At 72.9% G+C, this 55,690-nt stretch carries 54 protein-coding genes and 1 pseudogene; 16 read left to right on the top strand and 39 right to left on the bottom strand.

Annotated features, from left to right (window positions below; genetic code table 11):
* From AC069R_RS21450 to AC069R_RS21465, 4 genes and pseudogenes are all read right to left on the bottom strand, one after another.
* Positions 1–532 (bottom strand): annotated as a pseudogene (locus tag AC069R_RS21450) (hypothetical protein); the annotation flags it as partial.
* 97 nt (positions 533–629) lie between these two features.
* Positions 630–1,391: an amino acid ABC transporter ATP-binding protein gene (locus AC069R_RS21455; RefSeq protein WP_478768411.1), complete on the bottom strand. Its 762-nt coding sequence runs from the start codon at positions 1,389–1,391 to the stop codon at positions 630–632.
* Positions 1,392–1,421: 30 nt separating this feature from the next.
* Entirely contained in the window at positions 1,422–3,179 is a 1,758-nt protein-coding gene (locus tag AC069R_RS21460) for an FAD/NAD(P)-binding protein (RefSeq protein WP_478768412.1), read from the bottom strand.
* On the bottom strand, positions 3,176–4,033 hold the full coding sequence (locus AC069R_RS21465; protein ID WP_478768413.1) for an amino acid ABC transporter permease: 858 nt from the start codon (positions 4,031–4,033) through the stop codon (positions 3,176–3,178). The genes AC069R_RS21460 and AC069R_RS21465 overlap by 4 nt, the downstream gene beginning before the upstream one ends.
* 460 nt (positions 4,034–4,493) lie before the next feature.
* Here AC069R_RS21465 and AC069R_RS21470 point away from each other — a divergent pair, with 460 nt between their 5' ends.
* Positions 4,494–5,438: an ABC transporter substrate-binding protein gene (locus AC069R_RS21470; RefSeq protein WP_478768414.1), complete on the top strand. Its 945-nt coding sequence runs from the start codon at positions 4,494–4,496 to the stop codon at positions 5,436–5,438.
* 6 nt (positions 5,439–5,444) lie between these two features.
* Here the strand turns inward: AC069R_RS21470 and AC069R_RS21475 are convergent, their stop codons facing one another.
* A complete protein-coding gene (locus tag AC069R_RS21475) occupies positions 5,445–6,725 on the bottom strand; it encodes a DUF5685 family protein (protein WP_478768415.1) in 1,281 nt (426 codons plus the stop codon).
* Between the two features lie 270 nt (positions 6,726–6,995).
* On the opposite strand from AC069R_RS21475, the gene AC069R_RS21480 reads away from it, so the two are divergent.
* On the top strand, positions 6,996–7,433 hold the full coding sequence (locus tag AC069R_RS21480) for a cell division protein SepF (RefSeq protein WP_478768416.1): 438 nt from the start codon (positions 6,996–6,998) through the stop codon (positions 7,431–7,433).
* 37 nt (positions 7,434–7,470) lie between these two features.
* On the opposite strand, the gene AC069R_RS21485 is transcribed toward AC069R_RS21480, so the two are convergent.
* Positions 7,471–8,691: an acyl-CoA dehydrogenase family protein gene (locus tag AC069R_RS21485; protein WP_478768417.1), complete on the bottom strand. Its 1,221-nt coding sequence runs from the start codon at positions 8,689–8,691 to the stop codon at positions 7,471–7,473.
* Between the two features lie 89 nt (positions 8,692–8,780).
* On the bottom strand, positions 8,781–10,505 hold the full coding sequence (locus tag AC069R_RS21490; RefSeq protein ID WP_478768418.1) for an MFS transporter: 1,725 nt from the start codon (positions 10,503–10,505) through the stop codon (positions 8,781–8,783).
* 256 nt (positions 10,506–10,761) lie between these two features.
* Between AC069R_RS21490 and AC069R_RS21495 the strand changes: the two genes are divergently transcribed.
* Together AC069R_RS21495 and AC069R_RS21500 are read left to right on the top strand one after the other, a co-directional pair.
* Complete coding sequence (locus tag AC069R_RS21495) at positions 10,762–12,030, top strand: glycosyltransferase family 39 protein (RefSeq protein ID WP_478768419.1); 1,269 nt, start codon at positions 10,762–10,764, stop codon at positions 12,028–12,030.
* A 238-nt stretch (positions 12,031–12,268) separates the two neighbouring features.
* Positions 12,269–13,294 (top strand): phosphatase PAP2 family protein, encoded by a 1,026-nt coding sequence (locus AC069R_RS21500; RefSeq protein WP_478768420.1) that lies wholly within the window; start codon positions 12,269–12,271, stop codon positions 13,292–13,294.
* A gap of 91 nt (positions 13,295–13,385) precedes the next feature.
* Here the strand turns inward: AC069R_RS21500 and AC069R_RS21505 are convergent, their stop codons facing one another.
* Positions 13,386–13,601 (bottom strand): I78 family peptidase inhibitor, encoded by a 216-nt coding sequence (locus tag AC069R_RS21505; RefSeq protein ID WP_397986680.1) that lies wholly within the window; start codon positions 13,599–13,601, stop codon positions 13,386–13,388.
* Positions 13,602–13,983: 382 nt separating this feature from the next.
* On the opposite strand from AC069R_RS21505, the gene ctaD reads away from it, so the two are divergent.
* Positions 13,984–15,669, top strand: coding sequence for an aa3-type cytochrome oxidase subunit I (ctaD, locus tag AC069R_RS21510; RefSeq protein ID WP_478768421.1), 1,686 nt, complete (start codon positions 13,984–13,986; stop codon positions 15,667–15,669).
* A 7-nt stretch (positions 15,670–15,676) separates the two neighbouring features.
* Here ctaD and AC069R_RS21515 read toward each other — a convergent pair whose 3' ends face one another.
* Complete coding sequence (locus tag AC069R_RS21515; protein WP_478768422.1) at positions 15,677–16,360, bottom strand: transglycosylase family protein; 684 nt, start codon at positions 16,358–16,360, stop codon at positions 15,677–15,679.
* Between the two features lie 539 nt (positions 16,361–16,899).
* Here AC069R_RS21515 and AC069R_RS21520 point away from each other — a divergent pair.
* Both AC069R_RS21520 and AC069R_RS21525 read left to right on the top strand, forming a co-directional pair.
* A complete protein-coding gene (locus tag AC069R_RS21520; RefSeq protein WP_478768423.1) occupies positions 16,900–17,682 on the top strand; it encodes a hypothetical protein in 783 nt (260 codons plus the stop codon).
* Positions 17,683–17,760: 78 nt separating this feature from the next.
* The gene (locus AC069R_RS21525; RefSeq protein WP_397986676.1) at positions 17,761–18,159 is read left to right on the top strand and encodes a hypothetical protein; all 399 of its coding nucleotides are present in this window, start codon (positions 17,761–17,763) and stop codon (positions 18,157–18,159) included.
* Between the two features lie 82 nt (positions 18,160–18,241).
* Here the strand turns inward: AC069R_RS21525 and der are convergent, their stop codons facing one another.
* From der to aroH, 5 genes are all read right to left on the bottom strand, one after another.
* A complete protein-coding gene (der, locus tag AC069R_RS21530; RefSeq protein ID WP_478768424.1) occupies positions 18,242–19,723 on the bottom strand; it encodes a ribosome biogenesis GTPase Der in 1,482 nt (493 codons plus the stop codon).
* A gap of 93 nt (positions 19,724–19,816) precedes the next feature.
* Complete coding sequence (locus AC069R_RS21535) at positions 19,817–20,527, bottom strand: lysophospholipid acyltransferase family protein (RefSeq protein ID WP_478768425.1); 711 nt, start codon at positions 20,525–20,527, stop codon at positions 19,817–19,819.
* Complete coding sequence (gene cmk / locus AC069R_RS21540; protein WP_478768426.1) at positions 20,485–21,180, bottom strand: (d)CMP kinase; 696 nt, start codon at positions 21,178–21,180, stop codon at positions 20,485–20,487. The genes AC069R_RS21535 and cmk overlap by 43 nt, the downstream gene beginning before the upstream one ends.
* A 130-nt stretch (positions 21,181–21,310) precedes the next feature.
* Entirely contained in the window at positions 21,311–22,396 is a 1,086-nt protein-coding gene (locus AC069R_RS21545; protein WP_478768427.1) for a prephenate dehydrogenase, read from the bottom strand.
* Positions 22,393–22,755: a chorismate mutase gene (gene aroH, locus AC069R_RS21550; protein ID WP_397986672.1), complete on the bottom strand. Its 363-nt coding sequence runs from the start codon at positions 22,753–22,755 to the stop codon at positions 22,393–22,395. The genes AC069R_RS21545 and aroH overlap by 4 nt, the downstream gene beginning before the upstream one ends.
* A gap of 195 nt (positions 22,756–22,950) precedes the next feature.
* Between aroH and AC069R_RS21555 the strand changes: the two genes are divergently transcribed.
* Positions 22,951–23,430 (top strand): Rieske (2Fe-2S) protein, encoded by a 480-nt coding sequence (locus tag AC069R_RS21555; RefSeq protein WP_478768428.1) that lies wholly within the window; start codon positions 22,951–22,953, stop codon positions 23,428–23,430.
* Positions 23,431–23,451: 21 nt separating this feature from the next.
* Positions 23,452–24,150, top strand: coding sequence for a nucleotidyltransferase domain-containing protein (locus AC069R_RS21560; protein WP_478768429.1), 699 nt, complete (start codon positions 23,452–23,454; stop codon positions 24,148–24,150).
* 59 nt (positions 24,151–24,209) lie between these two features.
* Here the strand turns inward: AC069R_RS21560 and AC069R_RS21565 are convergent, their stop codons facing one another.
* From AC069R_RS21565 to AC069R_RS21610, 10 genes are all read right to left on the bottom strand, one after another.
* Positions 24,210–25,217: an ADP-ribosylglycohydrolase family protein gene (locus AC069R_RS21565; RefSeq protein ID WP_478768430.1), complete on the bottom strand. Its 1,008-nt coding sequence runs from the start codon at positions 25,215–25,217 to the stop codon at positions 24,210–24,212.
* Between the two features lie 88 nt (positions 25,218–25,305).
* Positions 25,306–26,367 carry a pseudouridine synthase gene (locus AC069R_RS21570; protein ID WP_397986668.1) on the bottom strand — a complete coding sequence of 354 codons (1,062 nt, stop codon included), beginning with the start codon at positions 26,365–26,367 and terminating at the stop codon, positions 25,306–25,308.
* Between the two features lie 12 nt (positions 26,368–26,379).
* Positions 26,380–27,027: an SMC-Scp complex subunit ScpB gene (scpB, locus tag AC069R_RS21575; protein ID WP_478768431.1), complete on the bottom strand. Its 648-nt coding sequence runs from the start codon at positions 27,025–27,027 to the stop codon at positions 26,380–26,382.
* Positions 27,024–27,998 carry a segregation and condensation protein A gene (locus tag AC069R_RS21580; protein WP_478768432.1) on the bottom strand — a complete coding sequence of 325 codons (975 nt, stop codon included), beginning with the start codon at positions 27,996–27,998 and terminating at the stop codon, positions 27,024–27,026. Before AC069R_RS21580 ends, scpB begins: the two co-directional genes overlap by 4 nt.
* A gap of 17 nt (positions 27,999–28,015) precedes the next feature.
* The gene (locus AC069R_RS21585) at positions 28,016–28,555 is read right to left on the bottom strand and encodes a hypothetical protein (RefSeq protein WP_478768433.1); all 540 of its coding nucleotides are present in this window, start codon (positions 28,553–28,555) and stop codon (positions 28,016–28,018) included.
* Complete coding sequence (locus AC069R_RS21590) at positions 28,540–29,673, bottom strand: ParA family protein (RefSeq protein WP_478768434.1); 1,134 nt, start codon at positions 29,671–29,673, stop codon at positions 28,540–28,542. Before AC069R_RS21590 ends, AC069R_RS21585 begins: the two co-directional genes overlap by 16 nt.
* Positions 29,674–30,087: 414 nt before the next feature.
* Positions 30,088–31,212 (bottom strand): alanine dehydrogenase, encoded by a 1,125-nt coding sequence (gene ald / locus AC069R_RS21595; RefSeq protein ID WP_478768435.1) that lies wholly within the window; start codon positions 31,210–31,212, stop codon positions 30,088–30,090.
* A gap of 137 nt (positions 31,213–31,349) precedes the next feature.
* On the bottom strand, positions 31,350–33,437 hold the full coding sequence (locus AC069R_RS21600) for a tetratricopeptide repeat protein (RefSeq protein ID WP_478768436.1): 2,088 nt from the start codon (positions 33,435–33,437) through the stop codon (positions 31,350–31,352).
* 215 nt (positions 33,438–33,652) lie between these two features.
* The gene (locus tag AC069R_RS21605) at positions 33,653–34,282 is read right to left on the bottom strand and encodes an NUDIX domain-containing protein (protein ID WP_478768437.1); all 630 of its coding nucleotides are present in this window, start codon (positions 34,280–34,282) and stop codon (positions 33,653–33,655) included.
* A gap of 84 nt (positions 34,283–34,366) precedes the next feature.
* Positions 34,367–36,016 carry a CTP synthase gene (locus AC069R_RS21610; RefSeq protein WP_478768438.1) on the bottom strand — a complete coding sequence of 550 codons (1,650 nt, stop codon included), beginning with the start codon at positions 36,014–36,016 and terminating at the stop codon, positions 34,367–34,369.
* 612 nt (positions 36,017–36,628) lie between these two features.
* Here AC069R_RS21610 and AC069R_RS21615 point away from each other — a divergent pair.
* From AC069R_RS21615 to AC069R_RS21625, 3 genes are read left to right on the top strand one after another with little or no spacing between them, the layout of a single operon-like run.
* Positions 36,629–38,431 carry a glycoside hydrolase family 15 protein gene (locus AC069R_RS21615; RefSeq protein WP_478768463.1) on the top strand — a complete coding sequence of 601 codons (1,803 nt, stop codon included), beginning with the start codon at positions 36,629–36,631 and terminating at the stop codon, positions 38,429–38,431.
* A 51-nt stretch (positions 38,432–38,482) separates the two neighbouring features.
* The gene (locus AC069R_RS21620) at positions 38,483–39,865 is read left to right on the top strand and encodes an FAD-binding oxidoreductase (protein ID WP_478768439.1); all 1,383 of its coding nucleotides are present in this window, start codon (positions 38,483–38,485) and stop codon (positions 39,863–39,865) included.
* Positions 39,866–39,921: 56 nt separating this feature from the next.
* The gene (locus AC069R_RS21625) at positions 39,922–41,568 is read left to right on the top strand and encodes a PucR family transcriptional regulator (RefSeq protein WP_478768440.1); all 1,647 of its coding nucleotides are present in this window, start codon (positions 39,922–39,924) and stop codon (positions 41,566–41,568) included.
* A gap of 115 nt (positions 41,569–41,683) precedes the next feature.
* Here the strand turns inward: AC069R_RS21625 and rpmF are convergent, their stop codons facing one another.
* The 5 genes from rpmF to rpmG are packed head-to-tail and all read right to left on the bottom strand — an operon-like array spanning position 41,684 to position 43,766.
* Positions 41,684–41,854 carry a 50S ribosomal protein L32 gene (gene rpmF / locus AC069R_RS21630; protein ID WP_478768441.1) on the bottom strand — a complete coding sequence of 57 codons (171 nt, stop codon included), beginning with the start codon at positions 41,852–41,854 and terminating at the stop codon, positions 41,684–41,686.
* A 27-nt stretch (positions 41,855–41,881) separates the two neighbouring features.
* A complete protein-coding gene (gene rpsR, locus AC069R_RS21635) occupies positions 41,882–42,118 on the bottom strand; it encodes a 30S ribosomal protein S18 (RefSeq protein ID WP_478768442.1) in 237 nt (78 codons plus the stop codon).
* Between the two features lie 28 nt (positions 42,119–42,146).
* A complete protein-coding gene (locus AC069R_RS21640) occupies positions 42,147–43,298 on the bottom strand; it encodes a CobW family GTP-binding protein (RefSeq protein ID WP_478768443.1) in 1,152 nt (383 codons plus the stop codon).
* Positions 43,295–43,552, bottom strand: a complete 258-nt coding sequence (locus tag AC069R_RS21645) for a type B 50S ribosomal protein L31 (protein WP_478768444.1) — start codon at positions 43,550–43,552, stop codon at positions 43,295–43,297. The genes AC069R_RS21640 and AC069R_RS21645 overlap by 4 nt, the downstream gene beginning before the upstream one ends.
* 49 nt (positions 43,553–43,601) lie before the next feature.
* Complete coding sequence (rpmG, locus tag AC069R_RS21650) at positions 43,602–43,766, bottom strand: 50S ribosomal protein L33 (RefSeq protein WP_478768445.1); 165 nt, start codon at positions 43,764–43,766, stop codon at positions 43,602–43,604.
* A 66-nt stretch (positions 43,767–43,832) separates the two neighbouring features.
* On the opposite strand from rpmG, the gene rpmB reads away from it, so the two are divergent.
* Both rpmB and rpsN read left to right on the top strand, forming a co-directional pair.
* Positions 43,833–44,069 (top strand): 50S ribosomal protein L28, encoded by a 237-nt coding sequence (rpmB, locus tag AC069R_RS21655; RefSeq protein ID WP_478768446.1) that lies wholly within the window; start codon positions 43,833–43,835, stop codon positions 44,067–44,069.
* Positions 44,069–44,374, top strand: a complete 306-nt coding sequence (rpsN, locus tag AC069R_RS21660; RefSeq protein ID WP_478768447.1) for a 30S ribosomal protein S14 — start codon at positions 44,069–44,071, stop codon at positions 44,372–44,374. The genes rpmB and rpsN overlap by 1 nt, the downstream gene beginning before the upstream one ends.
* A 58-nt stretch (positions 44,375–44,432) precedes the next feature.
* Here the strand turns inward: rpsN and AC069R_RS21665 are convergent, their stop codons facing one another.
* The 6 genes from AC069R_RS21665 to AC069R_RS21690 form a co-directional block, all read right to left on the bottom strand.
* The gene (locus AC069R_RS21665) at positions 44,433–45,569 is read right to left on the bottom strand and encodes a glycosyltransferase family 4 protein (protein ID WP_478768448.1); all 1,137 of its coding nucleotides are present in this window, start codon (positions 45,567–45,569) and stop codon (positions 44,433–44,435) included.
* A 271-nt stretch (positions 45,570–45,840) separates the two neighbouring features.
* The gene (locus AC069R_RS21670; protein ID WP_478768449.1) at positions 45,841–46,590 is read right to left on the bottom strand and encodes a hypothetical protein; all 750 of its coding nucleotides are present in this window, start codon (positions 46,588–46,590) and stop codon (positions 45,841–45,843) included.
* Positions 46,591–46,629: 39 nt separating this feature from the next.
* Entirely contained in the window at positions 46,630–48,372 is a 1,743-nt protein-coding gene (recN, locus tag AC069R_RS21675) for a DNA repair protein RecN (protein WP_478768450.1), read from the bottom strand.
* A 47-nt stretch (positions 48,373–48,419) separates the two neighbouring features.
* On the bottom strand, positions 48,420–49,322 hold the full coding sequence (locus AC069R_RS21680; protein WP_145483362.1) for an NAD kinase: 903 nt from the start codon (positions 49,320–49,322) through the stop codon (positions 48,420–48,422).
* Positions 49,319–50,134 carry a TlyA family RNA methyltransferase gene (locus tag AC069R_RS21685; RefSeq protein WP_478768451.1) on the bottom strand — a complete coding sequence of 272 codons (816 nt, stop codon included), beginning with the start codon at positions 50,132–50,134 and terminating at the stop codon, positions 49,319–49,321. The genes AC069R_RS21680 and AC069R_RS21685 overlap by 4 nt, the downstream gene beginning before the upstream one ends.
* A gap of 7 nt (positions 50,135–50,141) precedes the next feature.
* Positions 50,142–50,465, bottom strand: coding sequence for a hypothetical protein (locus tag AC069R_RS21690; RefSeq protein WP_478768452.1), 324 nt, complete (start codon positions 50,463–50,465; stop codon positions 50,142–50,144).
* 42 nt (positions 50,466–50,507) lie between these two features.
* Between AC069R_RS21690 and AC069R_RS21695 the strand changes: the two genes are divergently transcribed.
* A complete protein-coding gene (locus AC069R_RS21695; RefSeq protein WP_478768453.1) occupies positions 50,508–50,855 on the top strand; it encodes a sterol-binding protein in 348 nt (115 codons plus the stop codon).
* On the opposite strand, the gene AC069R_RS21700 is transcribed toward AC069R_RS21695, so the two are convergent.
* Genes AC069R_RS21700 through AC069R_RS21710 form a run of 3 tightly spaced genes read right to left on the bottom strand, consistent with a single transcriptional unit; the run spans position 50,839 to position 53,788 of the window.
* Complete coding sequence (locus tag AC069R_RS21700; RefSeq protein WP_478768454.1) at positions 50,839–51,705, bottom strand: ABC transporter ATP-binding protein; 867 nt, start codon at positions 51,703–51,705, stop codon at positions 50,839–50,841. The two genes, AC069R_RS21695 and AC069R_RS21700, sit on opposite strands and share 17 nt — an antisense overlap.
* Positions 51,702–52,748, bottom strand: coding sequence for a FecCD family ABC transporter permease (locus tag AC069R_RS21705; protein WP_478768455.1), 1,047 nt, complete (start codon positions 52,746–52,748; stop codon positions 51,702–51,704). Before AC069R_RS21705 ends, AC069R_RS21700 begins: the two co-directional genes overlap by 4 nt.
* Positions 52,745–53,788, bottom strand: a complete 1,044-nt coding sequence (locus AC069R_RS21710; protein WP_478768456.1) for a FecCD family ABC transporter permease — start codon at positions 53,786–53,788, stop codon at positions 52,745–52,747. Before AC069R_RS21710 ends, AC069R_RS21705 begins: the two co-directional genes overlap by 4 nt.
* Before the next feature lie 531 nt (positions 53,789–54,319).
* On the opposite strand from AC069R_RS21710, the gene AC069R_RS21715 reads away from it, so the two are divergent.
* Positions 54,320–54,652 (top strand): hypothetical protein, encoded by a 333-nt coding sequence (locus AC069R_RS21715; protein WP_478768457.1) that lies wholly within the window; start codon positions 54,320–54,322, stop codon positions 54,650–54,652.
* Positions 54,653–54,659: 7 nt separating this feature from the next.
* Here AC069R_RS21715 and AC069R_RS21720 read toward each other — a convergent pair whose 3' ends face one another.
* Complete coding sequence (locus tag AC069R_RS21720) at positions 54,660–55,688, bottom strand: HAD-IIA family hydrolase (RefSeq protein WP_478768458.1); 1,029 nt, start codon at positions 55,686–55,688, stop codon at positions 54,660–54,662.
* Positions 55,689–55,690 lie beyond the last annotated feature (2 nt).

Genomic DNA, 55,690 nt, shown 5'->3' on the forward strand with positions numbered 1-55,690 from the left:
GGTCGGCGCCGAGACCGGAGCCGGAGCCGAGACCCACGCCGCCGCGACCGACACCGAAGCCGGAGCCGACGCCAGGGCCGAGACCGAAGCCGGAGCCGATGCCGAAGCCGGCCCCCTCTCCCCGTACACCGGCTGCATCCGTCACGCCTCCCCTCAACTCACCTCCCCTCACGACGACTTCCGCCCCCGGCTCCCCATCTGCACAGCCCGTCTCCCCCACCCCCGCCTCGAAGCCACCCCCGTGCACCTCGATCCACCGGCCCACCCGGCCCTGGGCGACCCGGTCCAGGAAAGCCGACGGGCCCGTCACCCTCGGCACCACCCCGATCCGCCGGGTCGCCGACGTCACCGCCGACACCAGGTCCAGCACCTCGGGTCCCGGCCGGCCGGTGGAGTCGTCCAGGGTCACGAAGTCCAGCCGGCCCTGCTCGGCGAGCCGTACCAGTTCGGTGCGGGGACCGGCGCCGGGGTGGTCCGGCAGATCGACGGCGGCGGCGAGACGCAGCATCCCGTGCCGGTGGCGCCCGCTCATCCGCCCGCCTCCGGCCACCGCGCGCCCCGAGCCGCCCGGCCCCTCCGCCCACCGGACTCCGGGCACCCCGCGCCCGCGCCCGCGCTCGCGCCCATCCTCACAGCACCTTCGCCAGGAACGCCCGCGTCCGCTCCTCCCGCGGCGCCCCCAGCACCGCGTCCGGCGGCCCCTGTTCCACGATCCGGCCGTCGGCCATGAAGACCACCGTGTCGGCGACCTCGCGCGCGAACGCGATCTCATGGGTGACCACGATCATCGTGGTGCCCTGTGCGGCGAGGTCGCGGATGACGTCGAGGACCTCGCCGACCAGCTCGGGATCGAGCGCCGAGGTCGGTTCGTCGAAGAGCAACAGCCGGGGCCTGAGCGCCAGCGCCCGCGCGATGGCGACGCGTTGCTGCTGACCGCCGGACAACTGCCGTGGGTAGGCGGCGGACTTGTCCGCGAGTCCCACCCGCGCGAGAAGCCGGTGCGCGTCCTCCACCGCCTCCTTGCGGGGCCGTTTCAGCGCGGACACCGGCGCCTCGATCACATTGTCCAGGACGGTGAGGTGCGGGAAGAGGTTGAAGTTCTGGAAGACGAAGCCGATCTTGGTGCGGCGGCGCAGCACCTCGCGTTCGGGCAGCTCGTACAGCCGGTCTCCGGCCCGCCGGTAGCCGATCGGCGCGCCGTCCACCGTGATCTCGCCCCGGTCCGCCTTCTCCAGGTGGTTGATGGTGCGCAGCAGCGTGGACTTGCCGGAGCCGGAGGGGCCGAGCACGACGGTGACCTCGCCGGTGCGGACCTGGAGGTCGATGCCCTTGAGGACGTCGAGCGGGCCGAAGCTCTTGTGCACCGACCGGATGTCGACCATGACGGTCATGGGGTCAATTCCTTTGGATAGAGGGGACGTTCACGCGGCGGCGCGTCCGGTCCCCGCGCGCAGGAAGGCGAGTGCCGCCCGTGCGGTGGCGTCGTTCTGCCGGAAGGCGGGGCCGCCGGTGCGCGGCCGGGTGAAGGCGCCGGGCGTGCGGGCGTCGGTGTAGGGGCCGAGCGCGAAGCGGCGGGGGTGCGGGCGCCCGGCGGCGTCGAGGAGGCGGCCGTCGCGGGGATCGACCCGCAGCAGCCCCTCGGGGGTCTCGGCGGCGCCGTCGGCGTGCAGTTCGCGCAGCAGGGGGTCGCGGGCGCGGGCGACGGTGGGCGCGGGCAGCCGGGCCTCGACCAGTGCCCGTGCCGTGACGGAGTAGCCGGGCACGGTGGGGCCGGCCGCCCGGAACACCCCGTCCTCGGCGGTGACCGCCATGTCGGCGCCGAGGAAGCGCAGCAGTCCCGCGCGGGACAGCGCGAGCAGCTGCCGCAGCCGGGGGCCGGGCGGCCCGGACGCCAGATAGCTGAAGAACCCGTGCCACCAGGGCCCGATGTCACCGAGCCGCACCAACTGCCCGTAGACGGAGAGCAGTCCGAGGAAGACGCCCAGGTCGGGGCTGTGCGCAGGGTCGTGGCGGCGGGACAGGTCGGCCTCGATATAGGCGCGCAGCCCGTCCTGGAGGTCCTCGTGCGAGGCGTGGCGCACCCCGGCCAGCGGATGGTCGAGCGCGGCGAGGTCGAGCCGGTCGGCCGGGTCCGGTACGGCGGCGGCGACGAGCGCGTCCCGTTCGGCGGGCCCGTCGGCGGCCGCGTACTTCTCCTCGAAGTCGGCCCAGGCGCTCGCGGTGCGCTCCGGGTGGGCGGTGAACAGCCGGTGGTAGTGGGCGAAGCCCAGCTCCTTCTCCACCAGCGGCCAGACATCGCGCCGGAAGTCGAAGCCGCCCGGCCGGGACCGCAGTTCCTCGATCTCGGCGGGTCCGAGGAAGCGCGGCAGCGGCGGCCGGTCCCCGGTCCAGTCGTAGCCGATCTTCGAGTGGTACGGCACCCCGCGCCGCGAGCCGACGTACAGCACCGGCTCCTGTCCGGAGGGGAGGTAGGTGTCGCCGTCGTACCGGCCGCCGCGGCCCTCGGTGAGCAGCACCATCAGGTCGACGAAGGCCAGTCCGAAGCCCCGCACGAGCACCGGTTCGCCGGGCTTGAGCGCGGACAGGTCGGTGTCGGCGGTGAAGTCGGGCGGCAGGTGCACCAGGCCGTGCCTGCGGGCGTACGCGGCCAGCTCGGCCTGTTCCGGGTCGAGTTCGGCGTCCAGATGGCCGAGGGCGAGGATCACCAGGTCGGCGAGGAGGGGGCGCGCCCGGCCCTCCAGCCACACCTGCTGCCGCCCCTCGCGGGGACCGCCGACGCGCAGGGCGCGGGTGGGGTGGTGGTGCACGGTGATGTCCGGGGGCAGCTCGGCCAGCGCCCGCTCGTACACGAAGCGCAGGTATCTGCCCTGGAGCTGCCGGTCGGCGAAGGTACGGCCGTCCAGCGCGGCCCACTCGTGCAGCGTGGGCCCCTCGCGCACCGGCCCGTCCATGCGCACCGTGTCGTCGGTGAACATGGTGACGTCCTCGGCGTGCGAGTTCATCCACAGCAGCGGCGACTGCTCCTGGCGCCAGATGCGTCCGCCGCCCGGTGGATGCGGGTCCACCAGATGGATGTCGAGGCCCGAACCGGCGTACAGCTCAGGGGCGTTGGCGGCGATGCGTTCGAGGAGGCCGGTCCCCCGCGGACCGGCGCCCACGATCACCAGCTGGGGCCTCATCGGGCGGTACCCGTGCCGCGGGCGTAGTACTTCTCCACGTAGTGCTGGCCGATGCCGAGCACGCTGGTGACGACCGCGTACCAGAGGGTGGCGACCATCAGCAGCGGGATCACCTGGTAGGTGCGGTGGTAGATCAACTGGGCCGAGAACAACAGGTCGTTGACGGCGATGACGCTGACGATGGAGGTGCCCTTGAGGGTGCCGATCAGCATGTTGCCGGCGGGCGGCACGATGGAGCGCATCGCCTGCGGCAGCACGATCCGCCGCCAGCGGCGCCACCGGCTCAGGCCCAGCGCCTGGGCGGCCTCGATCTGGCCCCGGTCGACGGAGAGGATGCCGCCGCGCACGACCTCGGCGGCGTAGGCCGCCTCGTGCAGGGTGAGGCCGACGATGGCGACGGCGACCGGGCCGAGCAGGTCGACCGTCTTCACCCCGAGCACCGTCGGGTACAGCGCCCCGATGTTGAACCACAGCAGCAGCTGCACCAGGATCGGGATGGACCGGAACAGCCAGACGTATCCCGAACTGACCGCGCGCAGCACGGGGTTGGCGGAGAGCCGGAACGCGGCGAGCAGGGTACCGAGGGCGAAGCCGAGGATCATCACCACGGCGGTCAGCCAGAGCGTGAGCCACAGCCCGCGCAGCACCGAGCCGGTGGTGAAGTACTCGGCGACCACGTCCCACTGGAACGCCTGGTTGCGCACGACGGAGGTGAGGGCGAGGCCGAGCAGCGCGAGGACCACGGCGGCGGCGGTCCACTGTCCGTAGCGGCGCTGGGGCACGATCCGGGGGACGGCCGCGGGCCCGGATATCTCCGGGGCGGTGGACGCTTGGGCGAGGGTGTCGGATGACATGCGAAGGCTCCGTGACGCGATCGGTCGAACGTCGGAACGGGTGATGCCTTCACACGGGGTGCGCCGCATGGGCGGCGCGGTCACGGCCGAGCCCCTCAGCAGGGCCGTACACCGAGAGTACGCAAGCGGTCGCCCGCGCTGTCAAGGGTGTCCATAGTGTGAGCGGTACGTCTCAAGTCGGTTGACGCGGAACCGGATGCCTGTTCCACTTGCCCCATGCATCCACAGCAGTGGCTGGTCACCCGCTCCCACATCGACTTCGGTCGCGTGTGGTCCTCCTCCTGTTGAGCTGACCCCCTGCGCACGCCTGCCTCCGGCGGGCCCGCTTCGCGCTCTCCGCATCTCTGATCTCCGCGTTTCCGCGTTTGTGCTGCACCACCGCGCCTTCACACGCGCCCCTCCCCTCGCGCTTCCGCACCCTCTTTCCCGCTCAGGTTTCCCGTTCAGGAGAACGCCGCCGATGCGTACGCCGCTGTATCGATTCGTCATGCCCCTGACCGCCTCGGCCTCGGCCGCCCTGCTCCTCACCGCCTGCGGCTCCGGTGCGGGCGCGGGCGGGACGGACGCCTCCGGGGTGGCGGCCAGGTCCGATGCGGTGCCGACCACGGACGTGGTGTCGGCCGAGAGGATCGACCCGGCGGCGGCGAAGCTGCTGCCCGCCGGCACCCGGCACCTGACCGTCGCGATCAGCGTCGGCGGCACCCCGCCCGGCACCACCTATCTCGCCGACGGCAGAACGCTGACCGGGCAGGACGTCGACTTCACCAAGGCGGTCGCCAAGGTGCTGGGGCTCAGGCTGACCGTGGACCAGGCGAGCTTCGAGGCGATCCTGCCCGCCCTGGACAGCGGCAAGTACGACGTCGGTGCGAGCAACTTCGGGGTCACCGACGAGCGGCGCAAGACGATCGACTTCGTCACCTACATCAACGACGGCCAGGGCTTCGCCACCCGCAAGGACAGCAAGCTCGGCAAGATCACCGACCTCAGGCAGCTCTGCGGACTGAACGTGGCGACCGGCGCCGGCACCACGTTCGAGGCCACGCTGGAGGAGAGCAGGCACCTGTGCACGGACGCGGGCAAGAAGCCGTACCAGGTGCAGACGTACGCCGAGCCGAGCGCGATCTGGTCCTCGGTGCAGCAGGGCCGCAGCGATGTCGTGATGTCCACGATCAACGGGCTGCGCTACGCGGTCGCGCGGCAGCCGGGCCTGAAGTTCCTCAACGAGTTCCACCGGCTCGACGTCGGCTTCGCCTTCAAGAAGGGCACCAGGCTGGCGCCCGCCTTCCGGGCCGCGGTGGACCGGCTGATCGCCGACGGCACCTACGGCAAGATCCTGAAGAAGTGGGGCACGACGGGCTCGGCGATCACCGCGTCACGGATCTCCCCGCCCGAGATCAAGGGCTGAGCGGAATCAGCAGTCGCAGCCGCAGTCGCAGTCGCAGTCGCTACAGCAGTTGCAGCAACTGCCGCAGCACTCGCAGGCGTCACCGCAGTCGCTGCAACTGGTGTCACCGCAGTCGCAGCTCGTGCAGCAGCCCTCGCGCTTCTTCCGCGACCACGGCCCCTCGAACTCGCAGCACACCTTGCAGGTGCAGCACACGGCGAGCGCGGCGGCGCAGCCGGCCCAGAAACCCCGCTTGTCCGGACCCTGCTTGTCCGGACCCTGCGGCGGACCTCCGTAGGGGTTGCCGTAGGGAGGGCCGTACGGGCTGCCGTACGGCCCTCCCGGCGCGTACGGTCCCTGCGGACCACCGGGGTTCCCCGGCGCGTACGGCCCCGTCGGCGGCCCGAACGCGCCCCGCGCGCCCTCCGCGTCCGTACCGGTGTGCGCGCAGCCCGTCGTGCCGAAGGCCCGGTCCACCGAGCGCCGCAGCTCGTGCACGAGCAGCAGATGGACCAGCGCGCCGTCGCTGAACTCCGCGTCCCTCAGGGCGAGTCGGATGCCGTGCACGGCGTCGTCGGCGAGCCGGCGCGCCTCGGTGCGGGACGTGCCGGTCGCGGTGAGCGGATTCCAGGCGCCGCACGCCGCGTCGGCCGCCTGGTCCTCCACCGCGTCCAGCAGATGCGCGAGCCGCCCGAACAGCCGCCCGGCCTCGGCGAGCGGCACCGCGTTGCCGGGCCGGCCGGCCAGCCGCGCCGTGTGCGCGAAGGCAGCGGCGGTGGCCGTCTCGGTGGGCTCGGTGACCGTGCGGATCGGGGTGCCGGGCCCGGCCAGCGTCTCGATGCCGAGCTGCCGGTCGACGGCGTCCACCAGGACCCCGGTGTCGAACCCGACCGCCGCCCCGCCGGCCTCCCCCGCCCGGCCCCAGCTCGCCGCGACCTTGCGGGCGGCGGCGGCCACCGGCCTCCGGGCCAGCAGCCCGTCCCGGTCGGCGACATGGTCGCGGACCTTCGCCGCGGCGAGCACCAGGGAGACGGCCGCCGCGAGCCGCGCACCGTCACCCTGTGCGACGGACGCCGTCCGCATCCCGCGCAGCGCGCACGGCCCCGCCGTACGCCGGCCGCCCTCGCCGCGGCCGAGCTGAGCCTCCGTCAACACGGAGATCAGCAAACCGTCATAGTTGGTGACGACACGTGCCAGCTGGCCATGGTCACGGCGCAACGCGAGGCAGAGCCCGCACAGATGCGCCATCCACTCGGTCCTGAAGCGCTCACCGAGCCGGTGCGAGCAGGGTCTGACTATTCCGAACACCGCGTTTCCCCCGTGTGTTGTGCTGACGCCGGCTTCACCCGTACGCACCGGGCGTCACCCATCCGCCGCCGACCATCATATTTCACTCACAGTCAGCAGCCGTACGTGTCACAACCCTTGGGGGACAAGGAGTCTCGACGGATCGGCTGTGCACCAGTACCGTCACAAACCCCCCGTGCGGCGACTATCCACTTGGCGCGTTGTCAGCATCATGGATGACCATAGGGGAAGGTGCGGAAGCACGAGAGACCGCTGAGGAAGGAGGCGTCCATGGGATCGGTACGCAAGGCGAGTGCGTGGCTCGGCCTCGTCGACGACAACGATGACGAGCGCTACTACGACGACGACTACTCCGAGGGCACCACGTCCGGGGACGCCTGGGTGACCGACCCTCGGGTGCGGGTGGCCGCGGACAAGGCCGAGGAGAAGAGCCGCCGGATCGCCACGGTCACCCCGGACAGCTTCCGGGACGCCCGTGCCATCGGCGAGCTGTTCCGGGACGGGGTCCCGGTCATCGTGAACCTCACCGGCATGGAGCCCGGCGACGCCAAGCGGGTCGTGGACTTCGCGGCGGGGCTGATCTTCGGTCTGCGCGGCTCCATCGACCGGGTCTCCACGCGGGTGTTCCTGCTGACCCCGGCCGACACGGAGATCATCAGCGGTGACGCGTCCGCGCACCGCACGGACGGCTTCTTCAACCAGAGCTGAGGCGGGGCCGCTCACCGGCCCCACCCCATCCGGCGGCTCACCGGAACGCGTCGAGCCCGGTGAGCGCCTTGCCCAGCACGAGCTGGTGCATCTCGACGGTGCCCTCGTAGGTGAGCACCGACTCGAGGTTGGTCGCGTGCCGCATCACGGGGTATTCGAGCGAGATCCCGTTGGCACCGAGGATCGTCCGCGCCGTACGGCAGATCTCGATGGCCTCGCGGACGTTGTTCAGCTTGCCGAAGCTGACCTGCTCCGGGCGCAGCCGCCCGGCATCCATCCGCCGCCCCAGATGGTGGGCGAGCAGAATCCCCTTGTGCAGTTCGACCGCCATGTCGGCGAGCTTGGCCTGGGTGAGCTGGAAGCCGCCGATGGGCCGCCCGAACTGCTCGCGCGTCCTCGCGTACTGAACGGCCGACTCGAAGCTGCTGCGCGCGGCGCCCATCGCGCCCCACACGATGCCGTAGCGGGCGTGCGAGAGACAGCTCAGCGGGCCGCGCAGCCCGACGACCTCCGGCAGCACGGCGGACGCGGGCAACCGCACGTCGTCCAGGACGAGTTCACTGGTGACGGAGGCGCGCAGGGACCACTTGTGCTTGATCTCGGGCGCCGCGAAACCGGGCGTGTCCGTCGGTACGACGAAGCCGCGGATGCCCTCCTCGGTCTGCGCCCAGACGACGGCGACCCCGGCGACCGACCCGTTGGTGATCCACATCTTGCGCCCGTTGAGCACCCAGTCTCCCCCACTCTCGGCTCCGCTCGACCGGGAGGTGCCCCCACCGTCCTTCTTGGCGTGGGTGCGCATGGAGGCCGGGTCGGAGCCGTGGTCCGGCTCGGTCAGGCCGAAGCAGCCGATCACCTCGCCCGCGGCCATCCGCGGCAGCCACTCCCGCTTCTGCTCCTCGCTGCCGAAGCGGTGGATGGCGTACATGGCGAGGGAGCCCTGCACGGAGACCAGCGAGCGGATGCCGGAGTCGGCCGCCTCCAGCTCCAGGCAGGCCAGCCCGTACTGCACGGCCGAGGCGCCCGCGCAGCCGTACCCGGTCAGGGACATCCCGAGGGCGCCGATGCCGCCCAGCTCGCGCGCGAGTTCACGGATCCGGGGCAGCTCGCCCTTCTCGTACCAGTCGGCGATGTACGGCAGCACACGGTCGGCCGCCCAGCCGCGGACGGTCTCCCGGACCGCCAGGTCCTCCGACTCCAGCAGATCGTCGATCCCGAGCGGGTCGGCGGCGTCGAACGGGGGCAGCTTCGCGGACATGGGACACCCTCCGGATACTGAAAACTAGCAGCGCTAGTTACGGCTTCGGAGCCGACGTTACGGGGCAGTGTCCCGCACGTCCAGAGGGGTCAGGCGGAGACGCGCGGCTTGCCGGGCACCTGCGGCTTCCCGGCGGTGCGCGGCTTGCCGGAGACGCGCGGGGAGGGCACCCCGGCGGCGGCCGGCCCGGCGGCGGGCTCCAAAGCGGGCTCGGCGGCGGTCAGCTCTGCGGCGACGGGCTCGGCGGCGGGCGGTACCGCGTCCGCCACCGCGCCGCACTGCATGAGCCGCGGCAGCCGCAGCGCCAGCACCGCGCCCAGCAGCAACAGGCCCGCGCTGACCAGCAGGGTCAGGTGCAGTCCGTGCACGAAGGAGTCCCGCGCCACCCGGCGCAGCACCGCCCCGGTGGGGCCGCCGAGCCGGTCGGCGACGTCGTAGGCCTCGCCGAGCGAGTGCCCGGCGGCGGTCGCGTCCGGGGCGGAGACGCCGGGGACCGTGCGCAGCCGGGGGGTATAGGCGGCGTTCATCACGCTGCCGAGCAGCGCGATGCCGATGCCGGCGCCCAGCTGGTACGAGGTCTCGCCGACCGCCGCCGCCCCGCCGGCCCGGTCCGCCGGTGCCTCGCTGAGCATCGACTCGTAGGCGCCGAACAGCGTGGTCTCCAGGCCGAAGCCGAGCAGCACGAAGCCGGACAGCAGCAGCGGCGCGTCGTCGCTGTCGCCCATCGCGGTCAGGGTCAGCACCGCGACGGCCGTCAGGCAGAAGCCGGTGCACACCATCCGGCGCGGCCCGAACCGGCGCAGCACCCGCGCGCCCAGCAGGCCGGCCGCCATCGCGGCCACGGTCAGCGGCAGCAGCCGCAGTCCGGTGGCGAGCGGCGACAGGCCGAGCACCAGTTGCAGGTACTGCGCGGCGATCAGCTCCAGGCCGACCAGCGCGAGCATGGCCAGCACGATGCAGCCCACCGAGGTGCTGAAGGCGGGCCTGCGGAACATGCGCAGGTCCACCAGCGGATGCGGCAGCCGCCGCTGGCGTCGTACGAAGAGGACGAGGAGGGCCGCGCCGGCCAGCAGCGGCAGCAGGGTGAGCGGGCTCGCCGGGGCCTCGTCGCCGCCGAGCCGTTTCACGCCGAGGACGAGGCCGAACAGACCGGCGGCCGCCATCAGCGCGCCGGCCACGTCCCAGGGCCCGTCGCTCGTGCCGCGGGACTCGGGCAGCAGGAGCCGGCCGACCGGGAGGCTGATCAGCATCAGCGGGATGTTGACGAGGAAGACCGAGCCCCACCAGAAGTGCTCCAGCAGGAAGCCGCCGAGCAGCGGCCCGACCGCCGCGCCGACCGCGGCGACCGCGCTCCACACGCCGATGGCGAGGGCGCGCTCGCGCCGGTCGGGGAAGACCTGGCGCAGGATCGACAGGGTGGCGGGCATGATCATGGCGCCGCCGGCGCCGAGCAGGGCGCGGGCGAGGATCAGCACCTCGGCGGTGTGCGCGCAGGCGGCCACCGCGGAGGCCACGCCGAACAGGCCGTAGCCGAGCAGGAGTACGCGCCTGCGTCCGACGCGGTCGCCGAGGGTGCCGAAGAGGATCAGCAGCGAGGCACAGACCAGCGGGTAGACGTCGACGATCCAGAGCAGCTGGATGGCGCCGGGCCGCAGGTCCTCGCTGACCGCGGGGACGGCCACGTGCAGCACGGTCGCGTCGAGGGCGACGAGCAGCAGGCTGGCGCACAGGACGACGAGGACGACCCAGCGGTTGGCATCGGGCCCGGCCGTCCGGTGGCGCGGCCGGGGTGCGGCCGTGGTCGTCCCGGACATGTGCGTACCTCCCAGATGTTCCCTCGTGCGGTGCGGAGCGACAGGCTCTCCTTTGTCGTACGGCCGGGAAGGAGCGGTGTTCCCGGACCCCGCTGAACCCACGGGAATGGCTCGTCAGCCTACGCGAGTCCGCCGCGCCCCCGCGTGGCGGACCTCTCACCGCGGGGCGGCAACCCTGTGGGGTGCACCACGTCGCACGGGCCCGGCCGCGCCCCGGCGGGCGGCCGGTTCCCCCGTCCGGTCGATAATCGAGCCCGTGACCGATCTCAGCACCGGCGTGGCCGCACCCCACGCCCCGCCCCATGGCCCACCTCCCGCCCCGCTGCTGCGCCGGGCGGCCCCGGCCGTGCTGGCGTACGCGGCGGTCCGGGCCCTGGGCCTGGTGGTGCTGGCGGTGTGGAGCGCCACGCGCGGCACGAGCGCGCTGACGCTGCTGACCGCGCGCTGGGACTCCCTCTGGTACACACGGGTCGCCGAGCTGGGCTACGGCTACCAGGTGCGGCTGCCGAACGGCGACGTGCACTCGAACCTGGCGTTCTTCCCGCTGCTGCCCTGGCTGGAGCGGCTGCTGCACGCGCTCACCGGGCTGCCGTACGGGCAGGCGGGCCTGGTGGTGAGCCTGGTGGCCTCGCTGGCCGCGGCGGCGGGGATCTTCGCGGTGGCCGAGCACGTGTACGGCCACCGGGTCGGGCTGTGCGCCGTACTGCTGTGGGCGGTGCTGCCGGTCGCGGCCGTGCAGTCGATGGCGTACAGCGAGTCGCTGTTCACCGCGCTGGCGGCCTGGGCGCTGTACGCGCTGCTGACCGGGCGGTGGGTGGGTGCGGGGCTGCTCGCGGCGCTCGCGGGGCTGACCCGGCCGGTGGGCGGGGCGGTGGTGGCGGCGGTGTGGGTAGCGGCCGCTGCCTCGTTCGTGCGGGACCGAAGCGCGGCGCACCCGAACGGCGCACGGCCCCCGGCCCACGCCCCCGCGCACACCGCTGTCCCCTCGGGCACCACCATCCGCTCGGGCACCGCCGCCTCGGGCACCGCCGTCCGTCGTCTCCTCGGCGCCCTCCTCGCCCCGCTCGGCGCGGCCGGTTACGTCCTGTGGGTCGGCCACCGCACCGGCAAGGGCCCGCTCGGCTATCTGGACGTCCAGGCCGGCTGGCGCAACGGCTTCGACGGCGGGTACGCCTTCGCGCGCTTCGTGGCCGAGAAGTTCGCCTCGTTTCCCGCCGCGCTCGCGGGCGCCGGCCTGATCGCGGGCGTCGCGCTGCTGCTCTGGCTGTACGTCGCCGGTGTCCGCCGGGGCCAGCCGCTCGAACTGCTCGTCTACACCGGCGTGGTGCTCGCGCTCGCCCTGTGCGCCTCCAGCTACTTCGGCTCCAAGCCCCGGCTGCTGCTGCCCGCCTTCCCGCTCCTCTTCCCGCTCGCCGCCGCGCTCTCCCGGTTGCGGACCTCCCGATCCGTCCTGGTCACGGTGGGGTTGGCGATCGTCTCCGCGGCCTACGGGGCGTTCTGGCTGAACGGCTCGGGGCCGCCATGATCAACTCCGGGGGCCCGATGACGCCCCGGAGAATTGCGGCCCAGGACCGGGTTAACGCATTTATAAGTGCCATATAAACAACACCCGGCATGATCAAAGGAATTACAGAGGACGGGCGCACCGGATTGCGGAATCCTGTGAAATTCAACCGCCCTTGAGAGGTTTCCCACATCACATCGTCATCACAAAGACGCTGTTTCGACCGGGACCACAGCTCACTCGCTGTAACGTCGATTGGGTGCGTACCGAACGGAACCTCACCCGGCGTCTGGACCGGGTGTTCGCCAGGCTGGACCGCGAGCCGGAACGGCCGGCCCATATCGATGTGCCGGTGATGAGCCGGCACCGGGTCGTGCTGTTCTCCGCGACCCTCGCCTTCTATCTGGCGATCGTGTGGGCCGTGGTGACCACCTCCTGGCTCGTCCGGCTCGACTGGCAGGTCATGTTCTTCCGGCCGTACCAGCAGTGGCCGCAGATCCACGCCTTCCTCGATTACTACGTGGTGCTCGGCCAGCGCGGCCCCACCGCGGTGATGGTCGCGGCCTGGCTGGGCTGGCGCTCCTGGCGGCAGCACACCCTCCGCCCGCTGCTCACGCTCGCCACCTCGCTGCTGCTGCTGAACGTCACGGTCGGCGCCGCCAAGTACGGCATGGGGCGGCTCGGTCCGCACTACGCGACCGTGATCGGCTCGAACGAGATGGTCAGGGGCGGCGATATATTTCCCAGCGGCCACACCGCCAACGCGGTGGTCACCTGGGGCATCCTGGCCTATCTGGCCTCCACCCCGCGCGCCCGCCGCTGGCTCTCGGCGATCTCCGCGATCACCTCGCTCGGCGTCGGTCTCACCACCGTCTACCTCGGTACGCACTGGCTCAGCGATGTGCTCCTCGGCTGGGCCGCCGGCCTGCTGATCCTGCTCGCCCTGCCGTGGTTCGAGCCACTGATCGCCCGGACCGAGGTGTGGCTGTTCGACCTGCGCGACCGCTGGCGCGCCCGGCGCAGCAGGCCCGCGTCCGAACCGGCCGTCCCCGTCGCACCGGTGGTGCTCGCCGGGCCGCGCGGCGCCGCGGCCGAACAGTCCGCGCCGGCCCGCGAGCCGGTCTCCTCGACCCGCGCCTCCCGCGGCCTGGTGCACCTGGCGCCCGGACCGCACACGGCCCGTTCGGAACGCAGCCCGGTCACCCCGGCGGGCCCCCGCCGCCCGCCCGGCGCCGACCGGGCACCGCGCGGCACCACCCCGGCCCGCCCCCTGACGGGCGGCTGAGGCCCCGGCGCCGGGCCCCGGTACGCACCACCGGCCCGCGCCACACCGAAGGCCCCGCTCCCGCAGGGCGGGGCCTTCGCACTTCCTCCGGTCAGCCCTTCCAGGCGCGGGCCACCCGGCCGTCGCGCACCTCGAAGTTGAGCCGCCCCGCCCGGTACTCCATGGTGATGATCGCGCCCGGCGGCAGCGCACGCACGGTCGTCCAGCCCCGCTCACGGGCGCGCCGCTCGGCCTCCTCGGCGTCGAGGCCGACGTACCCGTCCGGGTTGTCCTGGGGCTCCGCTGGCGGAGTGGGAATCGGTGCCATACGGCCACGCTAGGGCGGCACCCGCGGTGACGGAAGCCGGGAGCGGCAGGGTAAGAGCAAGATCAGACTCCCGTCACACTTCTGTCACAGCTTCCAGGGTCTCGTTTCGGTCGGACTTCCTCACACGAACGGGGGTTTCCGTGCCGCCCACCGGGGGATTCGAACGGAATTCCCGCGTGTCAGGGCGCCCTCTCGAATTACCGGGCGGAAAGTGCCGTGGTGAGGATCGGGACGGGTCCCGGACCATGATTCCCCGAGGGAATCCGGCGCCAAGCCACCGGAGCTGACACCGCATAGGAAATTTTCACGGATTCCGCACATGCCGGTGCGCGGGCCGCCGGTGCGGGCCTCCTGGGGGCGGGACGACGCGAAGGGGCGAGCGATGGGGACCGAGACCGCGGGCGCGACGACGCGACCGGTGCGCGGCCGGCCGCGGGCGGGCCGGGTGGTGGTGGACTGGCTCACCACCACGGACCACAAGAAGATCGGCCATCTGTATCTGATCACCGGCTTCGGCTTCTTCCTGGCCGCGGGGGCGATGGCGCTGCTGATGCGGGCCGAACTCGCCCGGCCGGAGCTCCAGCTGATGAGCGAGGAGACGTACAACCAGCTGTTCACCCTGCACGGCACGATCATGCTGCTGCTGTTCGCGACGCCGAGCTTCGCCGGGTTCGCCAATGAGCTGATGCCGCTCCAGATCGGCGCCCCGGACGTGGCCTTCCCCCGGCTGAACATGCTGTCGTACTGGTTCTTCCTGTTCGGCGGGCTGATCGTGCTGGGGTCCCTGCTCTCGTCGGACGGGGCCGCCGACTACGGCTGGTTCGCCTACGCGCCGCTCAACGACGCGACACACTCCCCCGGTGTCGGCCCCGACCTGTGGATCATGGGGCTCGCGCTGTCCGGGTTCGGGACGATCCTCGGCGCGGTCAACTTCATCACCACGATCCTCGGGATGCGGGCGCCGGGCATGACGATGTTCCGGATGCCGATCTTCACCTGGAACACCCTGTTCACCTCGATCCTGATCCTGCTGGCCTTCCCGGTGCTGGCGGCGGCGCTGCTGGTGCTGGAGGCGGACCGGCGGTTCGGGGCGCAGGTGTTCGAGGCGGCGAGCGGCGGGGCGCTGCTGTGGCAGCACCTGTTCTGGTTCTTCGGGCATCCCGAGGTCTACATCATCGCGCTGCCGTTCTTCGGAATCGTCACGGAGATCATCCCGGTCTTCAGCCGCAAGCCGATCTTCGGGTATCTGACGCTGGTCGGCGCGACGATGGCGATCACCGGGCTGTCGATCGTGGTGTGGGCGCACCACATGTTCGCGACGGGCGCGGTGCTGCTGCCGTTCTTCTCCTTCATGTCGTTCCTGATCGCGGTACCCACCGGGGTGAAGTTCTTCAACTGGACCGGCACGATGATCCACGGCTCGCTGTCCTTCGAGACGCCGATGCTGTGGGCGCTGGGTTTCCTCGTGACGTTCCTGTTCGGCGGGCTGACCGGGGTGATCCTCGCGTCGCCGCCGCTGGACTTCCACGTCACGGACTCGTACTTCGTGGTGGCGCACTTCCACTACGTCGTCTTCGGCACCGTCGTCTTCGCCGTGTTCGGGGGATTCGCCTTCTGGTGGCCGAAGTTCACCGGGAAGATGCTGGACGAGCGGCTGGGGAAGATCCAGTTCTGGACGCTGTTCACCGGCTTCCATACGACATTTCTGGTGCAGCACTGGCTGGGCGCGGAGGGGATGCCACGCCGCTACGCCGACTATCTGGCGGCCGACGGGTTCACGGCGCTCAACACCGTGTCCTCCATCGGCGCGTTCCTCCTCGGCCTGTCGACGCTGCCGTTCCTCTACAACGTCTGGAAGACGGCCCGGTACGGCGAGAAGGTCGACACGGACGACCCCTGGGGCTACGGCCGCTCCCTGGAGTGGGCGACGTCCTGTCCCCCGCCGCGGCACAACTTCGTGACCCTGCCGAGGATCCGCTCGGAGTCGCCGGCGTTCGATCTGCACCACCCCTCGTACGCGGCACAGGCCCCCCAGCCGGAGCCGAAGGGCCATCAGGCGCGGGACTGACCGCCGCTCAGAAGGTCAGGTGCGTTCCGGGGACGATGAGATCCGGGTCGCCGCCGATGACGGACCTGTTCGCCTCGTACAGGTGGTGCCAGCCGATGCCGTGCCGGGTGGCGATCGCGGACAGGGTGTCGCCCGCGCGGACGGTGTAGCCACCGCTGTTCCGGGCGGGGTGGCGCGGTGCCTCGGCGGTCTTCGGGGTGTGCGGGGTCTGCCGGGCCCTGGTCGGGGTCTTCCGGGTCCTGGTCGGGGCCGACTTCTTCGTCGTGCTGCCCTTGTCGAGGCTCACCTGCGAGGGGGCGGAGCCCATCGCGCCCGCGCGGCCGGAGCAGACCGGCCAGGCGCCCCAGCCCTGGGCCTGCTGAACCCGCGTCGCGACGGCGATCTGCGCGCTCCTGGAGGCCCGGTCGGCCGTCGAGGCGTAGGCTCCGCCGCCGTACGCGCGCCAGGTGTGGGCGGAGAACTGGAGTCCTCCGTAGTAGCCGTTGCCGGTGTTGATGTGCCAGTTGCCGCCGCTCTCGCACTGGGCGATGCGGTCCCACACCCCGTTGTCCGCGGCGGCGGCGTTGCCGGTCGCGGCCAGCAGCCCCAACGGGGACAGCAGCGCGGCGCCGGCGAGCAGGGCCGTCGGGCGCCCCCTGCGCGCGCCCTCGTCACGGGTGGTGGTACGGCTGGTATCGGCACACTCGGACATGTAACTCCCTCTCCAACAACCCGGATTCCCCCAGGGCCAGGCGCGCCTCGCCGCGCACGACCGCGGTTCCTCGCGCCCGCCCCGTCCGTGCCCCCGGTGCCGGCGATGACGCCTGCCGGTGCCGGGTGACGGACGAACCCGAGCGGTGCTCGTTGCACACGGCGGAGGAATGTAGGGAACGTGTGTGCCGGACATCAACCAACCGGCTGTCATGCCAGGCCAGTTGGCAGTTACCGCCGGTATCGGCGATTTCCGGCCACCCACTACATGCGTTGATTTACTGATTTTTCGACCATGCCGGGCGGTATGCTGTGACCCACTTCACTCGTTCAAGTAGCTTGATACCGCACGGAGTTGACACTGCGCATCCTGTTCAATACCCACTGTGATCACTCGCGGGGGTTGATTCGAACCGGTGCTCCGCCATGCGTGACTCCCACCACAGGACGCCCGTTGTCTTCTTCATGAGCCCGGAACCCTGGGGCTCATCGGCCGGGAGCCACCCGACCGGTCCAGCACGCATCCCGAGGGAGCCACCCGTGCCGCGCATGCTCGACGTCAGCGACGCCGTACGCGCCGAGATCGGCGACGAAGAAGCCGACCGGCTGCTCGCCGGAGAGAACGCCCCGGGCAGTTACGACTGCACGTCCTGCCGCACACCGGGCGACTCCGAGCAGGAGCGCACCAGCACCGTCCTCTTCGTGGGCGAGGAGACCGCGGTCCTCGCCTTCGCCCACGCGAGCTGCCTGCCCTCGCAGGTCGTCCAGGTCACCGAGGAGCAGTTGCAGGGGGCCGTCCGCTCCATCGGCGCGCAGGCCCGGGACGGCGAGCCGCCGCGGCCCGTGCCCGAACAGGCGGTGCTCGGCGTGACCAGCGGACTCGTCCTGATCGAGGGCGAGTTGCACCCCGCCCTGGTGGTCGAGCCCACCTCGCCCATCGTGCGCCCCGGCACCCTCGGGCCCGGCGACGACTTCCTGCCGCTCCTCATCGAGCAGGGCTTCACGCCGGTGACCGAGCTGGCCGCGGTCCCGCCGGTGCTGCACGGCTGGTCGGTGCTGCTGGCGGTGGGCCAGCTACACGCCGTCCTCCAGCCGGGCCCGTCCGGCGGCCACCCGGTCGCCTGGTGGCAGGCCCACCAGCCGCTCCAGGTCACCGACGGCTGGCGGGCCGCGGCCAACAAGCACCAGCAGGTGCTGATGTTCGCCGCACCGGTGGGCTCCATCGGCCGCCAGCCGCGCGAGGACCTGCTGCGGGACTCCCTCGACAAGGCCGCGGCGGGCGGCAAACTGGTGGCGGCGGCGCTCCCCCTCGCCGGCACCTGAGCCCTGCGTCCAAGGGGCCGCGGCTAAAGGAAGGTTGCGAAACCGCATCTCTTCCCGCGCGCTGTCGTTTGGACATACGTGCACGCATACGACACTTCGCCCCGACGGTCCTCGTTCTCCTCCGTTCCGTCCGCCCGGACCGGGCACGAAGGGGCGGGTGGTGCCTCGGCCACGCCGATCTTCGACATGCTCGCCGCGGAGTGGGTCAAGGCCTTTCGCACCCTGCCGGGCGACCGCAGCGGCGAGGAGGGGATGAGGTTCGTCCCCTTCGGCCTGCCGGACCGCACCGGGTGGTCGTACGGCGGCCATCGGGCGGGCTCGTTCAGCAGCTCGTACAGCGCCTACAGCGCGGGGGCCTACAGCGCCCGCCAGCAGTCGCAGTGGCAGCGCGTCGGCACCCTCGGGCGGCCGCAGCAGGACACCGGGATGCACCATGTGCCCGCGGCGCTGCCCCCCGGACCGCGCCGCGGGGCGTGACACCCGTACACGAAAGGGCGGCCCCTGTCCGGCAGGGGCCGCCCTTCGCGTCGTACCGACGCCGATGCGCGGCGCGGCGCGGTTACTTCTTCTTCGTGCCGCGCTTCTCGCGCACCCGCACCGAGATGTGGATCGGGGTGCCCTCGAAGCCGAACTCCTCGCGCAGCCGGCGCTCGATGAAGCGCCGGTAGCCCGCCTCGATGAAGCCGGAGGCGAAGAGGACGAAGCGCGGCGGCTTGGTGCCGGCCTGGGTGCCGAAGAGGATGCGCGGCTGCTTGCCGCCCCGGACCGGGTGCGGGTGGGCCGCGACCAGCTCGCCGAGGAAGGTGTTGAGCCGGCCGGTGGGGACACGGGTCTCCCAGCCGGCGAGGGCGGTCTCGATGGCCGGGACCAGCTTCTCCATGTGGCGGCCGGTGCGCGCCGACACGTTCACCCGCGGCGCCCAGGCGACCTGGGCCAGCTCGGTCTCGATCTCCCGCTCCAGGTAGTAGCGGCGCTCCTCGTCCAGCGTGTCCCACTTGTTGTAGGCGATGACCAGCGCCCGGCCCGCCTCCACGGCCATGGTGACGATCCGCTGGTCCTGCACGGAGATGTTCTCCGAGGCGTCGATCAGGACGACCGCGACCTCGGCCTTCTCCACCGCGGCGGCGGTGCGCAGCGAGGCGTAGTAGTCGGCGCCCTGCTGGAGGTGGACGCGCTTGCGGATGCCCGCGGTGTCCACGAACTTCCAGGTGACGCCGCCGAGTTCGATCAGCTCGTCGACCGGGTCGCGGGTGGTGCCCGCCATCTCGTTGACGACGACGCGCTCCTCGCCGGCGACCTTGTTCAGCAGGGAGGACTTGCCGACGTTCGGGCGGCCGATGAGGGCGATGCGGCGGGGGCCACCGATGGCGGTGCCGAAGGACTGCGCGGGCGCCTCGGGCAGCGCCTCCAGGACGGCGTCCAGCATGTCGCCGGTGCCGCGGCCGTGCAGCGCGGAGACGGGGTGCGGCTCGCCGAGGCCCAGGCTCCACAGGTACGAGGCGTCGGCCTCGCCGCTCGGGCCGTCGACCTTGTTGGCGCACAGCACCACCGGCTTGCCGGCCTTGCGCAGCAGTCGTACGACCGCCTCGTCGGTGTCGGTGGCGCCGACCTTGGCGTCGACCACGAAGACCACCGCGTCGGCGGCCTCGATCGCGTACTCGGCCTGGGCTGCCACGGAGGCGTCGATGCCGAGGACGTCCTGCTCCCAGCCGCCGGTGTCGACGACCTTGAAGCGGCGGCCCGCCCACTCGGCCTCGTAGGTGACGCGGTCGCGGGTGACGCCGGGCTTGTCCTCGACGACCGCCTCACGGCGGCCGATGATCCGGTTGACCAGGGTCGACTTGCCGACATTGGGGCGGCCGACGACGGCGAGCACGGGCAGCGGACCGTGGCCCGCCGCCTCGATGGCGCCCTCGACGTCCTCGACGTCGAAGCCCTCTTCCGCGGCGAGCTCCATGAACTGCGCGTACTCGGCGTCGCCGAGAGCCCCGTGCTCGTACTCGTGCTCGGCCGAGCCGTCGGGCTGGATGTCGTCGTTCATGAAGTCCGTACCTCGTTGTTCATCGTGGTGATCGGTGGAACAGGCCTTGGCGGGCTCATCCCTCGGTGGGCTGATCCACTACTCAAGTGTCGCCTAGCGCCCGGTCAGGCGCCTGGCGTTTTCCAGGTGGGCGGTGAGCTGCTTCTGGATCCGCTCGGTCGCCTCGTCCAGCGCTCTGCGCGTACGCCGCCCGTCGGCGTCGCCCGCGTCGAACGGGTCGCCGAAGACGACGTCCACGCGCGAGCGCACCGGGGGCAGCGCCTTTATCAACCGTCCCGGCCGGTCCGAGCTTCCCATGACGGCGACCGGCACGATCGGCGCCCCGCTGCGGACCGCGAAGTAGGCGAGGCCCGCGCGCAGCGAGGCGAAGTCGCCGTCGCCGCGGGTGCCCTCCGGGAAGATGCCGAGCACTCCCCCGGCCGCCAGGAGGTCGAGGGCGCGGGTGATGGCGGCGCGGTCGGCGGCGGTGCGGTCCACCTTCAGCTGGCCGATGCCGGTCAGGAAGGCGCCCAGCGGGCCGATGAACGCCTCCTTCTTGATCAGGAAGTGCGCCGGGCGGGGCGCCACGCCCATGACCATGGGGCCGTCGATGTTGTGGGAGTGGTTGACGGCGAGGATCACCGGGCCGCTCGCGGGCACCTTCCAGGCACCGAGCACGCGCGGCTTCCACAGCCCGTACATCAGGCCGACGCCGATGCGCCGGCCGACCTCGGCGCCCCGCTCGGAGGGCGGCCCCGCATCCCGTCTCGCGGAGGGCAGGCTCACTTGGCCGCCCGCTTCTCCTCGACCAGGGTGACGACGCACTCGATGACCTGGGCGAGGGTGAGCTCGGTGGTGTCCACCTCGACCGCGTCGCCGGCCTTGGCGAGCGGGGAGGTCTTGCGGCTGGAGTCGGCGGCGTCGCGCTTGATCAGCGCCTCGCGGGTGGCGTGCAGGTCGGCGCCCTTGAGCTCACCGCTGCGGCGGGCGGCGCGGGCCTCCGGGGAGGCGGTGAGGAAGACCTTGAGGTCGGCGTCCGGCAGCACCGTCGTACCGATGTCCCGGCCCTCGACCACGATGCCCCGCTCGGCGCCGGCGGCCAGCGAGCGCTGGAGTTCGGTGATCCGGGTGCGCACCTCGGGCACCGCGCTGACCGCGCTGACCTTGGAGGTGACCTCCTGGGTGCGGATCGGGGCGGACACGTCCACGCCGTCGACCGTGATGGTGGGGGCCGCCGGGTCGGTGCCGGAGACGATCTCGGGCTTGCCCGCGACGGCGGCGATGGCGGTCGGGTCCGTCAGGTCGATGCCGTGGTGCACCATCCACCAGGTGATCGCCCGGTACTGGGCGCCGGTGTCCAGGTAGCTCAGACCGAGCTGCGCGGCCACGGCCTTCGACGTGCTCGACTTGCCCGTGCCGGAGGGACCGTCGATCGCGACGATCACGGGCTTGGCGGTCGGGGCGGCGCCGTTTTCCACGGGGGGACACCTTCCTGGTGCGGGGTGCGGGCGGGGGCGGGGAGCGAGAGCGCCCCGCACAAGGTTACTGGGTGTGGGTCACTCGTCCGGACGCATATCACCGCCCGGCCCCCGCCCCGCCCCCGCCGGGCTACTGCCGCAGCGCCCAGCCCCGCTCGCGCAGCGCGCTGGTGAGCGCCGGCACGGCCCCCGGTTCGACCATCAGCTGCACCAGGCCGGCCTGCTGTCCGGTGGCGTGCTCGATGCGCACGTCCTCGATGTTGACCCCGGCGCGGCCCGCGTCGGCGAAGATGCGCGCCAGCTGACCGGGCTGGTCGTCGATGAGCACCACGACGGTCTCGTAGGCCCGCGGCGCGCTGCCGTGCTTGCCGGGCACCCGCACCTGGCCCGCGTTGCCGCGGCGCAGCATGGCCTCGATGCCGGTGCTGCCCGCGCGGCGCTTGTCCTCGTCACAGGACTGGAGGGCGCGCAGGGCGCCCACGGTCTCGTCCAGGTCGGCGGCGACGTCGGCGAGCAGGTCGGCGACCGGGCCCGGATTGGCGGAGAGGATGTCGATCCACATGCGCGGATCGGAGGCGGCGATCCGGGTCACGTCCCGGATGCCCTGTCCGCACAGCCGTACGGCGGCCTCGTCGGCGTGTTCCAGGCGGGCGGCGACCATGCTGGAGACCAGGTGGGGCATGTGGGAGACGAGGGCGACGGCGCGGTCGTGGGCGTCGGCGTCCATCACGACGGGCACGGCACGGCAGTGCGAGACCAGTTCCAGGGCGAGGTTGAGCACCTCGGTGTCGGTGTCGCGGGTGGGGGTGAGCACCCAGGGCCGGCCCTCGAAGAGGTCGCCGGTGGCGGCCAGCGGGCCCGACTTCTCCCGGCCGGACATCGGATGGGTGCCGAGGTAGGCGGCGAGGTCCAGGCCGAGCGCCTCCAGCTCCCGGCGCGGGCCGCCCTTGACGCTGGCCACGTCCAGGTAGCCGCGGGCCAGGTTCCGGCGCATGGCGTCGGCGAGGACATGGGCCACATGGGCGGGCGGGGCGGCGACGATCGCCACGTCCACCGGGCCCTCGGGGGCCGCGTCGGTGCCGGCGCCGAGCGCGGCGGCGGTACGGGCCTGCTCCGGGTCGTGGTCGGCGAGGTGCACGGTGACGCCGCGCTGGGTCAGGGCCAGGGCGGCGGAGGTGCCGATCAGGCCGGTGCCGATGACGAGTGCGGTCCTCACTGGGCGATGTCCTTGCGCAGGGCGGCCGCGGCGCCGAGGTAGACGTGGGCGATGTCGGCGCGCGGGCGGTCCGACTCGACGTGGGCGAGGATCCGGACGACGCGGGGCATGGCGCCGGCGATGTCCAGTTCCTGGGCGCAGATCAGGGGCACGTCCACGATGCCGAGCTTGCGGGCGGCGGCCGCCGGGAAGTCGCTGTGCAGATCGGGGGTGGCGGTGAACCAGATGCTGATCAGGTCGTCCGCGGTCAGTCCGTTCCGCTCCAGGACGGCGGTGAGCAGGGCCCCGACCTGCTCGTCCATGTGTCCGGCCTCGTCCCGCTCCAGTTGGACGGCCCCCCGGACCGCTCGTACCGCCACGGCGCTGCTCCTCGCTCACAGGTGCTGACAGATGCCGACAGGTGTTGTCGTGCTCGCCCGTCCAGCGTAGTCAGCCCGCGTGGGCACGGCGCGCGCGCCCGATCACTGAGACGATACGAGCGGTCCGGTTCCTCCCGGCTTTCCACCTTTCTTCCAGTCATCGGCAATCAGGCGACATGTGTACGGAGTGGTGACATGACCCAGGGCGCGACGCGGCGCATGGTGATCGCGACGGGCGCGGCGGCGCTCGCGACCGGCTGCGGCGGCAACAGCGGCGGCGACACGAGTGCCGCGGCCGACAGCACGGACAGCCCCTCGCCGACGGGTCCGGCGAGTCCCGCGGCCACGGCGTCCCCGACCGGCGCGGGCACCTCCCCGGCGGCCGACGGGAAGAAGCTGGCGAGCACGAGCGAGATCCCCGAGGGCGGGGGCAAGGTCTTCGACGCGCAGAAGGTCGTGGTCACCCAGCCGGCGAAGGGGCAGTTCAAGGCCTTCTCGGCGGTCTGCACGCACATGGGCTGCACGGTGAGCCGGGTGCAGGACGGCACCATCGACTGCCCGTGCCACGGCAGCCGGTTCAAGATCGAGGACGGTTCGGTGGCCGACGGTCCCGCGACCAAGCCGCTGGCGCAGCGGTCGATCAAGGTCGCCGGAGACTCGATCCAGCTGGGCTGAGGGGCCGCGTAGGCTCCGGGCATGCAGCCCGAGGACCCGGTACGCGACCACACGATCTACGCCTGTGTCATGGGGTCACGGGCCTTCGGCCTGGCCACGGACGCGAGCGACACCGACCGGCGGGGCGTGTACCTCGCGCCCACCGCCCTGTTCTGGCGGTTCGAGAAGCCGCCGACGCATGTGGAGGGGCCGGGCGAGGAGCGGTTCTCCTGGGAGCTGGAGCGGTTCTGCGAGCTGGCGCTGCGCGGCAACCCGAACATCCTGGAGTGCCTGCACTCCCCGCTGGTCGAGCGGTTGGACGACACCGGCCGCGAACTGCTGTCCCTGCGCGGGGCGTTCCTCTCCGTGCGGGCGTACGACACCTTCACCCGCTACGCCCTCGGCCAGCGCAGGAAGCTGGACGCCGACATGCGCACGACGGGCGCCCCGCGCTGGAAGCACGCCATGCACCTGCTGCGGCTGCTGATGAGCTGCCGCGACCTGCTGCGCACCGGCGAGCTCCACCTCGGCGTGGGCGACCAGCGCGAGCCGCTGCCGGCGGTGAAGCGGGGCGAGGTGCCCTGGCCGGACGTCGAATCCCGGATGACCCGCCTGGCCACGGAAGCGGAAGCCGCCCTGCGCCACACCCCCTTGCCCCCGGAACCGGATCACGCCCGCGTGGCCGACTTCCTGTTCCGTACGCGCCGGGACTCGGCTCTGGGGCCGGTACGGCTGGGCTGAGGCCCCGGCTTCCGGGGTCCCCCCGTCCGAGTCCCCCGAGGGAAGCCGTACAGATGGGCTTACGCGTCCCAGAGCGTGCCCAGCGCCAGCAGATCCTCCCGGTACTCGATCCGCTCCGCCCAGTCCGCGGGCCAGGCGTCCGCGCCCAGCGACGCGCCCGCGAAGGCGCCGGTGAGGCAGGCGATGGAGTCGGAGTCCCCGGCGGTGCAGGCGGCCCGGCGCAGGGCGGTCAGCGGCTCGTCGGGAAAGAGCAGGAAGCACAGCAGCCCGGTGGCGAACGCCTCCTCGGCGATCCATCCCTCGCCGGTGGCCCGGCACGGATCGTCCTGCGGGGAGTGGGTGCGGACGGCTTCCTGGAGCCGGTCCAGGATCGCCAGGCACTCGTCCCAGCCGCGCGCGGCGAAGTGCTCGGGCGCTGGGTCCTGGGCACGGGTCCACAGATCGCCGAGCCACGTCTCGTCGTACCGGGTGCGGTTCGCGAGGGCGTAGTCGCGCAACTCGCCGACGAGCGCCGCCGGTTCGGTGCCCCGCGCGAGCAAGTGGACCGCACGGGCGGTGAGATCGGAGGCGGCCAGCGCGGTGGGGTGGCCGTGGGTGAGCCCGGACTGCAACTGGGCCGCACCGGCGCGCTGTTCGTCGCTCAGGCCGGGCGCGAGCCCGATCGGCGCGACGCGCATGTTGGCCCCGCAGCCCTTGGAGCCGATCTGAGCGGCCTGCTGCCAGGCGCGGTCCCCGCCCTCCAGCAGCCCGCAGGCGGTCAGGCAGGTGTTGCCGGGCGCCCGGTTGTTCTCCGGCGAGCGGTACCACTGCACGAACTCCTCGCGCACCGGCCGCTCCAGCCGCTCGGGCGCGAGGGGACCGCGCTCCATGGCGGTGCGCAGACCCCGGCCGAGGGCGAGCGTCATCTGGGTGTCGTCGGAGACGCGGGCGCGCCGCGGCAGCGGCATCTCCCGCCAGGGTCCGGACATCGACTCGATCAGCTCGACGGTCTTGAACTCGGTCGGGTAACCGAGCGCGTCCCCCAGGGCGAGGCCGAGGAGCGAGCCGGTGGCGGGCCGCTTGGGCATAGAAGATCATCCCCCTTTATCGTCACGATGACAATAAAGGGGGACGGTGATCAACGCAAGACGCTTCCGGCGACCGCCGGGGCCCGGCCTAGAGGTCGACTTCCTTCATCAGCATGCCGACCTCGGTGTTCGACAGCCGGCGCAGCCAGCCGGACTTCTGGTCGCCGAGGGTGATCGGGCCGAACGCGGTGCGCACCAGCTTGTCGACCGGGAACCCGGCCTCGGCGAGCATGCGCCGCACGATGTGCTTGCGGCCCTCGTGCAGGGTCACCTCGACCAGGTAGTTCTTGCCGGTCTGCTCCACCACCCGGAAGTGGTCCGCGCGCGCGTACCCGTCCTCCAGCTGGATGCCGTCCTTCAGGCGCTTGCCGAGGTCGCGCGGGATCGGGCCGACGATGTGCGCGAGGTACGTCTTCTGCACGCCGTACTTGGGGTGGGTGAGGCGGTGCGCCAGCTCACCGTGGTTGGTGAGCAGGATGACACCCTCGGTCTCGGTGTCCAGCCGGCCGACGTGGAACAGCCGCGTCTCCCGGTTGGTGACGTAGTCGCCGAGGCACTGGCGCCCCTCCGGGTCCTCCATGGTGGAGACCACACCGGCGGGCTTGTTCAGCGAGAAGAACTGGTACGACTGGGTCGCCACGGTCAGGCCGTCGACCTTGACCTCGTCCTTCTCCGGGTCGACCCGCTTGCCCTGCTCGGTGACGATCTCGCCGTTGACCTCGACACGGCACTGCTCGATCAGCTCCTCGCAGGCGCGCCGGGAGCCGTAGCCCGCACGCGCGAGCACCTTCTGCAGGCGCTCGCCCTCCTGCTCGGCGCCGGGAAAGGTCTTGGGCAGCTTGATGTCCTTCTTGCCCGCGTACCGGTCCCGGTTGCGCTCCTCGACCCGCGTCTCGTACTCACGCGAGCGCGCGGGCTGCGTACGGCCGCCCTGCTGGGGCCGCCGCGGGCTGCCCTTGGCGCCGCCGCGCGCCGCGCCGCCGCGCCCGGACTTGGGGCCGTCCTGGGTCGCGCCGGGGCCCACGTCGTAGCGGCGCTCCTCGGGGCGGGGCTTGCTGGGACGCCCCTGCCCCTGCCGCTCGTCCCGGTTGTTGCCGGCGCCGCGGTAGTTACCGCGCCCGCCACTCTTGCCGCTGCCGCTGCTTCGCATCAAAGTTCCGTCTTAGTCGTCTGCGTCCTCTGCACCCGGCGCGTCGGGCGCGTCCGGGTCGAACGACGGGACTCCCTCCTGGGTCTCGGCCTCGATCGCCTCCGCCTCCGGGAGGAAGGGCGCGAGTTCCGGAAGTTCGTCCAGGCCGCGCAGGCCCATCCGCTCCAGGAAGTAGTTCGTCGTCCTGTACAGGATCGCACCTGTTTCGGGTTCCGCGCCCGCCTCCTCGACCAGACCGCGCTGGAGCAGGGTGCGCATCACACCGTCGCAGTTCACTCCGCGCACGGCGGAGACCCGGCTGCGGCTGACCGGCTGGCGGTAGGCGACCACCGCGAGGGTCTCCAGCGCGGCCTGGGTGAGCCGGGCGGTCTGGCCGTCCAGGACCAGCCGCTCCACGGCGGGCGCGTAGGCGGCGCGGGTGTAGAAGCGCCAGCCGCCCGCGACATGGCGCAGCTCGAAGCCGCGGCCCTGCACGGTGTACTCGTCGGCCAGCGCGCGCAGCGCGTCCGCGATCTGCCGCCGGGGCCGCTCCAGGATCCTGGCGAGGTGCTCCTCGGTCGCGGGCTCGTCCACGACCATGAGGACGGCCTCCAGGGCGGGCCGCAGCTCCAGCTCGGCGACGTCGCCCGGTTCCGCCGGGGCCTCGGTGGTCTCGCTCACGGCTTCCTCTCCTCCTCGGGCGCGGGCGGCCGGTCGAACTCGTCGGTGACCAGCGGGGCCGCCGGCCCGTCCCCGCCCATCCAGCGCACCAGCAGCTCCCCGAGCGCGGCCTCCTGCTCCAGGGCGACGGCCTTCTCCCGGTACAGCTCCAGGAGGGCCAGGAAGCGGGCCACGACGGTGAGCGTGTCGTCGGTGTCCGCCACGAGCGCCCGGAAGCTGGCCTCGCCCAGCTCCCGCAGCCGCGTGATGACGATGCCCGCCTGCTCCTGCACGCTGACCAGCGGGGCGTGGATGTGGTCGACGTACACCTGCGGCTTGGGTTTGGGCTGCATGGCCTTGACGGCGAGCTTCGCGAAGCCCTCGGGCCCGATGCTGATCACGACCTCGGGCAGCAGCTCGGCGTGCTCGGGTTCGAGGCCGACGGTACGGGGGTAGCGGCGGGCCTCCTCGTCGACGCGGGCGTTGAAGATGTCGGCGATCTGCTTGTACGCCCGGTACTGGAGCAGCCGTGCGAACAGCAGGTCCCGCGCCTCAAGGAGGGCCAGGTCGCCCTCGTCCTCCACCTCGGCGGCGGGCAGCAGCCGGGCCGCCTTCAGATCGAGCAGGGTGGCGGCCACGACGAGGAACTCGGTCGTCTGGTCCAGGTCCCAGTCCGGTCCCATCGCGCGGATGTGCGCCATGAACTCGTCGGTGACCTTGGAGAGCGCGACCTCGGTCACGTCCAGCTTGTGCTTGGAGATCAGCTGGAGCAGCAGGTCGAAGGGCCCCTCGAAGTTGGCGAGCCGGACCGTGAAGACACCGTCGGGGGTCTCGTCGGGTCCGGGGGCGGGCTCCTCGGCCGCGGGTACGGGCGGTTCCTCCGGTACGGCGGCCTCGGGCGCCGCTTCGAGGACCGGTGCCCCCGGCCCACGGCCCAGCGCACGCCGACGGCCGGCACCGGTGCCGGGACGGAGCGCGTCGTTCGAGGTCATCGCCCCGCAGGCTACCCCTAACGCCCCCGCAGCCGGCGTACGAGGATGCTCGCGTCCCCGCGGGACTCCAGGTCCGCCAGCACCACGGCCACCGCCTCCCGCACGATCCGCCCGCGGTCCACCGCGAGCCCGTGCTCGCCGCGGAGCACCAGGCGCGCGTGCTCCAGGTCCATCAGCTCCTCGGCGGAGACGTACACCGTGATCTTCTCGTCGTGCCGCTCGCGCCCGCTGGGCCGCCGGTTCGCCGCCCGGCCCCGCTTGCGCGGCTGGGCGGCGGCGGACTCGTCCGGCGCGGGCCCCCGGCGCCGGGTGCGGGACTCGGCGTCGGCCGGCTCCGCCTCCGCCGCCACGTGCTCCGCGCCCTCGCCGTCCCCGCTCTGCACGGGCACGGCCTGCGGCGCGTTCTCGGCGGCGGCCACGTCGTCGCTGTCCTGCGCGGGTGCCGGCACCCGCGCCTCGGCGCCCGCGGCGCGCCGGGGGCTCGACGGCTGGAGCGCCATCCCCCCTGTCGTACGGAAGAGTTCGTCGGCCCCCGGCAGACTCACTCGGCGTGACACCGGGCGAGCACCTCCCTGGCGAGCTGGCGGTAGGCGGCGGCACCGACGGAGTTGGAGGCGTACGTGGTGATCGGCTCGCCGGCGACCGTGGTCTCCGGGAAGCGGACCGTACGCCCGATGACCGTGTGGTACACGTGGTCGTCGAACGCCTCGACCACGCGGGCCAGCACCTCGCGGCTGTGCACCGTGCGCGAGTCGTACATGGTGGCGAGGATGCCGTCCAGCTCCAGGTCGGGGTTGAGCCGTTCCTGGACCTTCTCGATGGTCTCGGTCAGCAGGGCGACACCGCGCAGCGCGAAGAACTCGCACTCCAGCGGGACGATCACCTTGTGCGCGGCGGTCAGCGCGTTCACCGTGAGCAGGCCCAGCGAGGGCTGGCAGTCGATCACGATGTAGTCGTAGTCGGGCAGCAGCGGCTTGAGCGCCCGCTGGAGCGTGGACTCGCGCGCGACCTCGGAGACCAGCTGGACCTCGGCGGCGGACAGGTCGATGTTGGAGGGCAGCAGGTCCATGTTGGGGACCGCGGTCTTCAGCAGGACCTCGTCCGCGGACATGCCCCGCTCCATGAGCAGGTTGTAGACCGTGAGGTCGAGTTCCATGGGGTTGACGCCCAGGCCCACCGACAGCGCGCCCTGCGGGTCGAAGTCCACGAGCAGCACGCGCCGGCCGTACTCCGCGAGCGCGGCACCCAGGTTGATGGTCGACGTGGTCTTGCCGACGCCGCCCTTCTGGTTGCACATCGCGATGATCTTCGCGGGGCCGTGGTCGGTCAGCGGGCCCGGAATCGGGAAGTACGGCAGCGGGCGACCGGTGGGACCGATGCGCTCGCGGCGCTGGCGGGCCGCGTCGGGCGCGAGCGTGGCCGCGTACTCGGGATCGGGCTCGTACTCGGCGTCGGGGTCGTAGAAGTGCCCCTCGGGCAGTTCGTCGTAGTCGGCGAGTTGGTTGTGGGGCGCGCCACTTCCGTCGCCGGCCATGGCGTTCACGTGATGGCCATCCATGCTCTGGTGTGCTGTCCGGGGCATCTGGGTTCCCGGACTCTGGTGGGCTGCGAAGGTGCGCACAGCTACGGAGCCGACAGCCTCGAATCCCACGGGCCCCTGGCCCCCTGCGGGCATTCCTGGTTGACCACCTCCGGGAGAAAATGTCGACTCATTCACAAGTCGTCTTACCTCCTTGGTGACCAGGAAACTTCTAGACAAGGTCAGCGTGGCACCATGCCGACGGTTGGCGACTCTATGGCGTGTCGGCGGTCCGCAGCAACACAATCCGCCGGACCCGGCAGGATGTGTCGGCAATGAAACATGTCGCTGTCAAGGGCGTACGGCCGTCGCACAGCAGGTTTCACCGGGGTGCGAATCGGTTGAACGGTTACGTTCGAGGCGAGTTGACCGAGCGTCGCAAAGTGACCATACACACATCCGGCCGGACCTTGTCGGGCAAGGTCCGGCCGGGCATGGGCGGTTGACGAGACGTGTTGACGAATCGCCTTTTACCGCTGGGCGACTCGGTGGCTCACCTGGTCGGGAAGGTCAGCCGAGCAGCGAGGCCAGCTCGACGTGCTCCAGGCCGTGGGCCTCGGCGACCTCCTTGTAAACGACCTTGCCGTCATGGGTGTTGAGACCCTTGGCGAGCGCGGCGTCGCGGCGCAGCGCCTCGACCCAGCCGTTGTTGGCGAGGGAGACGATGTACGGCAGCGTCGCGTTGGTGAGCGCGTTGGTGGAGGTGTTCGGCACACCGCCCGGCATGTTGGCGACGCAGTAGAAGACCGAGTTGTGGACCTCGAAGGTCGGCTCGGCGTGCGTGGTGGGACGGGAGTCCTCGAAGCAGCCGCCCTGGTCGATCGCGATGTCGACAAGGACACTTCCGGGCTTCATGCGGGCGACCAGCTCGTTGGTGACGAGCTTGGGGGCCTTGGCGCCCGGAATCAGCACCGCGCCGATGACCAGGTCGGCGTCCAGAACGGCCTTCTCCAGCTCGAAGGCGTTGGACATGATGGCCTTGACCTTCGTACCGAAGATCTTGTCGGCCTCGCGCAGCTTGTTGATGTCGCGGTCCAGCAGGGTCACGTCGAAGCCCATGCCGACGGCGACCTGGGTCGCGTTCCAGCCGGAGACACCGCCGCCGATGACCACGGCCTTGGCCGGGGTCACGCCCGGCACGCCGCCGGGCAGCACGCCGCGGCCGCCGTGGGCGCGCATCAGGTGGTAGGCGCCGACCTGCGGGGCGAGGCGGCCCGCGACCTCGGACATCGGGGCGAGCAGCGGGAGCGCGCGGTTGGGCAGCTCGACCGTCTCGTAGGCGATGGCGGTGGTGCCGGACTCGATCAGGGCGTCCGTGCACTCCTTGGAGGCGGCCAGGTGCAGGTACGTGAAGAGGATCTGGTCCTTGCGGAGGCGGTGGTACTCCTCCGCGATCGGCTCCTTGACCTTGAGCAGCAGGTCGGCGGCGGCCCACACCTCGTCGGCGGTGTCCAGGATCCGGCCACCGGCGGCCACGTACTCGGCGTCCGTGATCGAGGAGCCGAGGCCGGCGCCCCGCTCGATGACGACCTGGTGGCCATTGCGCACCAGCTCGTGCACGCCGGCGGGGGTGATGGCCACCCGGAACTCGTTGTTCTTGACCTCGCGGGGGATGCCGACCTTCACGTCGATCACGGTCCTTGGCTCAGAGGGTTTGGGGGGGTGCATTACGGATGTACCCAGACATGCCTGGGCATACCGGGAGACACCGCAGGAACATGCGGCAGAGCCAGTTTAATGAAGGTGTTCCGCCTGTCTAGCCTTTCATTGCATCAATCTTCTTTGGATGCACTACGGATTTCGCAGGCGTTCGCGTCCTGTTTCGGGCTTGTGGCCTGCTGGGACGGCTGCTGCGGCGCCTCCTCGCCCAGGAGACGCCCGGCGGTGGCGCGGTGCAACCGGGCAGCCGTCGGGTCGCCGAGGCGCTCCAGGGTGTCCGCGAGCCGCAGCTGCAACGCGGCCTGGAGCCGGCCGTCGTCCGCGCGCCGCGCCCACTCCACCGCCTCCTGGCAGGTGCGCAGCGATTCCTGGGGGCGGCCCGCGTACTCCTGCACCCGAGCCGTCTCGCTCAACGCCCGTGCGTAGGCGGCCACATCGCCGCCCTTGCGGTAGGCCGCGCAGGCCGCCCGCCAGTTGCGCAGCGCCTCGCCGTAGCGGCCCGCGTAGGTGTGGGCGGTGGCGATCCGGCCGTAGAGCCGCGCGGCCTCCGGGCGCTCGCCGCGGGCCAGCCGGTCGGCCAGCGCCCGCCCGAACCAGTCGGCGGCCCGGTCGTAGTCCCCCAGCTCCAGGTGGGCGCCGCCTACGGATTCCATCGCGCGGCCGGTCGCGTACGGGTCGTTCGCCTCGCGGCCGGCGTCCAGCGCGGCCCGGTAGCGGGCCAGCGCGCCGCGGGTGCGGCCGGTCTGGGCGTCCAGATCGCCCAGGTTCAGCAGGGCCGCGGCCCGCTCGCGGGGCAGTCCGCGCCGCTCGGCGACATCGAGGACCAGGCCGTGCACGCCGTACAGATCGGCGGCGGCCGCCTGGGTGCCGACATGCGCGGCCAGCGCCCTGACCAGCTGCGACAGCAGCCGCCTGGCCAGGGTGTCCAGCTCTCCGTCGGCCACCGCGAGCCGGGCGGAGGCCAGCAGCGCGGGCTTGCGCAGGCGCAGCCAGTCGGCGGCCGCGCGGGGGTCGGCGAAGCGCAGCGGCCGGGGCAGGCCCTGGATCTTCTCGCGGGAGCGGTCGCTGTCCGTCTCGGTGATGGCCCGGCAGGAGTGCAGCAGCCGTACGGTCCGCTCCAGCATCCGGGCACGGGCCACCTGGAGCTCCCCCGGCCGCTCCCGTGCCTCGGCGAGGGAGCGCAGCAGGGGGTGCAGCCAGCCGGGGATGTCGTACTCGGCGAGCGGCGAGTCGACCGGGCGCAGTAGGCCGAGGGCGACGAAGTCGTCCAGGGTGGCGCGGGCGGCCTCGACGGAGCAGCCGGCCAGTGCGGAGGCGGTGTGGTCGTCGACCGGTCCGGCCGGGGCGAGGCACAGCAGGCGCAGTATCCGGGCGGCGGGGCCGGGCAGGTCCTCGTGGACCAGCCGGAAGATCCGGGCCAGCGGGGTGGCGTCCGGCTCCTCGGCGCCGTCCTGCGCGGGGGTGTGCATCCGCTTGGCGAGATCGGCGACGGACGCCTGGGGGCGGGCGGCGAGCCAGCCGCCGGCCAGCACCAGCGTGGCCGGGTGGCCCTGGCACGCCTCCACCAGGGACTCGGCGGAGCGCGGGTCCACGGTGATGCGGACCGAGCCGGTGAAGCGGGTGAGCAGTTCGAGGGCGGACTTGGTGTCCAGGCCGCCCAGGGTGCAGGGGCGGACGTCCGAGATGCCGGTGAGCGGACCCTTGGAGACGGCCACCACCAGGCACTCCGGGGCGTCCGGGAGCAGGGCGTCGACCTGTTCGGCGCCGGCCGCGTCGTCCAGGAGCAGGAGCTTCCGCCGGCCGGCGAGGGCGGTGCGCAGGGCCTCGGAGAGCTGTTCCCCGGCGGCGCCGGCCGGGGCGGGCACGCGCAGCGCGGCGAGCAGTTCGCGGGCGGCCCGCTCGACCGGTACGGGGGTGCCGTCGGGCTCGGCGAGCCGGGCGCGCAGCACCCCGTCGGGGTAACGGTGGGCGACCTGCCGGACGAGTTCCCCGGCGAGGGCGGTACGGCCGGAGCCGGGGCGGCCCGCGATCAGCAGCACCCGCGCGCGCGGGGGTTTGCGGCCGGCCAGGGTGTCCAGGCCCGCGCGCTCGATGTCGGCGCGCAGTTCCTTCAACTCCCGTGCGCGGCCCAGGAATCGGTCCGCGTCGGCCGAGGGCGCGGACAGCCGCGCACCGCCTGTGTCCACCGCCTGATCCGTCACGGGCCACACTCCCGTCCCACACCGCACGCGCAAGCCCGCCGGATCTTCCGGTACGGGCGTTCCAGAGCCTAGTTCACTCTCTGCGACGTTCCATGCGGAGCACGGCGGGGGCGGCGGGGACATCGCCCGATCGGATCAGGCGATGGTCACACCATTGCGGGCGGGTAGCCCCGCGAGCCGTACCGCCGCCGCCCGGCGGGTGCGGATGGGCGGGGTCAGGACGCGAACGGACGGGCCGGCCACTCGGCGTCCGCCGGGCGCAGCGCGTCCAGGCCGTCCCCGGCGCGCGCCGCCACCAGGGAGAGGACCCCGACGACCAGGCAGTTGTTGTGCACGTCACCGGCGAGGACGCGGCGCACCAGCTCGTCGACCGGCACCCGCGCGTGCTCCATGTCGGTCTCCTCGTGCTCCACCGCGAACCGCTCCCCCTCGGCCTCGGAGACCCCGCGGGCGAGGAAGATCCGTACGGCCTCGTCGCAGCCGCCGGGGGTGGTGTACACGTCGGTCAGCACCCGCCAGTCCTCGGCCTTGACGTGCGCCTCCTCGTACAGCTCGCGCTGGGCGGCGTGCAGCGGGTTCTCGCCGGGCACGTCGAGCAGTCCGGCCGGGATCTCCCACAGCTTGTGCCGCACCGGGTGGCGGTACTGGTTGATCAGCAGCACCCGGTCCTCCTCGTCCAGCGCGAGGACGGCGACCGAGCCGGGGTGGACCTGGTAGTCGCGGCGGACCACCGAGCCGTCGGGCATGACCACGTCGTCGGTGCGCACCGAGGTCTTGTTGCCGGTGAAGGGGGTGTCCGTCGCCCGGATCTCCCACTCCTCGGGGGTGTCCTTGATCGTCGTCATGCCCTGTCCTTCCCAGTGTGCGCGGATGGCCGGGGCACGCTCCGTTTCGGATGCGCGCGCCCCGGCCACCGTACAACCGCTGGACTACTTGGCGATCTTCCGCTCGACCGCCGCCTTCACCAGACCGGCGAAGAGGGGGTGCGGGCGGGTCGGGCGGGAGCGCAGCTCCGGGTGCGCCTGGGTGGCGACCAGGTAGGGGTGCACATCGCGCGGGTACTCGACGTACTCCACGAGCTTGCCGTCCGGGGAGGTGCCGGAGAACTGGATGCCGGCCTTCTTCTCCAGCTCCGCGCGGTAGGCGTTGTTCACCTCGTAGCGGTGGCGGTGGCGCTCCTCGACGTACTCCTTGCCGTCGTACACCTCGCGCACGATGGAGCCCTCGGCCAGCTTGGCCGGGTACATGCCCAGGCGCATGGTGCCGCCCATGTCGCCCTCGCCGGCCACGATGTCCAGCTGTTCGGCCATGGTGGAGATGACCGGGTGGGCGGTGGCCGGGTCGAACTCGGTGGAGTTGGCGTCGGCGATCTCGGCGAGGTTGCGCGCGGCCTCGATCACGATGCACTGCAGGCCCAGGCAGAGGCCGAGCAGCGGGATCTTGTTCTCGCGGGCGTAGCGGATGGCGCCGACCTTGCCGAGCACGCCGCGGTCGCCGAAGCCGCCCGGAATGCAGATGCCGTCGACGCCGGCGAGCTGCGCCTTGGCGCCGGCCGGGGTCTTGCAGTCGTCCGAGGTGACCCACTTGATCTTGACGCGGGCGCGGTTGGCGAAGCCGCCGGCGCGCAGCGCCTCGGTGACCGACAGATAGGCGTCGGGCAGGTCGATGTACTTGCCGACCAGGGCGAGGGTGACCTCGTGGTCGGGGTTGTGGACGCGGTCCAGCAGGTCGTCCCAGGTCGTCCAGTCCACGTCCCGGAAGGGCAGGTCCAGCTTGCGCACGACGTAGGCGTCCAGGCCCTCGGCGTGCACGACCTTCGGGATGTCGTAGATCGAGCGGGCGTCCGGGCAGGCGACGACCGCGGCCTCGTCCACGTCGCACATCAGCGAGATCTTGCGCTTGATGGCGGTGGGGACCTCGCGGTCGCAGCGCAGCACGATGGCGTCCGGCTGGATACCGATGTTGCGCAGCGCGGCCACCGAGTGCTGGGTCGGCTTGGTCTTCAGCTCGCCGGAGGGGCCGATGTAGGGCAGCAGGGAGATGTGCACCACGAAGACGTTGTCCCGGCCCACCTCGTGGCGGACCTGGCGGACGGTCTCCAGGAAGGGCAGCGACTCGATGTCGCCGACGGTGCCGCCGACCTCGGTGATGACGACGTCCACCGCGTCGGTGGCCATGCGCCGGATGCGGTGCTTGATCTCGTTGGTGATGTGCGGGATGACCTGCACGGTGTCGCCCAGGTACTCGCCGCGGCGCTCCTTGGCGATCACCGTCGAGTAGACCTGGCCGGTGGTGACGTTGGCCGAGCCGTCGAGGTCGCGGTCGAGGAAGCGCTCGTAGTGGCCGATGTCCAGGTCGGTCTCGGCGCCGTCGTTGGTGACGAACACCTCACCGTGCTGGAAGGGGTTCATCGTGCCCGGATCGACGTTCAGGTACGGGTCGAGCTTCTGCATCACGACGCGCAGTCCGCGGGCCTTGAGCAGCATGCCCAGGCTGGAGGCGGTGAGGCCCTTGCCGAGCGAGGAGGCGACACCCCCGGTGACGAAGATGTGCTTGGTCGTCGTGGATTTGGGCGGCATGGCCAAGAGGGGGCTCCCGTGGTCGCTGGCTGTCGTGCGGTGCGGCTGTACGCCCCGGATCGCTCCGAGGGTGCCGTCGCTGCGGTTCGGGGGTTTCGGGCCCACCGGTCCACGGGCTACCAGGGTATCAGCGCCCGGAGGGGATGGCTTCCGGCCACGCTCCGTACACGGATGCGTCGACTTTCGGCCACCTTCGGCACGGGGTCGCGGGCGACGCCGTTCGCACCGGCCCGCACCGGAGAGGTACGGCGCCCCGGCTCCCGCAGGCGCCTCGGGCATAAGCACAGTCCCGCGGGGCACACACGATCATCACCGGGGGGTCACCCGTTCGGCTCACACGGGTTGCCCGGAGCGGCACGCGGATCAGGTGGGTGCGTCGTATCCTGCTCGGACATTCACTGCCGGGCCCGGCCGGACGACGGCACACCCCCGCGTGGATCACCCGGAACAACGAGAGCGCGGCAGTTCGTTGAGCAAAGACTGTCGTTTTGCCTCAGGGCTCGGCGGACTGCTTTGCTTCACCGCTCAACGACGCACAAAAACGACCCCTTGACCGCACTAGCGACAGCCCCCTCGCGCGGGGGTGACGTGGCCGTTCGACTGGAGTTGCACGTGGCCGGGCGCATCGAAGACTACGCACTCATCGGAGACATGCAGACCGCCGCACTGGTCTGCCGGGACGGCACGGTGGACTGGCTGTGCCTGCCCCGCTTCGACTCGCATGCCATCTTCGCCGGCCTGCTGGGCACCGAGGAGCACGGCTTCTGGCGGCTCGGCCCGGCACACGCGGCCGACGCCCAGCCCCCCACGGCGGCCCGCCGGGGCTACCGGGGCGACTCGCTGATCCTGGAATCGGAGTGGGACACCCCGCGCGGCACGGTCCGCGTGACCGATTTCATGCCCCCGCGCGACGGCGCGCCCCAGCTGATCCGGATCGTGGAGGGCGTCACCGGCCGGGTGCCGATGCGCTCGGCGCTGCGGATGCGGTTCTCCTACGGCCGGGTCGTGCCCTGGGTGCACAAGCACGAGGGCCGCACGGTCGCCGTCGCCGGGCCCGACTCGGTGTGGTTCGACACGGAGGTCGAGACCTACGGGAAGTCCCTGACGACCTACGCGGACTTCACGGTCGCGCCGGGTGACCGGATCGCGTTCACGATCTCCTGGGAGCCCTCGCACAAGGTGCCGCCCGCGCTGCCGGAGCCGGAGCAGTCGCTGGAGGCGACGGAGAGCTTCTGGCGCGACTGGGTCGAGCAGTGCACGTACCACGGGCCGTACCGGGAGGCCGTGATCCGCTCGCTGATCACCCTCAAGGCGCTGACGTACGCCCCCACCGGCGGCATCGTCGCGGCCCCCACCACCTCCCTGCCCGAGGACATCGGGGGCGTGCGCAACTGGGACTACCGCTACACCTGGCTGCGCGACGCCGCGATCACCCTGTCCTCGCTGCTGCGCACCGGCTACCGCGAGGAGGCCCGCGCCTGGCGCGAGTGGCTGCTGCGCGCGGTCGCGGGCGACCCGGAGAACCTCCAGATCATGTACGGCATCGCGGGCGAGCGCGAGCTGGGCGAGGCCGAGCTGGACTGGCTGCCGGGCTACGAGCACTCGGCCCCGGTCCGGGTCGGCAACGGTGCCGCCCACCAGCTTCAGCTCGACGTGTACGGCGAGGTCACCGAGGCCCTGCACCTGGCCCACATGACCGGTCTCGCCCGCAACGACTACGCGTCGCTGCTCCAGCTGAAGCTGATCCGCTACCTGGAGGACCACTGGCAGGAGCCGGACGAGGGCATCTGGGAGGTGCGCGGCCCGCGCCGGCACTTCGTGCACTCCAAGGTGATGGCCTGGGTCGCGGTGGACCGCACCATCAAGCTGATCGAGTCCGGGGACGCGGACGGCCCGCTGGAGCGCTGGCGCGAGCTGCGCGACGACATCCACCGGGACGTGTGCGAGAAGGGCTACGACAAGGAGCGCAACACCTTCACCCAGTCCTACGGCTCCCAGGAGCTGGACGCCTCCCTGCTGCTGATCCCGCAGATGGGCTTCCTGCCGCCGGACGACAAGCGGGTGATCGGCACCATCGAGGCGATCCAGCGCGAGCTGTCCACCTCCGACGGCTTCATCCTGCGCTACCCCACCGAGGGCCAGTCCGAAGGCGTCGATGGCCTGCCGGGCGACGAGGGCGCGTTCCTCGCCTGCTCGTTCTGGATGGCCGACGACCTCGCGATGATCGGCCGCGTCGACGAGGCCCGCAAGCTGTTCGAGAAGCTGCTCGCCCTGCGCAACGACCTCGGACTGCTCGCCGAGGAATGGGACCCCCGCCTCAAGCGCCAGGTGGGCAACTTCCCGCAGGCGTTCAGCCATGTGCCACTGATCGACACGGCCCTGCGGCTGACGGCGTCGGGGGCGTACGGGGGCTAGACACCCTAGGCTGAAAGCGCACGAATCCCCCCTTTCCGGAAGGGGGCTGCCATGGTGTCCCGTTCCAGGGCCCGTGCCGCCCTCGACGCCCTCCGCGAGGACATCGCCGGCGAAGTCCTCGCCCCCGAGGACCCCGGTTACGACGCCGCCCGTGCCGTGTTCAACGCGATGGTGGACCGGCGCCCGGCCGTGATCGCGCAGTGCGCGCACGCGGCCGATGTCGTCCGCGCGGTGCGCTTCGCGCGGGAGCTGGATCTGCCCGTCGCGGTGCGCGGCGGCGGGCACAGCGTGGCGGGCGCCGCGCTCGGGGACGGCGCGCTCGTGGTGGACCTGCGCCGGATGCGCGCGGTCACCGTCGACCCGGCCGCGCGGGCGGTGCGGATCGAGGGCGGGGCCACGATGAGCGAGCTGGACCGGGCGACACAGCCGTACGCGCTGGCGACGACCGGGGGCCGGGCGTCCACCACGGGGATCGGCGGGTTCGTCCTCGGCGGCGGCTCCGGCTGGCTGGAGCGCGCGTTCGGGCCGGCCGTGGACAACCTGATCGGGGTGGAGCTGGTGACCGCGGACGCCGAGCGGGTGGGCGCGAGCGCCGACGGCGACCCGGAGCTGTTCTGGGCGCTGCACGGCGGCGGCGGCAACTTCGGCGTCGCCACCGCGCTCACCCTGGAACTGCATGAACTCCCGCTGTTCTGCGTGGCGTTGATGCTGTTCCTGCCGGGGTACGGGCCGCCGGCGGTGCGCGCCTTCCGGGAGATCCTGGACACCGGGCCCGACGCGCTCGGCGGCGCGGTGCTCTATCTGACCGGCCCGCCCGCGGACTTCGTACCGCCCGAGCTAGTGGGCCGGCGGCTGTGCCTGGCGCTGCTGACCTACGCGGGCGCCGAGGAGGAGCTGCGCGGGCTCGCCGGACCACTGGCGGCGCTGCCGCACGAGCGGGGGGTCGTGGCCGCGCTGCCGTACGCCGAGGCGCAGTGCCTGCTCGACGCCCCGGCCGGGCTGCGCGACCACTGGTCCGCGGAGTACCTCGGCGCGCTGCCGAACGACGCGGTGGACGTCTACTGCGCCCTCGGCGAGGCCATGCCCGCCCCGGCCCGCGCCCAGCTCGCGCTGCTCCCGCAGGGCGGGGCGGTCTCGGTCCGTCCGGGCGCCTACCCGGTGTCCTACCGGAACGCGCCCTGGGCCGTGCACCCGTTCGCCCTCTGGGCGGACCCGGCCGACGACGACCGGTGCGCCGGCTGGGTGCGCGAGGTGTGCGCGGCCGTCCGGCCCTGGAGCACGGGGGACGTGTATCTGAACTTCATCGGCGACGAGGGCCCCGAGCGGGTCCGGGCGGGCCTGGGCGCGGGGAACACACTGCGCCTGGAGAAGGTGAAGCGGCGCTGGGACCCCGACAACGTCTTCCGGTTCAACCACAACATCAGGCCGGTGTAGCACTCGGCCGCACGCGGAGATGTTCGTGAGGCGTTTTCGCAGGTAGCGTCCGCTGCATGGACAGCGGTACGGACAGCAGGGCCGACACCCACGGCGCGGGCATCACCGTTCAGCGGGCACTGGAGCTGCCGGGACTGCGCAGCGGGCTGCCGGAGATCGTCGCGGGCGCGGACCGGCTCGGCCGGACCGTGCGCTGGGTGCACGCGGGCGAGGTGCCGAACATCGCCTCGCTGCTCAAGGGCGGCGAGCTGCTGCTCACCACGGGCTACGGCCTGGGCACCCGGCCGGCCGAGCAGCGGGCGTTCGTACGCACGCTGGCCGAGCGCGGGATCGCCGCGCTGGTGGTGGAGCTGGGCCCGCGCTTCAGCCGGCTGCCGGCCGCGCTGGTGGACACCGCGCGCGCGGCCGATCTGCCGCTGGTGCAGCTGCACCGCGAGGTGCCGTTCGTGGCGGTCACCGAGGAGATCCACACCGAGATCGTCAACGGGCACTACGCGCTGCTCCAGCGCGCCGAGGAGGTGCACCGGCGCTGCACCGAGGCGCTGCTGGGCGGCGGCGGGGTGCCGCAGGTGCTGGACATCCTCGCCGGGTTCAGCGGCAATCCGGTGTTCCTGGAGACCGCCGGCGGCCGGCTGCTGTACGCGGCCGGCGAGGGGCCCGAGGGCGCGGACCCGCTCCAGGTGTGGGAGGGGCTGCGCGGCCCGCACAAGAACGCGCCGCCGCCCGCCGGTTCGGTCCTGGTGGACGTGCCGGGCGGCGGTCCCGGTACGGCGGGTTCGGTGCGCGCCCGCCTGGTGCTGCTGCCGGTGCGCTCGCCGCTGTCGCCGGTGCACCGGATCGCCGCGGAGCGGGCCGCGGGCATCCTGGCCGTGGTGCTGATGCAGGCCCGGCAGGAGGAGGAGCTGGCGGCGCGGGGGCGCGGCGACTTCCTCACCGATCTCGCCGAGGGCCGTGTCTCCGCCCAGGACGCGCCCGCCCAGGCGCGGGTGCTCGGCTTCAAGCCCGGCACCAGCCCGCTGCTGCCGGTCGTGATGCGGGTCGGCGACCCCCTCTCCCCCGGCGGGGGCTGGGCGGTGCTCGCCCGCGCGGTCTCCGAGGAGTTGGCCGCGGTGGGCGTGCCGGTGCTGCTGGGCGTACGGCCCGTGGAGGGCCGGGTGCTGGTGCTGCTCGGGCTGCGCGCGGAGTCGGAGCGGGCGGCGGTCGCGGACCGGGTGGCGGCGGCGCTGCGGGCGGGGGTCGAGCGGGCCGGGATGCGGCGGACGGGGACTCCCCCGCCGGTGGTCGTCGTGGGCATGGCGGGCGGCTGGGCGGCGGCCTCGGCGGGGCTGCGGCACGCGGCGGAGACGGCGACGGCCGCACAGGGGCTGACCGACCGTCCGTGGTACGACGCCCGGCGCCTGGACATCGACCTGCTGCTGTGGCGGCTGCGCGACCATCCGGACCTCGCGGCCTTCGTGGACCGGGCGATCGGCCCGCTGCGCGACCACGACCGGCGCTCCAAGCCGCCGCTGCTGCCCACCCTGGAGACGTATCTCGCGCACGCGGGCCGCAAGGCGGAGACCGCCCGCGAACTCCATCTGAACCGGCAGACGCTGTACAACCGCCTCGCCCGCATCGGCGAGTTGCTGGGCACCGACCTCGACGACCCGCAGACCGTCCTGGCACTGAGCCTCGCCCTGCGGGCCCGCCGCCATGTGCCCTAGCCGGTGGGGACGGGGCCGGGCCGGGTGATGCCGTGGCTGCGTTCAGCACCCGGCCCGGAGCCTTCAGGTGACCGGACGGGACGGCCGGCGCCGGTCGGTCGTACGGCCTGCCGGTTCAGCCCTCCGGGCGCAGGAGGCCGCGCTCGTACGCCTTCCTGAGGTGCTGCGGCACCAGGTAGGTGCTCCCGTCGACGGTGACGGGGACGAGCGCCGGGGTGCTCGCCTTCCACTGGGCGCGCCGGTGGCGGGTGTTGCTGCGGGACAGCTTGCGCTTGGGGACGGCCATGAGGGTCCTTCTCTCAAGGGGCGGGGGTCAGCGGCTGGAGTACGGGAGCAGGGCCATCTCGCGGGCGTTCTTGACGGCCGCGGCGAGCTTGCGCTGCTGCTGCCGGCTGACCCGCGTGACGCGGCGGCTGCGGATCTTGCCGCGGTCGGAGATGAACTTCCGCAGCAGATCGGTGTCCTTGTAGTCGATGTACGTGATGCCGGCCGCGTCGAGCGGGTTCGGCCGGTTCTTGCGCCCGGACGCGGGCTTGGCGGGGCGGGGCATTGTGCCTCCTCGGTGACGGGCGTGACGGTCAGGCGACGGGGTCGAGCAGGTGGTCGAAGCCGGTGGGGCGCGGCCAGGCGGCGGGGCCGGACGCCAGCTCGTCATCGGTGAGCAGGCAGGAGTCGAGCAGCGCGCGCAGGCCCGCCCGGTCCAGGTCCGGCGAGGTGAAGACGAGGTGCTGGCAGCGGTCGCCGTGCTCGGGGTGCCAGTCCAGGGCGGCCGCGGTGCGGCGCTCGGCCGGCATCAACTCCCAGGCGGCGTCCGGCAGTGCGGCCATCCAGGGCCCGGCGTGCTCCACGCACAGCGCGCCCCCCGCGGCCTCCCAGGCGAGCAGGCTGTCGGGCCGGTCCGCCAGCCAGAACCGCCCCCGGCTGCGGGCCGCGGCGCAGCACAGCTGTTCCAGCGCCGCGTAGAGGCGGCCGGGGTGGAAGGGGCGGCGGCGTCGCCAGACGAGCGTGCCGATGCCGTGTTCGTCGCAGTCGTGCGGGAGCCTGGCGCAGGCCGGATGCTGTGCGGCCGCCGCCGCGGCCACGTCGAACCCGGCGACCGCCGCCGCGCCCAGCAGTCCGCCGTCGATGCGGACGTGCCGCGCGGCGGGGTGCAACTGCCCGAGCAGCGCGAGGTCGTCGAGTCCGGTGGCCGCGCCCTCGGCGACGGCGAGCACGGGAGCGTACTCCACCTGCCGTGCGAAGGTGTCGCCCACGGTGCGCTGGTCCGTCGCGGCCGCGGCGAGCCCGGTCTCCGCGAGGTCGTCGCCGTTGGACAGGCAGGGCAGGACCAGGGCGGGGTCCACGGCGGTCAGCACCCCGGTGAGCCGGAAGGCGCCGGTGCCGTGGGCGGCGACGACCTCGGCCATGCCGCGGGGTTCCACGGAGTCCCACAGCTCCACGATCGCGAGGCGGGTGCGACCGCCTGCGGCCAGTCGCTCCAGTTCGGGCACGAGGTCCTCCCGCAGGGCGCAGCAGGCGCAGTCGTTGACCAGCGGGGTCTCGCCCCGGTCGGTTACGCCCGTGGCGTCGCGGACGGTGCGCAGCACGGTGCCCGCCGGGCCGGCAGACAGGTCGTGGTGGAGGGCGACGCTGCCGGGCACCTCGGACAGCAGCCGTCCGACCGCGGCGCGGCGGGCGTCGGCGTGCAGTCCGCCGACGATCACCACGGGCATCGGTCCTTCGGGGCTCACCGGCGGCCCTCCTGTCGTCCGTAGCGGCGCTCGAAGCGCTCGACGCGGCCGGCGGTGTCCAGCACGCGGGCGGTGCCGGTGTAGAAGGGGTGGCTCGCCGAGGAAATCTCGACATCGACCACCGGATAGGTGTGGCCGTCCTCCCATACGACGGTCTTCTCGCTGGTCATCGTCGAGCGGGTGAGGATCGCGAAGTCACCGGCCTTGTCGCGGAAGACGACCGGGCGGTAGGCGGGGTGGATGCCTGGCTTCATAGGGGTTGCTCTCTGGGTCCTGGAGGGGGCGGGGTGGGGGCCGGTGCGGTCAGCGTTCCTCGCGGAACTCGACATGGCGTCCGGCCTTCGGGTCGTACTTCCGCAGCACCAGCCGGTCCGGGTCGTTCCGGCGGTTCTTGCGGGTCACGTACGTGTAGCCGGTGCCGGCGGTGGAGCGGAGCTTGATGATCGGGCGTACCTCGTTGCGGGCCATGACGGGTAGCATACGACAATGATTTCCATTATCGGTAAGCCGATGGAGAGAAAGGCAGCGCCACCCATGTCCGCACACTGTCAACTGACCGGCGCCCGGCCGGCGTTCGGCAAGAAGATCTCCCACTCGCACCGGCGCACCTCGCGCCGCTTCGACCCCAACATCCAGACCAAGCGCTACTGGCTGCCCAGCGAGGGCCGCCATGTCCGCCTGCGGCTCAGCGCGCGCGCCGTCAAGGCCGTGGACGCCATCGGCGTCGAGGCCGCCGTCGCCCGGATCCGGGCCCGTGGGGAGCGTGTCTGATGGCGAAGAAGAGCAAGATCGCGAAGAACGAGAAGCGGAAGCTGATCGTGGCCCGTTACGCGCGGCGGCGGGCCGAGCTGAAGGCCGTCCTGGCGTCCCCGTGGACCACGGACGACGAGAAGGCCGCGGCGCGCACGGAACTTCGCCGCCAGCCCCGTGACGCGAGCGCGACCAGGCTGCGCAACCGCGACAGCGTGGACGGCCGCCCCCGCGGCTACCTGCGCACGTTCGGCCTCTCACGGGTGAACGTGCGCGCGCAGGCGCACGCGGGATATCTGCCGGGGGTGACGAAGTCGTCCTGGTGAGGTGACGTCTCCGGTGAGCGGGGGGGGGCGGCGCGATGCGGCGTCCCCCTGGCGCCCCTCAGAGAATGAGGGGCTGGGTCAACTCGTCGTAGACGCTGAGCACTTGGGCAACCGTCTCGTCCTCGCTCGGCCAGCCGGCCGCCTGCCGTACGCCCTTCTCGCGCAGCAGCTCGCGCCGTGCCGGGTCGGCGAGCAGCCGTCCGACGGTGTCCGCGAGGGCCGACGGGTCGCCGTACGGCACGAGTTCGGCGGCGTCGCCCACCAGGTCCGGGATGCCGCCGACGCGGGTGGCGACCAGGGGGACGCCCGCGTACAGCGCCTCCTGGGCGAAGGCGGGGCGGGACTCCCGGCGGCTGGTCAGCAGCGCCAGATCGGCGGCGCCGAGCAGTTCGGGCAGGTCCTCGCGGTCGCCGAGGAGCCGTACCGGAAGCCGCTCGGCCTCGATGCGCCGCTGGAGCAGCGGCCGCAGCGGGCCCTCCCCCGCGACGACGACCAGCGGCGCCGGGTCCAGGTCCCGCCAGGCGCGGGCCGCGTCCAGCAGGGTCTCGTGGCCCCGGTGCCGTTCGAGCGGACCGGCGGCGAGGAGCAACGGGCGGCCGGTGGCGCCGAGTTCGGCGCGGGCCTTGGGCCGCCGCCGGTCGGGGTCGTCGGAACCGGCCGCGGGGCGGGGGCGGCGGGGCAGGGTCACGGCGGCGAGCCGGGCGTCCCGCGCGCCGGTGCCGCGGGCGCGGTCGACCAGGTCCGGGCTGGTGCCGAGGACCACGGTCGCGGAGCGGGCCACGCGCCGTTCCAGCAGGCGCAGCAGATGAGCCCGCGCGCCCTCGGCGTACGCCCGGTTGTGCCAGGTGACGACCAGCGGGGTGGTGCGCCCGCCGAGCGCGAGCACGGTCCGGAAGGAGGCGTGCAGTCCGTGCGCGTGCACCACGTCCGCGTCGGTGCAGGCCGCCCGGAGCGCGGCCACCGCGGCGGGGTCGCTGCTGCGCGGCACATGGATGTGGCCGGCGCCAGTCCCGGCGAAGTCGTAGGCGCGGTCGGCCTCGACGGGGGCGCACACCGTGACCCGCACGCCGCGGGCGACCAGCGCGGCGGTCAGGGAGCGCACATGCGCGCTCCCGTCGGCATCGCCCCCGCCCAGCACCTGCACGGTGCGCAGCGGCGGCCGGCCGTGCGGTGCGTTGCTGCTCAGCGGGCTCACGAGGCCGGGCTCCTGGTTCGGCGTGGGGCGGGTCACGAGGCAACGTACAGAAAGTAGCGGGCGCACGGGGGCGGCGGGACATGCCCCGCGCGCCTCCCGCGCGGTCGGCGTCCCCGCCCAGCATGCCAGCAGGCAGGGCCGTCGGGGCAATACCGGGCGGGCGCACGGGGCGGCGGGCCGGGGCAATGCGCCGGAGCACATCACTCACACGGGTGAAGGGTGCCCGTCCTGAGGTGACAGGAGCCTTCCGGTGTCCCCCGAGGTCAGACGGTCACAGCGCCCGCGCCCACCCGGTGACGCGGTCCCCGCATACGGTGGCCGCCACGACGGCGACGGCGCCCGCGAGCAGTCCCGCGCGCCCGCTGCCCGCCACCACGGCCGCCCCCAGCGCGGCGCCGAGCGCGTGCGCCCCCGTGTCCCCCAGCATCGTCCGCTCGCCGGCGTCCGCGCGCAGCACCGCCGCCGCGCCGCCCGTCGCGACGGCGGCCAGTTCCCCGCCGGGTCCCTGGCGCAGCAGCGCCGGAGCGCCGAGCGCGAGCACCGCGCCGAGCGCGCGTCCCGGTCGTACGTCGACCAGGTTCACGCAGTGCGCGGCGCCCGCGATGACGACTCCGGCGAGGAGCCGGTCCAGCGGCCGTTCCCGCAGCAGCGCGCCCGCGGCGAGGGCGGCCGCGGATATGCCGAGCAACTTGACCGCGCCGCTGGTGACTTCGCCCTCGCGCAGGGCGCCGAGGTGGGCCCGGAAGCCTCGGCGGTGGTCGCCCGCTACGTCGTCGTAGGCCCCGCAGACCCCGGCCGCCAGCACGGCGAGCCCGGCTCCGGGGTGCACGCGCGCGACCGCGAGCGCCGTACCTATCGCGGTCGCGGGCCCGGCGTACAGCTCGACGGTACGGCCCGCGTAGTTGGTCCGCTCCCAACGGGCGGGAGCGCCCGGCCGGTTGGCGCGCAGCAGGGCGTAGCCGGTCCGGGTGAGCGCGGCGGACAGCAGGAAAGAGCGGGACTTCCGGGTGCCGTTGATCATCCCGACACCCTAAGTCCCGCTCCCGGCCCGCGAGTTCCGCTACTGGTCCGCCCGTGCCGTCGCCAGCAGTTCCTCCGCGTGGGCGCGGGCGGTCTCCGAGTCCTCCTGCCCCGCCAGCATGCGGGAGAGTTCACGGATGCGGTCCTCGCCCTCCAGCACCTTCACGCCGGAGCGGGTCACGGAGCCGTCGTTCGTCTTCTCCACCAGCAGCTGCCGGTCCGCGAAGGCGGCGACCTGGGGCAGGTGGGTGACGACGACGACCTGGGCGTTCCTGGCGAGCTTGGCGAGGCGGCGACCGATCTCGACCGCGGCCTTGCCACCGACACCCGCGTCGACCTCGTCGAACAGATACGTCGGCACCGGGTCCGTGCCCGCGAAGACGACCTCCACCGCGAGCATCACCCGCGACAGCTCACCGCCGGAGGCACCCTTGGCGATGGGCCGCGGCGGGGCGCCCGGATGCGGGGCGAGCAGCAGCTCGACCTCGTCCACGCCCGAGGGGCCGTAGGCGACCCGCCGCCCGCCGACCTCGACGCCGTCGGGGTCCTCGGTCTGGCGGATGTCGAAGGAGACGCGCGCGTGCGGCATGGCCAGCGAGGCCAGCTCGGCGGTCACCGCGGCGGCGAACCGCTCGGCGGCCTCGGTGCGGGCGTCGGTCAACGCCTGTGCAAGCCCGCCCAGTTCGGCGCTGAGCGCGTCCCGCTCGGCGGTCAGCTCCGCGATCCGCTCGTCGTCGCCGTCCAGCTCGGTCAGCCGCGCGGCGCTCTGCTCGGCCCACGCCAGCACGGCGTTCACATCGTCGCCGTACTTGCGGGTCAGGGCGTTGAGGGCGGCCCGGCGTTCCTCGACCGCGGCAAGCCGCAGCGGGTCGGCGTCCAGGTCGTCGGCGTATCCGGCCAGCTCACTGGCCACATCGCCGAGCAGGATCCCGATCTCGCCGATCCGCTCGGCGAGCGCGGCCAGCGCCGGGTCGTGGGCGCGCACGGCCTCCAGGGCCCGGTGGGCGCCCGCGACGAGGGCCTGGGCGTCGATGGACTCGGGGTCCTCGGGGTTGCCCGCGAGCGCGGCGTGCGCGGCCGTCGCGGCGGACGACAGCGCCTCCGCGTGCCCGAGCCGCTCGGCCTCCTCGGCCAGCTCCGCGTCCTCGCCGGGCCGCGGCTCCACGGCGGCGATCTCGTCGAGGCCGTAGCGGAGCATGTCGGCCTCCTGCGCCCTCTCCCGTGCCCGCGTGGTGATCTCGTCCAGCTCGGCGGCGACGGCCCGCAGCCGCCGGTAGGCCGCGCCGTACTTGGCGAGCGGCACGGCGACCGCGTCGCCCGCGTACCGGTCGAGGGCGCCGCGCTGCCGGGACAGCTTCAGCAGCCCCTGCTGGTCGGTCTGCCCGTGCACGGCCACCAGGTCGTCGGCCAGCTCGGCGAGCAGCCCGACGGGCACGCTGCGCCCGCCCAGGTGGGCCCGCGAGCGGCCCTCGGCGGAGACGGTACGGCTGATCAGCAGGGCACCGTCGTCCAGCTCGGCCCCGGCCTCCTCGGCGCGTACGACGGCGGCGGCGTCCGCGGGCACGGAGATCCGCCCCTCCACGACCGCCTTGCCCGCCCCTATCCGCACGAGCGCCGGGTCGGCCCGCCCGCCGAGCAGCAGTCCCAGGCTGGTGACCACCATGGTCTTGCCCGCACCCGTCTCACCGGTGACCGCGGTGAACCCCGGCGACAGCTCGACGACGGCATCGTCGATGACCCCGAGCGACCGTATCCGCATCTCCTCCAACACGGAACAGACCATACGAGGTCCGGGGCGGCGCGCGCACATGCCCCACCCATGTCACTTCGCTAGTGCGCGCCCCGCCACCCCGTCGTCGGCAGGGCGAACTTCGCGACCAGCCTGTCGGTGAACGAGGAATGATGCAGCCGGGCCAGCCGCACCGGCACTGCCCCCCGCCGCACCTCCACCCGCGCCCCCGGCGGCAACTCGATCGTGCGCCGCCCGTCGCACCACAGCACCCCCGGCGGGACATGCGGCAGCACCTCCACCGCGAGCACCGAGTCAGGCGATGTGACCAGCGGCTTCGCGAACAGGGCGTGCGCGCTGATCGGCACCATCAGCAGCGCCTCCACCTCGGGCCACACCACCGGCCCCCCGGCGGAGAACGCGTACGCCGTGGAGCCGGTCGGCGTGGACAGCACCACCCCGTCGCAGCCGAACCCCGTCACCGGCCGGCCGTCGATCTCCAGCACGACCTCCAGCAGCTTCTCCGCGCCGGCCTTCTGCACGGCCGCCTCGTTCAGCGCCCAGTCGGTGTGCACGATGTCCCCGTTGCGGTGCACCACCACATCGACGGTCATCCGCTCCTCGACCTCGTACGACCGCTCCACCACCCGGTCGACCACCCGATCGAGGTCATCGCGTTCCGCCTCCGCGAGGAATCCCACGCGCCCCAGGTTGACGCCGAGCATCGGCACCCCGGACGCGCGGGCGAACTCCGCGCCCCGCAGCAGCGTCCCGTCGCCGCCGAGCACGATCAGCAGCTCGCAGCCGTCGAGGCACGCCGGGGTCGCCTCCCGCTCCAGCTCCACCTCGTCCGGGAGCGGCAGGTCGCGCGCCTCCTCCTCCAGCACCCGCACACCGATGCCATGCCTGAGCAGGCCCTTGACGACGAGTTCCGCGCTGCGGATCGCCGCCGGCCGCCCGGTGTGGGCTAGCAGGAAAACAGTACGCGCCAGGTTCTGTGTCAACGCGGCCCCTCCGCCACTGCACGCTCGACATCGGCCGGGTCCAGGCGGGGGGCGCCGGACCGCAGCCACAGGAAGTACTCGACATTGCCCGAGGGTCCCGGCAGCGGACTCGCGGTGACGCCCCGCACCCCGAGCCCCAGCTCCCAGGCCTTCTCGGCCACCCCGCGCACGGCCTCCGCCCGCAGCTGCGGACTCCGTACGACACCCCCGCTGCCGAGTCGTTCCTTGCCGACCTCGAACTGCGGTTTGACCATCATCACGAGGTCGGCGTCCTCCTTCACGCACCGCTTCAGGGCGGGCAGTACCAGCCCGAGCGGGATGAAGGACAGATCGCCCACGACGAGATCCACAGGTTCCCCGTCGATCGCGTCGAGCGTCAACTCCCGTACGTTCGTACGGTCCTTGACGGTGACCCGCGCATCGCTCTGCAACGACCACGCGAGCTGCCCGTAGCCGACGTCCACGGCGACGACATGGGCGGCGCCCGCGCGCAGCAGCACATCGGTGAAGCCGCCGGTGGAGGCGCCGGCGTCCAGCGCGCGCCGGCCCTCGACCACCAGCCCCCGCGGCACGAAGGCCGCGAGCGCGCCGGCGAGCTTGTGGCCGCCGCGGGAGACGTAGTCGGGGTCGCTGTCGTCGGCCTGCACCACGATCGCGGCGGCGGTCTCCACCTGGGTGGCCGGTTTGGTCGCCACGGTCTTGCCGACGGTGACCCGCCCGGCGGCGATCAGCTGGCTGGCGTGCTCACGCGAGCGCGCGAGCTTCCGGCGGACCAGCTCCGCGTCCAGACGACGGCGTGCGACTCCTGCCACGTTCGGTTCAGCTCCTGCTTTCGTACGGCCTCGGGGGCGCCGGAGGTCCCGGACGGGCGTCGAGCGCGGTCAGCGCCTCGCGCAGCCCCCGGTGTACATCCTCGTACACCTCTACGTGGCCGTCGGTGGCGAGGTGGTCGGCATCGGCCAGCCGCTCCAGCCGGGCGTCCACCGCGGCGTCGCCGGTGGGGGTGCGCGGGAGGTTCAAGGGGGCCGGGGCCGCGGGGTCGTCCGCCGGTTCGGGCGCCGCGTGGGACCCGGCCGGGGGCTCGGGCCGCTCGGCGGTACCGGGGGTTCCCGCGATCTCGGCCTCGGACACGGACTCGCTCATGCCCAGACGCTACATCGAACCGCTGGGGTACCGTCGGTGGCGATGGCCACGATCGACGAGTGCCGCACCGCACTGCGAAGGCTTTCGGACAACATGAGGGGCGCCGAGGGCGACGTCCGGGACGCCACCGCGCTCGAACGCACGGTGAGCTGCCACATCACCGACCTGGACGTCACCTTCGCCGGCCGGATGACCGGGGGCCGCCTGGAGGTGGACGAGACCCTGCCCGGACCCCCGCGCGAGCGGGCGCAGATCCGGCTGGCGATGGCCGGTGACGACCTGCTGGCCCTGGTGGACGGCGGGCTGCACTTCGCGACCGCCTGGGGCAAGGGCCGGGTGCGGCTGGAGGCGGGCCTGCTGGATCTGTTCCGGCTCAGGAAGCTGCTGTGACCCGCTGAGCGCGGGCCTTGCGGGCGGCGGGCACCACCAGCGGGGTCCCCGTCTCCGGGTCCTCGATGACCTGGCACTTCAGCCCGAACACCCGCTCCACCAGGTCGGCCGTGACGATGTCGTTCGGCGCGCCCTCGGCGATCACCTCGCCGCCGCGCAGGGCGATCAGGTGGGTGGCGTAGCGGGCCGCGTGGTTGAGGTCGTGCAGGACGGCGACCAGGGTCCGGCCCTGGGTCTCGTGCAGTTCGGCGCACAGGTCGAGGACGTCGATCTGGTGCTGGATGTCGAGGTAGGTGGTGGGCTCGTCCAGGAGCAGCAGCGGGGTCTGCTGGGCGAGCGCCATGGCGATCCACACCCGCTGCCGCTGCCCGCCGGAGAGCTCGTCCACGTACCGCTCGGCCAGCCCGTCCACCCCGGTCTGCCGCATGGACTCCTGGACGACCCGCTCGTCCTCGGCGGACCACTGGCGCAGCAGGCCCTGGTGCGGGTAGCGGCCCCGGCCGACCAGGTCGGCGACGGTGATGCCGTCCGGGGCGACGGCCGACTGCGGGAGCAGGCCGAGGGTGCGGGCGACCTGCTTGGCGGGCAGCGACTGGATGGCCTGCCCGTCCAGCAGGACCTTGCCCTGGCTGGGCTTCAGCATCCGGGACAGCGCCCGCAGCAGCGTCGACTTGCCGCACGCGTTCGGCCCGACGATCACCGTGAAGGACTGGTCGGGGATCTCCACGGACAGCTGCTCGGCGATGACCCGCTGGTCGTAGGCGAGGGTGACGTGCTCGGCGGACAGGCGGTTCACAGTGCTCCTTGGAAGGTTGGTGCCGGCGGCGCTCGTCTTCGGTCCGGCGCTCATATCCGGCCCGCCCGGCGCTCGGTGACCAGCAGCCACAGCAGATAGCCGCCGCCGAGGACGCCGGTGACCACGCCGACCGGCAGCCGCCCCGCGCCGAAGAGACGCTGCGAGGCCCAGTCGGCGGTGACGAGGAGGGCGGCGCCCATGCACAGGGAGGCCACCAGGTTGGGGCCCGGCGAGCGGGTGAGCCGGCGGGCGAGCTGGGGGGCGGTGAGGGCGACGAAGCTGACCGGGCCGGCGGCGGCGGTGGCGGCCGCGGTGAGCAGCACGGCGCTGACCATCAGCACCAGCCGCACCCGCTGCACCGGCACGCCGAGGGCGCCCGCGGTGTCGTCGCCCATCTCCAGCATCCGCAGGCCCCGGCCATGGGCGAGGACCAGCGGCAGCAGGACGGCGCACAGCCCGAGCAGCGGCCAGACCTGGTCCCAGTCGCGGCCGTCGAGCGAGCCGGTCATCCACACGACCGCGCGGGCCGCGTCCACCAGGTCGGCCTTGGTGAGCAGATAGCCGTTGACGGCGGTGACGACGGCGCTGACGCCGATGCCGACCAGGACGAGCCGGTACCCGTGCACCCCCTGCTTCCAGGCGAGCAGATAGATGGCGAGCCCGGTCACCAGTCCGCCGATCAGCGCGCCGAGGGTGACCTCGGCGGCGCTGCCGGACATCAGCACGATCACCACCAGCGCGCCCGCCGTCGCCCCCTGGGACAGGCCCAGCACGTCCGGGCTGCCCAGCGGGTTGCGGGAGACGGACTGGAACAGCGCGCCGCCGAGCCCGAGCGAGGCGCCGACCAGCAGCCCGACGAGGACGCGGGGCAAGCGCAGTTCGCGGACGATGAAGTCCTGGTAGGCGTTGCCGTTCCCGGCGAGCGTCCTGAGCACGTCGGCGGCGGGGATCTTCGCGTCGCCGGTGCCGATCAGCGCGACACCGGCGGCCAGCGCGGCGAGGAGCAGCAGGACGACGACGATCAGCGCCCGCGGGTCCAGGCGCACCGACAGCCCGCCGGGGACGCGTACGGCACGGCTCCTGGGGTGTGTCCTCACAGCTGGGCCGTCCTCCGTCGTCGTACCAGAAAGATGAAGACCGGGCCGCCGATGACCGCGGTGACGATGCCGACCTGGAGCTCCGCGGGACGGGCCACGACACGGCCGATCACGTCGGCGCCCAGCAGCAGCACGGGCGACAGGACGGCGGCGTACGGCAGGATCCAGCGCAGGTCGGGGCCGGTGAAGGAGCGCACCGCGTGCGGGACCATCAGACCGACGAAGACGATGGGCCCGCAGGCGGCGGTCGCGGCACCGCACAGCACGGTGGCGGCGAGCATGGCCAGGGCGCGGGTGCGGTTGAGGTGGGCGCCGAGGGCACGGGCGGTGTCGTCGCCCATCGTCACTGCGTTCAGCGGCCGGGCCAGCGCGAGCGCGAGCAGGCTGCCCGCCGCGAGGAACGGCAGCACCTGCACGATGGTCGCCTCGCTCGCCGAGGCCAGCGAGCCCACGGTCCAGAACCGCATCCGGCCGAGCGCCGCGTTGTCCATGATCATCACGGCCTGGAGATAGCCGTACAGGGCGGCGCTGATCGCCGTACCGGCGAGGGCGAGGCGGACCGGGGTGGCGCCTCTGCTGCCGCCGAGGAACCAGACCAGTGCGCCCACCGCGGCGGCGCCGAGGAAGGCGAACCACACATAGCCGGTCAGGCTGGTGACGCCGAGGAAGGAGATGGCGGTGACGACGGCCGCCGAGGCGCCGGCGTTGATGCCGAGCAGTCCGGGGTCGGCCAGCGGATTGCGGGTGAGCGCCTGGAGCACCGCGCCGGACAGACCGAGCGCGGCGCCGGCCAGCAGCCCGAGCACGGTGCGCGCGAGCCGCTCGTCCACGACGACGTCGCCGTACGTCCCCGAGCCGTGGAACAGGCCGTGCCAGACCTGCGCCGGGGAGAGCCCCTTCGCCCCGATCGCGAGGCTCGCCACGGCGACCAGCACCAGGAGCACGACCGAGAGCAGCAGCCCAAGGGGCCGTATCGCCCGGCGAGTTGGGGGCACGGGGGCGGTCACCGCGCGGGGTTCCGGAGGACTGTCGACCAACACGAGGTTAGGTTAGCCTATCCTCCTATCAGGTCGAGATCCCCTGGGGCGCTGAGTCGAGTTCACTCGGGCACCGAGTCGCGTTTCCCTGGGCATCGATTCGAGGCTGCTCGGGCGTCGAGGCCGGATCGCTTGGGCATCGAGTGGCGTGTGATGTCCCGTGCGATGTCCCAGAGGGCGCGCGATACCGCGGGACCCGCCCGCCGCCGACCCGGCATCGCGGAGAGCCGCGCCCGCGCCGATGTGAGGGCGGCGCATGGGAGGGCGGCAGCTGGGTGGGCGCGCTGGTGTCGCGAAGACCGCCGCCGACGTTCGAGGGCGGCCGAGGCGAGGACGGCCGGGGCTTTGCGACGGCCACCGTCGACTGCCGTTGACGCGAGAGCCGCCGCCGACGTGACGGCCGCCGAGGCTGCGAGGGCCGCCCGCCGTTGAGGCGAGGGCCGACCCCGACATGACAGCCGCCGGGGGCGACGGCGACCGCCGGTGTCGCGACGGCCACCGTCGACTGCCGTTGAGGCGAGGGCCGCCGCCGACGTGACAGCCGCCGAAGCTGCGAGGGCCGCCCGTGACAACGCCGGGGGCGACGGCGACCGCCGATGCCACGAAAGCCACCGCCGACTGCCGGCCGACGCGAGAGCCGACGCCGACATGACAGCCGCCGAAGCTGCGAAGGCCGCCGCCGACGTGACAACCGCCGAGGGCAACGGCGACCGCCGATGCCACGACAGCCACCGCCGACTGCCGGCCGACGCGAGAGCCGACGCCGACATGACAGCCGCCGAGGCGAGAGCCGACGCCAACGTGACGGCCGTCGGCGCCGTGTTGCCGAGTCCGCCGTCGGCGCTTCCCGGCCCGCCGTCGATATGAAGGCCGGTCAGAGGCCGAGGCGTGCCAGGGCCTTCCCGCCGTCCAGCTCGCAGGAGTCCTCCCCCGCCGCCGTCCACGCCGCCGCGCACAGCGCCCGCAGGCCGTCCAGGGCCTCGCCCTCGCCGCTCAGCTCCAGCCGGTCGGACCCGGCCGTCGCCGTCCACCCGCCGCACCGGAACCCCTCACCCTCTCGGGTGATTTCCGGCTGCCCGGTGAGCAGCCCGCGCAGATCCGCGTCCACATACGTCGGCCGGTGCCGAGGCGTCGCCGCCAGCAGCCGGGCCCCGTCGGTGACGCCGGTCAGCACCAGCAGCGAGTCCACCCCGCCGTTGAACGCGCCCTCGATGTCCGTGTCCAGCCGGTCCCCCACCACCAGCGGCCGCTCCGCGCCGGTCCGGATGATCGTCTCCCGGTGCATGGGCGGCAGCGGCTTGCCCGCCACCTGCGGCTCCTTGCCCGTCGCGATCCGTACGACCTCCACCGCCGCGCCGTTGCCCGGCGCGATCCCGCGCCCGCTCGGAATCGTCAGATCGGTGTTCGACGCGAACCACGGCACCCCGCGCGCCACCGCGTACGACGCCTCCGCGAACCGGCCCCAGGTCAGCTCGGGCCCGCCGTACCCCTGCACGACCGCCGCCGGATCGTCGTCCGCCGACTCCACCGGCACCAGGCCCCGCTCGCGCAGCGCCGCCCGGAGCCCCTCCCCGCCGATCACCAGCACCCGCGCCCCGGCGGGCACCTGCTCCGCGATCAGCCGCGCCACCGCCTGCGCCGAGGTGACGACATCGTCGGCCGCCGCCGGTATCCCCAGCTCGGTCAGGTGCTCGGCGACCGCCTCCGGCGTGCGCAGCGCGTTGTTCGTGACATACGCCAGGTGCATCCCGCCCGCCCTGGCCCGCTCCAGCGAGTCGACGGCGTGCGCGATCGCGTGTCCGCCCGCGTACACCACCCCGTCGAGGTCGAGCAGCGCCGTGTCGTACGCCTCGCTCAGGGGCCGTCCACTGCTGTCGGGCCCGGTCCTGACGCCGTCGCTCATAT

The organism is Streptomyces sp. NPDC043952, from assembly GCF_056435325.1.

Excerpts from the sequence above, each read along its gene's own strand:
- recN (WP_478768450.1), bottom strand. The coding sequence starts at position 48,372 with ATGGTCTGTTCCGTGTTGGAGGAGATGCGGATACGGTCGCTCGGGGTC.
- AC069R_RS21555 (WP_478768428.1), top strand. The coding sequence starts at position 22,951 with ATGACCCAGGGCGCGACGCGGCGCATGGTGATCGCGACGGGCGCGGCG.
- AC069R_RS21620 (WP_478768439.1), top strand. The coding sequence starts at position 38,483 with ATGGTGTCCCGTTCCAGGGCCCGTGCCGCCCTCGACGCCCTCCGCGAG.
- AC069R_RS21590 (WP_478768434.1), bottom strand. The coding sequence starts at position 29,673 with ATGCCCGCAGGGGGCCAGGGGCCCGTGGGATTCGAGGCTGTCGGCTCC.
- AC069R_RS21485 (WP_478768417.1), bottom strand. The coding sequence starts at position 8,691 with ATGTCCGCGAAGCTGCCCCCGTTCGACGCCGCCGACCCGCTCGGGATC.
- AC069R_RS21670 (WP_478768449.1), bottom strand. The coding sequence starts at position 46,590 with ATGATCAACGGCACCCGGAAGTCCCGCTCTTTCCTGCTGTCCGCCGCG.
- ctaD (WP_478768421.1), top strand. The coding sequence starts at position 13,984 with ATGGGGACCGAGACCGCGGGCGCGACGACGCGACCGGTGCGCGGCCGG.
- rpsR (WP_478768442.1), bottom strand. The coding sequence starts at position 42,118 with ATGCCCCGCCCCGCCAAGCCCGCGTCCGGGCGCAAGAACCGGCCGAAC.
- AC069R_RS21490 (WP_478768418.1), bottom strand. The coding sequence starts at position 10,505 with ATGTCCGGGACGACCACGGCCGCACCCCGGCCGCGCCACCGGACGGCC.
- AC069R_RS21645 (WP_478768444.1), bottom strand. The coding sequence starts at position 43,552 with ATGAAGCCAGGCATCCACCCCGCCTACCGCCCGGTCGTCTTCCGCGAC.
- der (WP_478768424.1), bottom strand. The coding sequence starts at position 19,723 with ATGAACGACGACATCCAGCCCGACGGCTCGGCCGAGCACGAGTACGAG.
- rpmG (WP_478768445.1), bottom strand. The coding sequence starts at position 43,766 with ATGGCCCGCAACGAGGTACGCCCGATCATCAAGCTCCGCTCCACCGCC.
- AC069R_RS21720 (WP_478768458.1), bottom strand. The coding sequence starts at position 55,688 with ATGAGCGACGGCGTCAGGACCGGGCCCGACAGCAGTGGACGGCCCCTG.
- AC069R_RS21570 (WP_397986668.1), bottom strand. The coding sequence starts at position 26,367 with ATGCGAAGCAGCGGCAGCGGCAAGAGTGGCGGGCGCGGTAACTACCGC.
- AC069R_RS21465 (WP_478768413.1), bottom strand. The coding sequence starts at position 4,033 with ATGTCATCCGACACCCTCGCCCAAGCGTCCACCGCCCCGGAGATATCC.
- AC069R_RS21565 (WP_478768430.1), bottom strand. The coding sequence starts at position 25,217 with ATGCCCAAGCGGCCCGCCACCGGCTCGCTCCTCGGCCTCGCCCTGGGG.
- AC069R_RS21580 (WP_478768432.1), bottom strand. The coding sequence starts at position 27,998 with ATGACCTCGAACGACGCGCTCCGTCCCGGCACCGGTGCCGGCCGTCGG.
- AC069R_RS21480 (WP_478768416.1), top strand. The coding sequence starts at position 6,996 with ATGGGATCGGTACGCAAGGCGAGTGCGTGGCTCGGCCTCGTCGACGAC.
- AC069R_RS21700 (WP_478768454.1), bottom strand. The coding sequence starts at position 51,705 with ATGAGCGCCGGACCGAAGACGAGCGCCGCCGGCACCAACCTTCCAAGG.
- AC069R_RS21625 (WP_478768440.1), top strand. The coding sequence starts at position 39,922 with ATGGACAGCGGTACGGACAGCAGGGCCGACACCCACGGCGCGGGCATC.
- AC069R_RS21605 (WP_478768437.1), bottom strand. The coding sequence starts at position 34,282 with ATGACGACGATCAAGGACACCCCCGAGGAGTGGGAGATCCGGGCGACG.
- rpmB (WP_478768446.1), top strand. The coding sequence starts at position 43,833 with ATGTCCGCACACTGTCAACTGACCGGCGCCCGGCCGGCGTTCGGCAAG.
- rpmF (WP_478768441.1), bottom strand. The coding sequence starts at position 41,854 with ATGGCCGTCCCCAAGCGCAAGCTGTCCCGCAGCAACACCCGCCACCGG.
- rpsN (WP_478768447.1), top strand. The coding sequence starts at position 44,069 with ATGGCGAAGAAGAGCAAGATCGCGAAGAACGAGAAGCGGAAGCTGATC.
- AC069R_RS21610 (WP_478768438.1), bottom strand. The coding sequence starts at position 36,016 with ATGCCGCCCAAATCCACGACGACCAAGCACATCTTCGTCACCGGGGGT.
- AC069R_RS21460 (WP_478768412.1), bottom strand. The coding sequence starts at position 3,179 with ATGAGGCCCCAGCTGGTGATCGTGGGCGCCGGTCCGCGGGGGACCGGC.
- AC069R_RS21515 (WP_478768422.1), bottom strand. The coding sequence starts at position 16,360 with ATGTCCGAGTGTGCCGATACCAGCCGTACCACCACCCGTGACGAGGGC.
- AC069R_RS21470 (WP_478768414.1), top strand. The coding sequence starts at position 4,494 with ATGCGTACGCCGCTGTATCGATTCGTCATGCCCCTGACCGCCTCGGCC.
- AC069R_RS21695 (WP_478768453.1), top strand. The coding sequence starts at position 50,508 with ATGGCCACGATCGACGAGTGCCGCACCGCACTGCGAAGGCTTTCGGAC.
- AC069R_RS21455 (WP_478768411.1), bottom strand. The coding sequence starts at position 1,391 with ATGACCGTCATGGTCGACATCCGGTCGGTGCACAAGAGCTTCGGCCCG.
- AC069R_RS21690 (WP_478768452.1), bottom strand. The coding sequence starts at position 50,465 with ATGAGCGAGTCCGTGTCCGAGGCCGAGATCGCGGGAACCCCCGGTACC.
- AC069R_RS21505 (WP_397986680.1), bottom strand. The coding sequence starts at position 13,601 with ATGGCACCGATTCCCACTCCGCCAGCGGAGCCCCAGGACAACCCGGAC.
- AC069R_RS21560 (WP_478768429.1), top strand. The coding sequence starts at position 23,452 with ATGCAGCCCGAGGACCCGGTACGCGACCACACGATCTACGCCTGTGTC.